Here is a 57,671-nt window from a genome sequence, read left to right on the forward strand (position 1 = left end):
GACCGTCCGCGATCTCCTTCTGCCGCCGTCTGCGTTCCGCACGCTCCGGACTCTCCTTGGTCATGGTCACAGCATGTTCTCCTTCGAACGCTGACCCCACCCCTTACACAAACCATCTGACACGCCCCTCCTGGACGTGAGGAGCGGTGTTCCAGTCGAAGAAAACCTGCGCCGGGTGGGTACCGAAGTACTCCTCGCAGACCCGGTCCCAGCCGTAGTCCGGGTTGCACACGTAGCTCGTGAACGCGCGCAACGCGCAGTGGTAGCTGCGCAGCGTGGAGTGCGAGACGTGCCGGACGGTGCGTAGGTCGGCCGAGAACTCCTCGACCGTCGCCTGCGTCCAGCGCCACGGTTCCTCGTTCATGTGCGCGACGAACCTTCGCACGCACCGCACACGCTGATCGATCGTGGCGAACTGCAGGTTGCGCGAGAGCTGCTGATTCCGCCAGCCGTCCAGCATCAGCTCGAACACGCGCTCCTCGGGCCGCAGCACCGGCAGCGCCGGCACCAGCTGGACCCGACCCGCGCCATCCACCTGCATCACAACACCCCCGATCGGTGGTTACACCTAGTGATTCAATGATGCATCTGTTGAGACTACTCGGATGCTCCTGCAGGTCAAGGGCCAGCCATCGGAGCTCCACCAGACAACTGCCGGAGTTCCGCGACGAGTCGCATCCACCAGCCGAAGCGCGTCGCAAGCAGCGTTCATGCAGGTCAGACGTGTACAGCCGGCGAGGTGCACCGGCTGCCGAGCGGGGGACCCCGGTGATTCATCTGATGCAATACGCAGAGGCCAGAATGACATAATGTACATTATCGGATCGTGGGGTGCTGCGCCGAGAGCGGTGCTGAGGGTCGTCCGTGAGCCGGGAGCCGACCACGACATGGCACTGAGAACGACGTGGGGCCCGCCGAGCTGATGCTCGACGGGCCCCACGGCCGTGCTGATGGATCAGCGGCGCACACCCAGGGTGTCGACGCCGTCGCCGTTCCAGTCACCGACGAAGACCTCGTCGGAGGCCCGACCGTAGTCGAGCTCGATGTCGGCGTTCGTCGACGTCAGCGAGTTGTTGACGAAGAACGAGTTCGCGCGACGCACGGCGAACGTGTCCGTGCCGTTGCCGTCCCAGTCACCGACGTACACCTCGTCCGAGGCGTGGCCGTAGTCGAGCTCGGCGTCCGCCCAGCCCGAGGTGAGGCTGTTGGACAGGAAGTAGCTGTTGCCGCGACGCACCGCGAAGGTGTCGACGCCGTCAGCGTTCCAGTCGCCGACCAGGACCGTGTCGCCCGAGCGGCCGTAGTTCAGCTCGGTCTCGGCCCAGCCCGAGGTGAGGCTGTTGGACAGGAAGTAGGCGTTGCCGCGACGCACCGCGAAGGTGTCGACGCCGTCGCCGTCCCAGTCGCCGACCAGGACCTCGTCGGAGGCCCGTCCGTAGGTCAGCTCGACGTCCGCGTTCCCGCCGTAGAGGTTGTTCGACAGGTAGTAGGCGTTCCCGCGGCGGACCGCAAGCGTGTCGGACCCGTCACCGTCCCAGTCACCGACGAGGACGTCGTCACCGGGACGACCGAAGGAGAACTCGTGGTCCGCCCAGATGTCCCAGCCGTCGTTGAGGTAGAACCCGCGACCCGGCGTCGGCGGCACCGGCTCCGGCTCCACCGGGGGTTCGGGCTGGCCGGCTTCCTGGCCGGTGAGGTACTCGAACCCGGTGGTCACGAAGTCCTCGCCGTCGGCCGCCACGTCGTACTCGAGCACGTAGTACGCCACGGGCGCGTGCTCCTGCGCGGCAGCGATGATGCCCGGCAGGTCGACCTCTCCCTCACCGAGGTTGGTGAACGTCGGACGGCCCTCGCCGCCGACGTTGGTGGCGTCCTTGATGTGCAGGAGCTCGATGCGGTCCCCGTGCTCCTCGATCAGCGCCGGAACATCGACGCCGGCATGCGCGGCCCAGGCCACGTCGAGCTCGAACGTCACGAGCTCCGGGTCGGTCTCGGCGACCAGGATCTCCCAGGCCGACATCTCCACACCGTCGTGCTCGTAGGTGGTGGTGAACTCGCCGTCGTGGTTGTGCCCGAAGAACTTGCCGACCCCGGCGTCCACCGAGCGCTGACCGAGTCGGTTCATCGCCTCAGCCGTGGCCAGGGTGTCCTCGTAGGAGTCGATGCCCGGGGAGGCGAACCCGCCCGAGCCGACGTACTCCTGACCCACGGTCTCGACGAACTCGAGCGTCTCGTCGAAGGACGCCTCGTCGGTGTTGTAGTGCGACGACGGCACGCTCAGACCCAGGCCGTCCGTGAGCTCACGGAACTCCTCTGCCGTGTAGTCACCGAAGGTGCCACCGAAAGGCTCGATGTTCTCGAAACCGATCTCGGCCAGGCGTCCCAGCACCGGCTCCAGGCCCACATCGCCCACCCACGGGGTCAGCGAGAACATCTGGATCGACACATCCTCCACCGGAATCAGCTCAGGCTCGGGCGGTGCGGGCTCGCCGGCTTCCTGGCCGGTGAGGTACTCGAACCCGGTGGTCACGAAGTCCTCGCCCTCGGGTGCCATGTCGTACTCGAGCACGTAGTACGCCACGGGCGCGTGCTCCTGCGCGGCAGCGATGATGCCCGGCAGGTCGACCTCTCCCTCACCGAGGTTGGTGAACGTCGGGCGACCCTCACCTGCGACGTTGGTGGCGTCCTTGATGTGCAGGAGCTCGATGCGTTCCCCGTGCTCCTCGATCAGGTCGGCAACGTCGATGCCCGCGTGGGCGGCCCATGCGATGTCGAGCTCGAACGTCACATACTCGGGGTTGGTCTCGGCGACGAGGATCTCCCAGGCCGACATCTCCACGCCGTTGTGCGTGTAGGTGGTGGTGAACTCGCCGTCGTGGTTGTGCCCGAAGAACTTCCCGACCCCGGCCTCGACCGACCGCTGCCCGAGACGGTTCATCGCCTCAGCCGTCGCCAGAGTGTCCTCGTAGGAGTCGATGCCGGGAGAGGCGAACCCACCGGACCCGACGTACTCCTGCCCCACGGTCTCGACGAACTCCAGCGTCTCGTCGAAGGTGTCCTCGTCTGTGTTGTAGTGCGACGAGGGAACGTTCAGACCCAGACCGTCCGTCAGCTCACGGAACTCCTCTGCCGTGTAGTCACCGAAGGTGCCACCGAACGGCTCGATGTTCTCGAAACCGATCTCCGACAGGCGCCCCAGCACCGGCTCCAGACCCGCATCCCCCACCCACGGGATCAGCGAGAACATCTGGATCGACACATCCTCCACCGGGATCAACTCGTGCTCGGCCTGCGCGGGGGCGTCCGCCGGCTCGGGCTCGGCGGGCGAGGCACTCGCCGCGCTGAGCGCCATCGGCAGCACGAGTGCGCTGGCGAACGCTGCTCCCACCGCTCGGGGTAGCCAACGGCTACCTGGTCCTCGTCTGGTCACGATTCCTCCTTGAGCTCGCATACCTGTCTGGCCGTACCGTCACGGCACCTGTGCCCGAGGGCGGCGGCCACTCCGCCTCACGCCCCTCGGCCGGTCCGCGGCGCAGCGCACGCACCTTCCCGTCCTCGGGTCGAGGCGCCGCTCCGCCGCGGGTCTGTCCATCCAATCACCATGAAGACCAAAGCAACAGGGGTTTCGCTCAGGCAAAAAAGAAGTGGTGTGCCAGGTCTCGGTCGACGCCTCTCCCCCGCCAGTGCCGTGGCGTCGTTGCCGAGTCAATCAGGTAGCCATCGAGGCAGTCCCCTGGGTCGACTGCCTCGGTCGTTATCCGACTGCCTCACCGCACTAACCGAGCCGACGCCGACTATGACGACGGCGAAGGGCGGGCCCCGCACCCATCAGGGTGCGAGGCCCGCCCGTTGGTGAGCAGAAGTCCGCTCAGTGGTGGAGCGGAAGTCCGCTCACTCGCCGATGATCGGCATCAGGTTGCTGGTCAGCGGCGGACTCCGAGGGTGTCGGAGCCGTCGCCGTTCCAGTCACCGACGAAGACCTCATCGCCGGCCCGGCCGTAGCGGACCTCGATGTCGGCCCACCCACCAGTCAGCGAGTTCGACACCAGGTACAGGTTCCCGCGACGCGAGGCGAACGTGTCCGCCCCGTCACCGTCCCAGTCCCCCACCAGCACGTCGTCGGACGCCTGTCCGTAGTCGAACTCCGCATCCGCCCAGCCCGAGTTCAGGCTGTTGGAGACGTAGTAGGTGTTCCCACGACGCACCGCGAACGAGTCCGCACCGTCCGCGTCGTAGTCACCGACCAGGACCTGGTCGTCCGCGCGGCCGTAGTCCAGCTCGGCCTCCGCATTCCCACCAGAGAGCGAGTTCGTGAGGAAGTAGCTGTTCCCGCGACGCACCGCGAACGAATCGCTGCCGTCGCCGTCCCAGTCACCCACCAGCACCGTGTCCGACGCGCGACCAAAGGTCAGCTCCACGTCCGCGTTACCCCCGTAGAGGTTGTTGGACAGGAAGTACGCGTTCCCGCGGCGCACCGCGAGCGTGTCCGACCCGTCGCCGTCCCAGTCACCGACCAGGACCTCGTCACCCGGGCGACCGAAGCTGAACTCGTGGTCCGCCCAGATCCCCCACCCGTCGTTGAGGTAGAACCCACGACCCGGCGTCGGCGGAACAGGCTCCGGCTCCACCGGCGGCTCCTCGTCGTCCAGCTCGGCGATACGGACGTTGCGGAACGAGACGTCGTCGCCGTCACCGTGGTTCTGCAGCCCGATGTAGCCGGAGCTGAGGTCACGTGCCGGGTCGGTCGACTCGAACTCGTTGATGAGGACGTCGTTGAGGTAGACCTCGATCATCGGGTCGTCGACGACGATCTCGTACGCGTTCCACTCCCCCGGCGGGTTGAGCGCCTCGTCCCTGGCCGCCTCGTCGGCGCCCTGGAACGTGTAGATCGCGCCGGTGGTGCGGTCGGGCTCGTCGGTGGCGTCGATCTGGATCTCGTAGCCCTCGTTCACGGCGACCCACGGGTCGTCACCGGGCTCCGGGAACCCGACGAACACGCCCGAGTTGTCGTCGCCCGCCATCATCCAGTCCAGCCGGAGGCTGTAGGCGTCGAACTCCTCGGGGAACCACAGGAGGCCCATCCCGCCCGTGGTGAGGGCGGTGCAGTCCTCCTGCAGCTCGAAGCTGCCGGGGCCGGCCATGTTCCAGGCGTCCAGGCTCGCCTGGGTCCCGTCGAAGAGCGGGGTGTAGCCCTCCTCGACCTCGACAGGCTCGCAGACCGGGGGCTCCGGGTCGTCGCCGACCACCCGGAAGTGGTCGAAGCTCACGGTCGTGGGCTCCGCCTGCTGCGCACCGAGGGCATAGATGCCCGGGCCGGCGTCGCCGACCTGGTCGTTGGTCACCGCGCTGGGCAAGTCCTGCCAGGTCTCACCGTCGGTCGAGAAGGCACCCGTGAAGGTGTCTCCGTCCCGGGTGAGCCGGACGTGGTACTCGTCGGACAGTGGCAGGTCGGTGAGGTCGTCCTGCGGGTTCTGGATCTCGCCGCCCACCTCGCTGCGGAGCTCGACCCGCAGCGGGGTGTCGCTGCCGTTGGTGGCGTAGACGGGGTCGAGCTTGACGTAGTTGTCCTCGTCCCCGTAGACGATGATCCCGCCCTGCTGGTAGGCGCTGCCCAGGTCGGCGCTGAACGTCGTCTCGACCGTCCACTGGTCCCCCGTGAGCACCCGGTTCTGCAGGATGTTCGGCACGGGCGAGTTGTCGCCGGCGTAGAAGTCGGCGTCGGTGGTGGTGACGTTGTAGGCACCGTCCGCGACCGTGGCGAGCTCGGGGTCGTAGTTGATGATGTCCCACCGGCACGTGTCGACGACCGTTCCGTCGAACTCGTCGTCAGCCGAGATCTCCGCGTCCGGGTCCTCGCAGACCGGCGGCTCCGGTGCGGGCTCCTCGCCCCCGCCGGACGCCGTGAAGTGGAGGAAGTCGAGGTCGACGCCACCGGTTGAGGTGACGTAGACGGTGCCGGAGCCCTCAGGGATCGTCTCGAGCGTCGTGGCCACCTCCTGCCAGCCGTCGCCGCCGGAGATCTCGATCTCGGCGAACGGGTCGGCCGCGACGTCGTTCCAGCGCAGTGCCAGGGTGCCCTCGCCGGACGCCTGTGCTGCGACGGTGTCGATCGGCTCGCCCGTCGCTGCGTGGGTGAACGCGATCGGCTGGAACGCGATGTGGTCGCCCTCGTCGAACGAGGTGACGTAGGAGCCCGCGCTGGCGCCGGGGTCGTTCGCGACCTCGATGCCCTCCTGGGAGTTGTACCACTCGCCCTGCTGGACCTCGGGCTTGGTGATGAGCGTGGCCTCGCCGGTGGTGGCCGGGACCTCGCCCTGGGGCTCGTCGGTGTACGTCACCACGAGGGTGCCGTAGATCTTCTCGCCCTCACCGTGCTCGACGGCGGACTCGTTCGTCTCGATGGTGAAGTCGCAGCCGTTGCCGCTGACCTCCGGGTGGGCGTGCTCGTTGTGGCCCAGACCGAACGTCCATGCGACGCGGCCGCACTCCGGCGTGTCGCCGTCCTCGGCGTCGGTCACCGAGACGCTCATCGGGATGTCGTCGCCCCAGTCGAAGATCGCGCCGTCCGGCACGGACAGCGAGACCTCCGGCGCGGTGTTGCCGACGGTGATCGGGGTGTTGGCCAGACCGACCTTGCCCTCGGGGTCCGTCACCCTCAGGGTGACGTGGACCTGTCCGAGCTCGGCGAACGTGTGCGTGACCTGGACGCCCTCGGCGTCGAACTCGCCGTCGCCGTCGAAGTCCCACTCGTAGGTCAGGTCACCGCCCTCGGGGTCACGCGACTCCGAGGCGTCGAAGGCCACGTCGAGCGGAGCCTCGCTGCTGGCGACCGGGTCGGCGGTGAAGCGTGCCTGCGGCGTCTTGTTGTCCGGCGCGTAGTCCACGCGGTACAGGCCGGCGCCCGGGTTCTGCCGGAAGAAGCCGTCGCCGTAGTCCAGGACGTACAGCGCGCCGTCCGGTCCGAACTCCATGTCCATCACACCGTTCCAGACCGGCATGTTGGCGGTCTCCAGGTGGGCGTTCGGCAGGAAGTCGGAGATGCTCGTGACCGAGCCGTTCGAGCCGAGCTCGTCGACCCCGAAGGACACGACGTAGTCCTGCGAGAACTCCGCCAGGAACGGCGTGCCGTCCCACTCCTCGGGGAACGCGATCGTCGACTCGCTGGTCTCGTCGTAGCGGTAGACCGGGCCACCCATCGGGGCCTGGCCGCCACCGCCGAGGGTGACGAGGGCGTCCCACTCCGCGGGCTGGTCGCCCGGGTTGTCGCCGTACCAGATCTGCGGCTCGGTCACCGGCGGGAGCTGCTCCAGACCCGTGTTCCAGGTCGAGTTGTTCACCGGGCCCGCGTCGCAGTCGAAGAACTCGCCGGGCGTGCTGGTCTCGAAGTCCCACTCGTTGTACGCGCCACCGTCGTTGGGGCCGTGGCAGTACGGCCAGCCGCCGTTGAGCGGTTCGCTGGTCATCTGCCACTCGACGAAGCCCATCGGGCCGCGCTCGTCGCTGGCGGAACCGGCGTCAGGACCGTAGTCCGCCCAGATCAGGGTGTCGGTCTCCAGGTCGTAGTCGATCCGGAACGGGTTGCGCAGACCCATCGCGTAGATCTCCTCGCGCACGAGGTCCGGGTCGTACTCGCCAGTGTCGAACAGGTTTCCCTCGGGGATCTCGTACGTCGTGCCCGGGCCGACCTCGGCGTCCGCGGCGATCTCCTCGAGGGGATCGATCCGCAGGATCGCGCCGCGCAGGTCGTTCGTGCTGCCGGCGCCGCGACGCGCGTCGAGCCCGGGGTTCATCCCGGAGGCGTTGTTGATCGGGGTGTACCCGTTGGCCCCCGGCGTTCCTGCCGGCGTGTTGTCACCGGTGGACAGGTAGAGGTTGCCGTCGCTGTCCCAGGCCATGTCGGCGCCGACGTGGCAGCACTGACCGCGCTGGGCCTCGATCCGGATGATCTCCTCCTCGGAGTCCAGGTCGAGCGTGCCCGCCTCGGGGTCGAACACGAAGCGGGAGAGCACGTTGTAGCCGAGCCACTGCTCCCACTCCTCGAGCGAGTCCGAGCCCTCGATCTGCTCGGGAGCACTGCCCTGCGGCGTGGTCTCCGGGTACGGGAGGCCCGACGGCGAGACGCCGTCCATCACGCGCGGCGCGTAGACCATGTAGACGAGGTTGTTCTCCTCGAAGTTCGGGTCGAGCGAGATGCCCTGGAGCCCGTCCTCGGAGTTGGCGTAGACGTCGAGCTGTGCGATCTCGTTCGTCGTCCCGGTGTCCGGGTCGGTGAGCCGCACGACGCCGTCGCGCGCGGTGTGCAGCACGCGCGAGTCCGGGAGCACAGCCAGGTCGATCGGCTCGCCGGTGTCCTTCGAGAGCAGGATCCGCTCGTAGTCGTTCCAGTCGGTGTCACCCTCCTGCACCGGCGCCGCCGGGGGCGGGTCGGCCGGATCGCTCGGTGGGTGATCCGGATTCGCGCTCGCGGCGCTGAGCGTCATCGGCGCCACGAGGACGCCGGCGAGCAGCGCGCCCGCAGCTCGAGGTAGCCAACGGCTACCGGTTGATCGTCTGGTCACGATTCCCCCTCTTGAGATCGCACACCTGACGCGCCGCATCGGTGCGACGCGCGGCCCCCGGGGACGGCGGCAGCTCCGCCTCACGACCCCCGGGGCACCACGGCCGACCAGGGGTGCTCTCCCCCGTCCGGGCAGGGCGCCCGTCGACCGTGGATGAAGGGAGTAGACCAGGCCGTGAGCGTGAGCACAAGGGGTTTCGCTCAACTAAAAAATAAGTCGGCAGGCCCGGGACCAGGCGAACAGCGTCATCCTCCGCGGCCGTCCTCGTGCCGGGCGGCGGGGCGGCGCCACCGCGCGAAGCACGGCACGATCGTGCGTCAGTGGCGTTTGATCCGGGTCTCAGCCTAGATTCCAGAGGACGGCGCGTCGTGACATGTCATGCACTGATCTAGTTCTGAGCCCTGATCTCCTGCATGCGCGGGACCGCCGACAGTTCGAGCCCGGCTCGCCACACACGCCGGGGACCCGTAGCGTCGAGGACATGTTCTCCTTCCCGGACGGAACCGCCGTCCCCGCCGTCGGCCTCGGCACCGCGTCCGTCGACGGCGAGGCCGGGATCGCCGCGATCGCGGGCGCCCTCGACCTCGGGTACCGCTACGTCGACACGGCGGTCAACTACCGCAACGAGACCGAGGTCGGCGAGGCTCTCTCGCGCAGCTCCGTGCCGCGCGCGGAGGTCATGGTCGCCAGCAAGATCCCCGGTCGCGCGCACGAGCGTGACAAGGCGATCGCCGCCGTCGAGGGATCGCTCGAGCGGCTCGGCCTGGACCGGCTCGACGTCATGCTCGTCCACTGGCCCAACCCGTCCGTCGGCCGCTACGTCGAGGCCTACGAGGCGCTGCTCGAGTGCCGCGAGCGCGGTCTCGTCGACCACGTGGGCACGAGCAACTACACCGAGGCGCACCTGCGGGAGATCGTCGCGGCGACCGGGGAGGCGCCGGTGCTCAACCAGATCGAGTGCCACCCGCTGCTCCCCCAGCGACGGATGCTCGACGTGCACCGCGAGCTCGGCATCCTCACGCAGGCCTGGAGCCCGCTCGGCAAGGCGTCGGCGCCCTACGACGCGGAGCCCGTCGAGCGGGCCGCGCACACGCACGGGGTCACCGCCGCCCAGGTCATCCTGCGCTGGCACCTCGAGCGCGGCGTCATGCCGATCCCGAAGTCGATGCACGCCGAGCGTCAGCGGGCGAACCTCGACGTAGGGTCCTTCTCGCTCACGCCGGACGAGGTCGAGGCCGTCAGCGCGCTCGAGGTCGCGGACGGACGCCTGTTCGACGGGGACCCCGACACGCACGAGGAGATGTAGCCGGCCCGCATCCGCGCCGGCCCGCGGCCGGGCTCAGCCCCGCGGCGGGGCCGAGGTCCGCTCCGGCATCGGCCCGCGGCCTCGCTCAGTCGTCGCTGCCCGAGCCCAGGTGGGCGACCGCCTCGATCTCGATGACGGCCTCCTTCTGCCACAGGCGCGTGACGCCGAGCCCGGCCATCGCCGGGTAGTCGCGGCCTGCCATCTCGCGCCAGATCCGTCCGATCTCGCGGCCGTTGGCCATGTAGTCGTCGACGTCGGTGAGGTAGAGCCGGACCGAGGTGAGGTCCGCGGGCGACCCGCCGGCCTCGGCGAGCGTGGTGAGCACGTTCGAGAAGGCCTGGCGGAACTGCTCGACGACCCCTCCCGGGACGATCCGACCGTCCTTGTCGAGTGCGGTCTGACCACCGAGGTAGACGACGCCGTCCGCCTCGATGCCGTGCGCGTAGCCGGAGGGGTCGGCCATGGACGAGGGGTTCACGGTGCGGCGGCGGGCCATGTGCTGCTCCTTCACGTAGCGGGTGGGACCGGGTTCTTCCGCGTGCTGGGACCCGGTGCTATATTGAGCATACGTGACGGTCGGCAGATTGACGATATGCCGATCGAGCCCATCGCTGTCGCTGGTCTCACCCGGAAGGACACCCATGACATCTCCGGAACCCACGGATGCCGCCCCGACGGTCGGTCCCGACGTCGTCCCCGTCGTCACCCGCGCCGGTGAGGAGGACACCGCGACGATGCAGTCCGGCGACGCCGTCCGGGTCTCCGGCGTCGGGCCGCAGCACACCCCGGCCACGAGGATCTGGTTCGGTCAGGTGTCGAACGCGCCCGGCTACCGCTCTCCCCCGCACCACCACGGTGAGGCCGAGACCGGCGGCTACGTGCTGCGCGGGCACGGCCGCATCTACTTCGGCGAGGGCTACCGGGAGTTCCTCGACATGACCGCCGGCGACTGGGTGTTCGTCCCGCCCTACATGCCGCACGTCGAGGCGAACATGTCGATCACCGAGGACCTGGTCTGGCTCACCGCACGGACGCCCGACAACATCGTCATCAACCTCGACGAGGTGCCGGACGAGTCGCTTCAGGGGTACCGCCGACCATGACGGGCGCGACGAGCTCGGTGCTGCTCGGCGCCCTGGAGCTGACGGCCGCCGAGCGCGAGGGCGCCGACGAGGCCTGGACCGCGGTGACGGGTCCGTGCCCGTGGCCCAAGGCGTACGGCGGGGACATGGTCGCGCAGGCGTCGCTCGCCGCCATGCGGTCCGTCGACCCGGGCCGCGTGCTGCACTCGATGCACGGCTACTTCATGCGTCCCGTCGAGATCGGCCGACCCGTCCGGTACGAGGTCGACCGCACCCGCGACGGCCGGGGCTTCTCCACCCGGCAGGTGCGCGGCATCCAGGCGGGCAAGGTCGCCTTCCTCATGATGGCGTCCTTCCAGGTCCTGGCGGCGGGCCCGGAGGTCGCCGCGCCGGCACCCCCGGACGTCTCGGGGCCCGAGACCCTGCCGTCGTCCGCCGACGTGCTGGCACCGGTCGAGCCGGGCACGCCCGCCGCGGGCTCGATGACCGCCGAGGCGAAGGAGTACTGGAGCCGAGGGCGCAGCTTCGACATGCGCCACGTCCCCGGCCCCGTCTACCTCGAGGTGGAGGGCGGACGCACGCGGCACCAGGCCGTGTGGGTCCGCGCGTTCGAGACCCTGCCGGACGACGACCTCCTCCACCGCGCCGCCCTCGCCTACGTCTGCGACTACACGATCATCGAGCCGATCCTCAGGGCGGCCGGGCTCCCGTGGGCGGAGCCCGGGCTCGTCACGGCGAGCCTCGACCACGCGATGTGGTTCCACCGGGCCGCGCGCGTCGACGACTGGCTCCTGTACGCCCAGGAGGCCGTCTCCGCACAGGACGGGCGCGGCCTCGCCACCGGACGCTTCTTCGACCGCGACGGCCGGCTCGTCGCGACCGTCGTGCAGGAGGCCCTCGTCCGCCCACCTGCCGACTGACCCACCCGGGTCGAGGGTCGGCGACGGCGCCACCCCTTGCCCCTCCCCTCTGAGAGGACCCTGCACGGATGGACCTGACCCCGTCGTCGCACGTCGACACCTTTGCGCGCGACCACCTCCCGCCCCGCGAGCTGTGGCCGACCTTCGAGTTCACCCTGCCCGAGCTGCAGTTCCCCGACCGACTCAACGCGGCCGTCGAGCTCCTCGACCGGCAGGTCGAGCGATGGGGCCCGGACCGGGTCGCCCTGCGCACACCCGCCGGCGAGACGTGGACCTACGGCGAGCTGCGGCTCCGGTCCGACCAGGTCGCCCAGGTGCTGACCGAGGACCTCGGCGTCGTCCCGGGCAACCGGGTCGTCCTGCGCTCACCGAACAACCCGTGGACCGTGGCTGCATGGCTCGGGGTCCTCAAGGCGGGAGGCGTCGTCGTCACCACCATGCACGCGCTGCGCGCCGCGGAGATCGGCCAGCTCATCGAGGCGACGCGGCCCTCGGTCGCGCTCGTCGACGAGCGCTTCGCGGAGGATCTCGACACGGCCGTCGCCCGCTCGGGCGCGGACGTCGCGGTGCTCCGGTACGGGGGCGACGGGCCGGAGGACCTCACCGTCAGGTGCGCGGCGAAGGACGGCGTGTTCGACGCCGTCCAGACGGCGGCGGACGACGTCGCCCTGCTCGGTCCCACCTCGGGCACGACGGGCGTCCCGAAGATCACGATGCACTTCCACCGCGACATCCTGGCCAACGCGGAGACGTTCGGCCGCCACGTCCTGCGGCCGGAGCCCGAGGACCTGTTCACCGCCACGGCCCCGTTCGCCTTCACCTTCGGGCTCGGTGCGCTCGTCGTGTTCCCCCTGCGCTTCGGCGCCTCGTCCCTGCTCCTGGAGAAGGCGGCCCCGCTGGAGTTCGCGGAGCACGTCCGGGCGTCCGGCGCGACCGTCATCTTCAGCGCCCCCACGGCCTACCGCGCGATCCTGCGCGAGGGGCGGGAGGACCTCCTGGCCGGGGTGCGCACCGCCGTCTCGGCCGGCGAGCACCTGCCGGCCCCGGACTGGGAGGAGATGCGGCGGCGCACCGGGCTCGAGGTGATCGACGGCATCGGCTCGACCGAGCTCCTGCACATCTTCGTCTCCTCCCCGGTCGGGGAGATCCGGCCGGGAGCCACCGGCCGCCCCGTCCCCGGGTACCGGGCCACGATCCTCGACGACGACGGTCACGAGGTCGGTCCCGACGTCGCTGGCCGGCTGGCCGTCATCGGCCCGACCGGCTGCCGCTACCTCGACGACCCGCGCCAGGCCGCGTACGTGGTCAACGGGTGGAACGTCACCGGTGACACCTTCTCCCGCGACGCCGACGGCTACTTCCACTACCAGGCGCGTCGGGACGACATGATCGTCAGCTCCGGCTACAACATCGCCGGGCCGGAGGTCGAGACGGCGCTCTCCCGGCACGACGACGTCCTGGAGTCCGCGGTGGTCGGGCGCCCCGACGAGGCGCGCGGCACGGTGGTGTGCGCGTTCGTCGTCCTGCGCGAGGGTGTGGTCGGCGACGACGGCAAGCGCCGTGAGCTCCAGGACTTCGTCAAGCAGACGATCGCGCCGTACAAGTACCCGCGCGACGTGCGGTTCGTCGACGTCCTGCCGCGCAACCCGAGCGGCAAGCTCCAGCACTTCCGTCTGCGCCAGGAGCTGGCGGAGCAGGCGGCGCGCCCTGCGTCGCCCGCGTCCGCCCCCGTCTCCGGTTCCTGATCCTCGCCCCGAAAGGACGTCAGCCATGAAGATCGCCGTGATCGGCGGTGGGCCCGGAGGACTGTACTTCGCGGCCCTGATGAAGCAGCTCGACGCCGCTCACGAGGTCGTCGTCTACGAGCGGAACCGGGCGGACGACACGTTCGGGTTCGGCGTCGTCTTCTCCGACGAGACCCTGGGCGGGATCGAGAATGCCGACCCCACGGTGGCGGCGGCGATGACCAGCCAGTTCGCCCACTGGAGCGACATCGACGTGCACTACCGCGGCGAGGTCGTCACCGTCGGCGGACAGGGCTTCGCGGCGATGGGGCGCAAGGAGCTGCTCCGGCTCCTGCAGCAGCGGTGCGCGGACCTCGACGTCGACGTCCGCTTCAGCACGACGGCGCCGGACGTGGCGGAGCTCGCCGCGGCCAACGACCTCGTGCTCGCGGCCGACGGCGTGAACTCGGCGGTCCGTGGGCGCTACACCTCCTCGTTCGGTCCGGACGTGCACACGGGCCGCTCGAAGTTCATCTGGTTGGGCACCGACAAGGTCTTCGAGGCGTTCACGTTCATCATCAGGGAGACGCCGTGGGGCGTCATGCAGATCCACGGCTACCCCTACTCCGCGGACCGCTCGACCTTCATCGTCGAGATGGACGAGACCACGTGGCGCCGAGCAGGCTTCGACGTGACCGAGGACGCCGTCCTGAAGCCGGGCGAGAGCGACGAGCACGCGATCGCCCGGATCCGGGAGATCTTCGGCGAGGACCTCGGCGGCCACCAGGTGCTCGCCAACAACTCCAGGTGGATCAGCTTCCCCACCGTGCGCAACGAGTCCTGGCGGCACGAGAACGTCATCCTCCTGGGGGACGCCGCGCACACCGCACACTTCTCCATCGGCTCCGGCACCAAGCTGGCGATGGAGGACTCCCTCGCGCTGGCCGCGTGCCTGCACGAGAACGCCGACCTCCCCACCGCGCTCGCCGCGTACGAGGAGGAGCGGCGCCCGGTCGTGGAGTCCACGCAGCGGGCCGCCGAGGCCTCGCGCGGCTGGTTCGAGTCGATCCACCGGTACGTCGGGCAGGACCCGGACCAGTTCGCCTTCAACCTGCTCACCCGCTCCCGGCGCATCACCCAGGCCAACCTCGAGCTCCGCGACCCGGACTTCGCGCACCGGATCGACGCGGCGTTCGCCGAGCGGGTCGGGGCGACGGAGGTCGTGCCGGCCATGTTCCAGCCCCACCGCATCGGGTCCCTCGAGCTGCGCAACCGGATCGTCGTCTCGGCGATGGACATGTACTCCGCCGTCGACGGCGTGCCCCAGGACCTCCACCTCGTCCACCTCGGGTCGAAGGCCATGGGCGGGGCCGGCCTCGTGATGACGGAGATGGTCTGCACCTCGGCGGACGGACGGATCACGCCCGGGTGCACCGGGCTCTACACGGACGCCCAGCGTGACGCGTGGGGGCGGGTCGTCGACTACGTGCACGCGCACAGCCGGGCCGCGATCGGCGTGCAGCTGGGCCACTCCGGCCGCAAGGGCTCGACCCGGCTGATGTGGGAGGGCATCGACGAGCCGCTCGAGTCGCACAACTGGGAGACCGTGGCCCCCTCCCCGATCCCGTACGGCCCGGGCAACGCCGCCCCCCGGGAGATCACCCGCGCCGAGATGGACGAGATCCGCGAGGACTTCGTCGCGGCGACGCGCCGAGCCGCCGAGGCCGGGTTCGACCTCGTCGAGGTCCACCTCGCCCACGGCTACCTCCTGTCCTCGTTCCTCTCCCCGGTGTCGAACCGACGCACCGACTCCTACGGCGGCAGCCTCGAGAACCGGCTGCGCTACCCGCTCGAGGTCGTCGACGCGGTCCGCAGCGCCTGGCCCGCCGACCGTCCGCTGCTCGCGCGCATCTCCGCCGTCGACTGGCTGCCGGACGGCAACACCGACGACGACGCCGTCACGATCGCCCGGGCGCTGATCGCGCACGGCGTGGACGGGATCGACGTCTCCAGCGGCCAGGTGGCCAAGGAGGAGCGGCCGCGGTTCGGGCGCAGCTACCAGACGCCGTTCGCGGACCGCATCCGCAACGAGGTGGCGGCGCCGGCGGGCGCCACCGTCATCGCGGTGGGCGCGATCTCCTCCTACGACGACGTGAACTCCATCCTGCTCGCCGGCCGTGCCGACCTGTGCGCGCTGGGTCGGACGCATCTCTACGACCCGCAGTGGACGCTCCACGCCGCGGCCGAGCAGGAGTACACCGGGCCGGCGGTCACCTGGCCGCCGCAGTTCCGGGCCGGGCGCCGCAGGCCGCCGACCGCGCGGACCGACGCCGTCCGTCCGCGGCTGTCGCTGCTGCGCGACCAGGACAGCGACGCCGGGACCCACCGACGATGGGCGCCGAGGTCGCCGAGCCGCGCGTGAGCGCCCGCGCGGGTCGCCGAGGAGAAGGAGGAACGGTGGGAGCGTCGATCAGCTACGAACGGACCGTGGCCTGGGCGGAGACCGACGCCTCCGGGCACTACCACAACAGCACCGTCATGCGGCTGTTCGAGGCCGCCGAGGCCGCGCTCGTCCGCGACCACGGGCTGACCGACTACTTCGGGGTCACCCCCCGGGTGCGGCAGGAGATCGACTTCGAGGCCAAGCTCTACTTCGACCAGCCCACCACCACGGTGGTGACGGTCGAGCGGATGGGACGCACGTCGATGACGTACCGGTTCGAGGTGTGGGGCGAGCCGTTCCGTGACCAGCCGCGGGCCCGCGCGGCCAGCGGCATCGTCGTCGTGGCCCACGTGCCGGTCGGCTCGCCGTCCGCCAGGCCGTGGCCCGAGGACGTCGTCGCCGCGCTGGGCTCTCGCGCGGCGGACGGCTGAGGAGGAGCCCGGGACGGGACAGTGGTCCCGGAGCCCGGAGCCCTGGTCTCGGACGACGTGCCTCGCCCGCCCCGCCTCCGGTGTGCCCTCAGCCGGGCTCGCCCCGGCGGGGATCGTGGATGACGCTCAGCGCGTGCTCCTCGGCGCGCGGGCGCATGACGGCGTCCAGCCTCTCGAACAGGGCCCTGGCCGACTCCCCCGGCCAGTTCTCCGGCAGCAGGGTGAGCGGCAGGCCGGGATCGCGGTACGGCAGCCGCCGCCATCGCGTGAGCATCGGGACGTAGGCGCGGAAGTGGTCGCGGGCGGACGACCGTCCGGACTCGGCGAGCACGCGGTCCTGGTCGTGGCGCGCGAGGAACTCCGAGTACAGGGCACCCAGCTCGCCCAGCTCCCACCACCGGGCCACCCGCTCCCGCAGGTCGCCGTAGGCGAGGTGCTCCCCGCGGAACAGGTTGACGTAGGTGTGCAGGCCGTGCCGCTCGAGGGTGTGCCGTACCTCGTCCTCGAGGTTGGCCGGCGCCACCCAGAAGCCGGGGGCGATCGTGCCCAGGCCGAGCCGGGTGAGGTGCGACCTCAGCTCGTGGCGACGCGCCCGGTGCGACTCCGGTACCGAGAACACCACGAGCAGCCACCCGTCCTCCTCGGTGGCCCGACGCCGGTCGAAGATGCGCCGGTCACCCTCGGCGACGAGCCCGAGCGCGTCCTCGCTCAGGGCGTACCCGGCGGCGCCCCCGCGCCGCTCGCTCCGCAGCACGCCGCGTCGCTTGAGCCGCGAGATCGAGGACCGTACCGCGAGCCCGTCGACGTCGAGATCGGCCATCAGCGACACGACCGAGGCCACCGAGATCCAGTTGTCCTCGCGCCGCGCGTACAGGCCGAAGATCGTGAGGATGAGCGGGGCGAGCCTGCCGTCGTGGCCGCCGCCGCCGGCGCCGGCCCCGCTCCCGGAACCGGCGCCCGCGCGGGTCCCGCCCGCATGTCCGGCCCCTGAGCCGGTACCGCGCGTCGTCGCCATCAGCCCACCCCGAGGAGGCTCCGCGCGGCCGCCTCGTCGCGCCGGAACTCCGCCACGGTGCTCTCGTGCACGACGACTCCCTTGCGCATGACCGCGACCCGGTCCGCGACGGCGAACGCCAGGCGAAGGTCCTGCTCGACGACGACCGTCGCTAGACCGCCGGAGGTCAGGCCCTCGAGGATCTCCCGCACCTGGTCGACGACGGCAGGCGCGAGCCCGTCCGAGGGCTCGTCGAGCAGCAGGACGCGGGGGGAGCCCAGCAGGGCCCGTCCGATGGCGAGCATCTGCTGCTCGCCGCCCGAGAGCTGCGAGCCGAGGTTCGTCCGACGTTCGGCGAGTCGCGGCATGAGCTCGTAGACCCGCTCGGGGGTCCAGTCGCCCGACCGCCGGTGGGAGATCTGCAGCGTCTCGTGCACGGTCAGCGGCGCGAACACCCGCCGGCCCTGCGGCACGATCGCCAGTCCCGCCCGCGACCGGGCGCTGGTCGGGCGGTGGGTGACGTCCCTCCCGTCGATCCGGACCGTGCCCGCGCTCGCTCGCACGAGCCCCATCATCGTCTCGATGAGGGTCGTCTTGCCGGCGCCGTTGCGGCCCAGCACGGCGACCGACTCCCCCGCCGTCACGGCGAGGTCGATGCCCTGCAGGACCCGGCTGCCGTCGTACCCGGAGACCAGAGCGCTCACCTCGAGCAGCGGCGGCGCGGTCACGAGGACACCTCGAACAGCTCGGTGCCCGCGGACCGGCCGAGGTAGGCCTCCTGCACCGCGTCGTCCGCCCGCACGGCCTCCGGCGATCCGTCCGCGATGAGGCGCCCGGCGGCGAGCACGCTCACCCGCTCGGCGAGCCGGAAGACGACGTCGAGGTCGTGCTCGACGACGACGACGGTCACGGTGCGCGGCAGGGACTCCACGAGGGAGGCGAAGAGCTCGGTCTCCGCGACCGACATGCCTGCCGTCGGCTCGTCGAGGAGGATGAGCCGCGGGTCGCAGGCGAGCACCATCGCGACCTCCACCTGACGGCGTTCGCCGTGGGAGAGCGCCCCGCACAGGGCGGCGTGCCGGTCGGCGAGGCCGACGTTCTCCAGGTGCGTCATCGCGGCGTCGCGGATCGCGCGGTCGCGGCGCGGGCTCGGCCACGCCCGCACGGGAGAACCAGAGGAGCGTTCGACGGCGGCCCACACGTTGTCGAGCACGCTCATCCCGAGGAACAGGCTCGAGTGCTGGAACGTCCGGACCAGTCCGGCGCGGGCGCGGCGCGCCTCGCCGAGCTGGGTGATGTCCTGCCCCTCGAGGTGCACGGTGCCCGACGTCGCGCGGGTGCGGCCCGCGAGCACGGCGAAGAGGCTGGACTTGCCGGCCCCGTTCGGGCCGATGAGGGCGTGGCGGGCGCCGCGCGCGATCTCGAGCGTCACGGAGTCGACGGCCGTCAGCGAGCCGTAGCGCAGCGTGAGGTCGTGCGTGCGCAGGATCGCGGCGTCGGTGGGTGGGCTCACTGCTCGGTCCCCCGTCCCCTCGTCGTGGATCGTTGTCGGTCGGGCAGCAGTCCCAGGGGCCACCGGGCCCGGATCCCGGCGATGCCCCGGGGCAGCAGGTACACGGCGGCGACGAAGGCGATGCCGAGCAGGAGCGTGCCCCGGCCGTCGAAGTAGCCGCCCAGCCAGTCCCGCACGAAGATGACGAGGCCCGCACCGAGGACCGGTCCCCACAGGACGCCCGCCCCTCCGACGACGACCGCGAGGAGGGCGAACGCCGAGACGTCGAACCCCATGTCGCCGGGCGACATGAACCGCGTCTGGGCCACCCAGGCCGTGCCGGCCGCGCCGGCGATGCCGCCCGCGATCGTGTACGCGATCAGCTTGGTGGGGTAGGTCGACTGACCGAGGGCGCGCAGACGCGTCTCGCCGTCGCGCACGCCGCGCATCGACCGGCCCAGCGGTGAGGAGGAGACGAGCACCGCTGCGCCGAGGCCGAGCAGGAAGACGCCGAGCACCCACCAGTACACGTATCCCTGCAGCACGAGGGGCTCCCCGCCCGGGACGAGCGTGACGGCGGGGATCCCGGTGAGCCCGTTGGAGCCCCCGAGAGCCGCCACGGTGTCCGCCGCCCGGTGCGCGAGCTCACCGACGGCGAGGGTCACCATGAGGAAGAAGACTCCCGACGTGCGGACGACGACGGCGCCCGTCGCCGCGGCCAGCACGGCCCCGACGGCGACACCCACCCCGAGCTGGATGAACCCGTTCGTCGTCAGATGCTTGCCGACCAGGCCGGCGGCGTAGGCACCCGCGCCGAAGTAGGCGACCTGCCCCAGTGAGGGCATGCCCATGAGTCCGGTGAGCATGTCCACGCTGACCACGAGCAGGGCGAACGACAGCGCCCTGGCGACGAGGCCGAGCGGATAGGGGGCGAGGAAGAACGGCAGGAGGGCCAGGGCCAGCAGGGCGAGGGCGATGAGCAGCCGGCCGAGCCAGGCGCGGGAGGGCGCCCTGGTCGGTGCGCTCGGGCGCACGGCCTCGGCGGTCTCGACGGTCGTCGTCATGCGTGGGACCCCGTCCGTGCGGGCAGCAGGCCCTGGGGCCTGAGCAGGAGGACCGCCGCCATGGCGGCGAAGAGCAGGAAGGAGGCGAACTCCCCGGCGAGAACCACGCCGATCGACTGCACCTGGCCGACGATGAGCGCACCCAGCACGGCGCCGCCGAGCGAGCCCAGGCCGCCGATGACCACGATGACGAGGGCGAGGAGGAGGATCTGGTCGTCGAGCCCCGGCTGGGCGCCGAGGATCGGCGCGGCCAGCAGCCCGCCCACCGTGGCCAGCGCCGCGCCGACCCCGAAGACCAGCAGGAGCACGACCCGGGTGCGGATGCCGATGGACTCGACCATGCCGCGGTCCGCGACCGTCGCGCGGACGATCGCGCCCGCCCGGGTGCGGTCCAGGGCCAGGTACAGGGCGACGGCGATCACCGCGCCGACGCCGATCATCAGCAGCCGGTAGACCGGGTACGGGCTGCCGCCCAGCGAGATGGATCCCGCGAGGGCCTCGGGCGAGGCGACGGAGCGCACGTTCGACCCGAAGACCTCGCGCAGCAGCTCTGCTGCGATGAGGGCCATGCCCAGGGTGAGCAGCGCCTGCCGCAGGTGGTTGCGCACCGGCCCGGTCATCGCCGCCAGGAGTCCCCCGGCGGCGAACCCGACGAGCGCGGCGACGACGACCGCGAGCAGGAACGTGCCGGTCGAGGGGCGTCCGTCGAACATGGCGACGCCGACGTAGGCACCCACGAGCGAGATCGCACCGTGCGCGAGGTTGAGCACGTCCATCGTGCCGAAGACCAGGGAGAGCCCGATCGCGATGAGGAAGAGGACGGAGCCCAACGCGAGGCCGTTGAGCAGGGTCGTGAAGTTGGCTGCGAACCAGTCGAGCACGCCGCGGTTCCTCAGCCCTCGAGCTCGGCGATGATCACGTTGCGCAGCTCGCCGTCGACCTCCTGGACCTCACGGATGTAGTACGGGGTCAGCGGGTCGTGGTTCTCGTCGAAGCTCCACGGGCCGCGCGGGCTGTCGATCTCGCCGATCTCACCGAGCGCGGCGGCGATGCCGGGCCCGTCGATGCTCTCGGCTGCCTCCGCGGCGGCGTCGACCGCCGCTGCGGCGTCGTAGGCGGAGACGGCGTAGATGGTGGGGTACTCGCCGTACGCCTCCTCGTAGGCCTCGACGAACTCGGTGTTCCGCTCGGTGTCGATCATGGCGCTGTACGGCAGCGAGGTCTGGATCCCCAGTGCGGACTCGCCCTGCGCCTCGAGCAGGTCGCCCTCGACGATGAAGCCGTTGCCGTAGAGCTGGATGTCCTCCGAGAGACCGAACTGGTCGTACTGCTGGACGAAGCTCGCGGCCTCGGCCCCCGCGTAGAAGGCGAACACCGCCGATGCGTCCGACGCCTGGATCTCGCTGAGGTAGGGCTGGAAGTCGCTCGTGGTCCCGAACGGCGTGTAGGTCTCGCCCGCGACGGTGCCCCCGGCGGCCTCGAAGGCCTCCCGGAAGCCCGCGACGTGCTCCTGGCCGGCTGCGTAGTCCGCCGCGATGAGGTAGACGGAGCCGTCCCCGACGGCCTCGACGACGTGCTCGCCGATGGCGCCGCTGACGTCGCCGTTGCGGTAGGAGCTGCGCCAGATGTAGTCGGAGCCCTCGGCGGTGATGTCGTTCGCCCCGGCGTTCGCGAGGATGAGCGGCACCTCGGCCTGGATGAACGCGTCCTGGAGGCCGAGCGCGACCGCGGAGCTGACGATGCCCACGACCACGTCGGCCCCGTCCTGCGTGACGAGCCGCTCGGTGGCGGGCACACCGGTCTGCGGCCCCTCCCCCTCGTCCGCGGTGACGAGCTCGACGTCGAGCCCACCGAGCTGACCGTCGTTCTGGTCGAGGTAGAGCTGGAAACCCTGGTTGATGTCCTCGCCGAGCGGCGCGTAGACGCCGGACTGCGGGTAGGACAGTCCGACGGTGATCGAGGTGGCCCCGTCCTCCCCTGCCTCGTCGTCGTCGCCGCCGCCGAGGCTGCCGCCTCCGCAGGCGGCGAGCAGAGCCATGGACGTCAGTCCTGCTCCGAGGACGACGGTGCGGCGGGCGGGTCGGGGGGACCGATCCATGATGGACCTCCGGAGGTTCGTGTGCGGCACTGCAACGACCCCGGCAGCGTACGGCGTCCTCGTGACGGTCGTCAATATTCCGCGGTATGCGCGTGTCCTGGGCTCCCGCGCGCCTGCCTGGGTCCGCCTCCGTGCCTCGTCACGTCCCCTTGCCTCGGCCCCGCCGCGCTCAGGCGCCCACGTACTCCGCAAGGTGCTCGCCCGTGAGGGTGGACCGCGCGGCCACGAGCTCGGCCGGCGTGCCCTCGAAGACCACTCGGCCACCGTCGTGCCCGGCCCCGGGGCCGAGGTCGATGATCCAGTCGGCGTGCGCCATCACGGCCTGGTGGTGCTCGATGACGACGACCGACCGTCCGGACTCCACGAGCGAGTCGAGCAGCGCGAGCATCTGCTCGACGTCCGCCAGGTGCAGCCCGGTGGTGGGCTCGTCGAGGATGTAGACGTCGGCCGGCTCCCCCATCCGGACCGCCAGCTTGAGGCGCTGCCGCTCCCCGCCCGAGAGCGTGGTCAGTGGCTGTCCGAGGGTGAGGTAGCCGAGCCCGACGCCGACGAGCCGGTCGAGGATCTTCGCCGCGGCCGGGACCTTCGCCTCGCCGGCGGAGAGCAGCTCGAGGGCGGCCACCACCGGCATCTCCAGGACGTCGGCGATCGAGTGGCCGCCGAGGGTGAGCTCGAGGACCTCCGGGCGGTAGCGGCGGCCGCCGCACTCCTCGCAGGTGGTCGAGACGGTGTCCATGAAGCCCAGCTCCGTGAAGATGAGGCCCGCGCCGTTGCAGGCCGGGCAGGCGCCCTCGGAGTTCGCGCTGAACAGCGCGGGCTTGACGCCGTTGGCCTTGGCGAAGGCCTTGCGCAGGGGCTCGAGCGCGCCGGTGAAGGTGGCGGGGTTGGAGCGTCGCGAACCCTTGATCGGGCTCTGGTCCACCACGACCACACCCTCGCGACCGGCGAGCGAGCCGTGGACGAGCGAGCTCTTGCCCGAGCCGGCCACGCCGGTGACGGCGACGAGCACGCCGAGCGGCACGTCGACGTCGACCGACCGCAGGTTGTGGCTGTCCGCCCCGCGGATCTCCATGCTGCCCTTCGACTTGCGGACCGGGTCCTTCAGGCGTGCGCGGTCGTCGAGGTGCCGACCGGTCAGGGTGCCCGACGCCCGGAGCTCCGCGACCGTGCCCTCGAAGACGACCTCTCCCCCGGCGGAGCCGGCCCGCGGGCCGATGTCGACGACGTGGTCGGCCACCGCGACGGTCTCCGGCTTGTGCTCGACGACGAGGACGGTGTTGCCCTTGTCCCGCAGGCGCCCGAGCAGGTCGTTCATCTGCCGGATGTCGTGGGGGTGCAGCCCGATCGTCGGCTCGTCGAAGACGTAGGTGACGTCGGTGAGGGCCGAGCCCAGGTGCCGGATCATCTTCGTGCGCTGCGCCTCGCCGCCGGACAGCGTCCCGGAGGGCCGGTCGAGCGAGAGGTAGCCGAGCCCGATCTCGACGAACGCGGCGAGCGTGTCCGCCAGGTTCTCGAGCAGGGGTCCGGCGCCGGTCAGCTCGAGGCCGCGGGTCCACACCAGGAGGTCGGAGATCTGCATCGCGCAGGCGTCGGCGATCGAGACGCCGTCGATCGTCGAGGTGCGGGCGCCCTCGGCCAGGCGGGTGCCGGCGCACTCGGGGCAGGTGCCGAACGTGACGGCCCGGTCGACGAAGCGGCGCAGGTGCGGCTGCAGCGAGTCGCGGTCCTTGCTGAGCATCGACTTCTCGATCCGGGGGATCAGCCCCTCGTACGTGATGTTCATGCCCTCGGCCCTGATCTTGCGCGGCTCGGCGTAGAGCAGGTCGTGACGCTGGTTCTTCGACAGGTCCTTGATCGGCACGTCCAGCGGGATGACCGCGCCGAACAGCTTCGCGTACCAGCCGTCGGCCTTGTAGCCGGGGACGAGGACGGCACCGTCGGTGAACGACAGGTCCTCGTCGATCACCGCGGTGAGGTCGATGTCCGAGACGGACCCGGTCCCCTCGCAGCGGGGGCACATGCCGCCGACGATGGTGAAGGTCGCCTTCTCGGCCCGCGTACGATCTCCCTTGTCCACGGTGAGGGCGCCGGTGCCGGTGGCGGAGGGCACGTTGAAGGAGTAGGCCTGGGGCGAGCCGATGTGCGGAGTGCCGAACCGGCTGAACAGGATGCGCAGCACGGCGTTGACGTCGCTGACCGTGCCGAGCGTGGAGCGGATGCTGGCGGCGAGGCGCTCCTGGCCGACGATGATCGCGGTGGTCAGGCCGTCGAGCGTGTCGACCTCGGGCCGGTCGAGCCGGGGCATGAAGCCCTGGACGAACGCGGAGTAGGTCTCGTTGATCATCCGCTGCGACTCGGCGGCGATCGTGTCGAACACGAGCGAGCTCTTGCCGGAGCCCGAGACCCCGGTGAACACGGTGAGCCGCCGTTTGGGGATGTCGAGCGAGACGTCCTTGAGGTTGTTGACGCGTGCGCCGCGCACCCGGACGAGGTCGTGGCTGTCGGCGGGGTGTCCGCCCGGACGAGGTGCCGGCGTGCTGGCCATGGGGTCCTTCTTCGTCGGTGCCGAGGTGGAGCGGGCGTGGTCGTTCGGAGCGCGCCCGGGTGCGCCGGCACACGTTACACGCGGGGTCGGACGTCCCGGCGGGGCCCGGGGCGCCCCGGTCTCAGTCCGACGGCGGCACTGCGTCGGCGGGGCCGTCACCGGGGACGGGGCCGGCCGGCGCACCCGCGCCACCGACCGGTGCCGCGCCCTCGACCACCGCCTCGTCGGCGTCGGGGTCGACCCCCTGGGAGAACTGCGAGCGGTAGAGGCGGTGGTAGGCACCGCCCGCCTCGAGCAGCTCCTCGTGGTCGCCCTGCTCGACGATGTCGCCGTGCTCCATGACGAGGATCGTGTCGGCGTCGCGGATCGTCGACAGCCGGTGCGCGATGACGAACGAGGTCCGGTCCGTGCGCAGCGCGCCCATGGCCTGCTGCACGAGCACCTCGGTCCTCGTGTCGACCGACGAGGTCGCCTCGTCGAGGATGAGGATCGGCGGGTCGGCGAGGAACGCCCGGGCGATGGTGATGAGCTGCCGCTCCCCGGCGGAGATGTTGGCGCCCTCGTCCTCGATCGCGGTGTCGTAGCCGTCCGGCAGGGTGTGGACGAAGCGGTCGACGTAGGTCGCCGTCGCGGCCGCCCGCACCTCGTCGTCGGTCGCGTCGAGACGGCCGTACCGGATGTTCTCCATGATCGTCCCGCCGAAGAGCACGGCGTCCTGGAGCACCATGCCGACCTGGCTGCGCAGCACGCTCCGCTCGAGGGTCGCCGTGTCGACGCCGTCGAGCCGGATCTGGCCGGCGTCGATGTCGTAGAAGCGCATGACGAGGTTGACCAGCGTGGTCTTGCCGGCCCCGGTCGGCCCGACGATCGCCACCGTCCGCCCGGGCAGCGCCGTGAGCGAGAGGTCAGTGATGAGCGGCTGGTCGGGGGTGTAGGAGAAGGCGACGCGGTCGAACTCGACCATGCCCCGTACCGGCTGCGCGAGGCGCCCGGGCTGCGGGCCGGCCGGGTCGAGCGTGCCGCGCCCGGCGGACTCGGCGAGGTCGGGCTCCTGCTCGTCGGCGTCGAGCAGCTCGAAGATCCGTTCGGCCGACGCGACGCCGGAGATGAGCATGTTCGCCATGCCGGCCATCTCGCCCAGCGGCGCGTTGAACTCGCGCGAGTACTGGATGAAGGCGGTGACCTGGCCGAGCGACATCTGGCCGTTCGCCACCCGCAGGCCACCGACGACGGCGATGCCGACGTACCCCAGGTACGTCACCCACTGCATGACGGGCATGATGACGCCGGAGTAGAACTGCGCCTTGAACGACGCCTCGAAGAGCTCCTCGTTCCGCTCGTCGAACCGTTCGCGCATGCTGTCCTGGCGCCCGAACACCGTCACCAGGTCGTGCCCCGTGAACGACTCCTCGATGTGGCCGTTGACGCGCCCCGTGTGGCGCCACTGCGCGGTGAAGAGCTGCTGCGACCGCGACCCCACCACGCCGACGACGATCCCGGCGATCGGCAGGGCGGTGAGCGCGATGAGCGCGAGCTGCCACGACAGCACGAACATCATGATGGTGATGCCGATGATCGTCATGAGCGCGTAGAAGAGCGACGCGAAGGCCTGCTGCATGGCGGCCTGGACGTTGTCGACGTCGTTCGTCGTGCGGGAGAGCAGGTCCCCGCGCTGCCGGGTGTCGAAGTAGCTCAGCGGCAGGCGGTTGACCTTGGTCTCGATCGCCTCGCGGAGCCGGTAGACGACCCGCATGACGATCTCGTTGAGGACGAATCCCTGGAGCCAGTCGAACAGGGCCGCGGCCGCGTACATGCCGAGCACGACCAGCAGGAGGCGGCCGAGCTCGGTGAAGTCGACACCGGTGCCGGACAGGACCCCGTCGAAGATGACGTCCATGGCGTCGCCGAGGATCGTCGGCGCCCAGACGGTGAGCACGGTCGAGATCGCGCCGGCCAGGAAGACGGCGGCCACGCCGAGCTTGTGGTCGGCGAGCGTGGCGAACAGCCGGCCCAGCGAGGGCCAGAAGCGCTTGGCCTTCCGGGGCGCGGAGCCCTCGCCCCACTCACCCGCACCGACGCTGTCCTGCAGCTCGGCGATCTCCTGCTCGGAGAGCTCGTGCTCCGTGCTCATACCAGCTCCTCCGCACTGATCTGCGAGGCCACGATCTCCCGGTAGGTCTCGGAGCTCTCGAGGAGCTCGTCGTGGGTACCGCGGGCGACGATGCGGCCCTCCTCCATGACGAGGATGAGGTCGGCACCCGTGATGGTCGACACGCGCTGCGCGACGACGATCGTCGTCGCCCCGTCCGTGTACCGGCGCAGGGCCGACCGCAGCCGGGCATCCGTCGTCACGTCGAGGGCGGAGAACGAGTCGTCGAACAGGTAGACCCGGGGGCGTGCCACGAGGGCACGGGCGATGCACAGGCGCTGCCGCTGACCGCCGGAGACGTTCGTCCCGCCCTGCGAGACGTTGGACTCCAGGCCGGTGCGGGCATCGTCGCCCTCGCCCGTGGTCCGGTCACGGACGAACTCGGTGGCCTGGGCGGTGTCGAGCGCCGCCCACAGCTGTTCGTCGGTGGCGTCCGGGTTCCCGAACCGGAGGTTGTCGGCGACCGTGCCGGAGAACAGGTACGGCTTCTGCGGCACGAGCCCCACGGCCCGCGTGAGCGAGGAGCGGGAGAGCCGGTCCACGGGTAGGCCGTCGACGAGGATCTCCCCCGCCGTCGCGTCGTAGAGGCGGGGCACGAGATTGATGAGCGTGGACTTCCCCGACCCGGTCGAGCCGATGATCGCCGTCGTGGTGCCGGCGCGCGCGGTGAAGGTGACGTCGTCGACGACCGGGGCGTCGGCGCCGGGGTAGGCGAAGGTCACGCCGCGCAGCTCGACGGTGCCGTCCGGGTCGCTCGGCTCGAGGGGTGCCTCTGGCTCGGTGACGGAGCCTCGGGCCTCGAGCACCTCGCCGATGCGCCGCGCGCAGATGATGGCGCGCGGGAACATCATGAACATGAAGGTGCCCATCATCACGGCCATGAGGATCTGCAGGAGGTACTGCATGAACGCCGTCAGGGCGCCGACCTGGACGAGGCCCTCGTCGACCCGGATGCCGCCGAACCACAGCACGGCCGCCGTGGCCAGGTGCAGGACGAGGGTGATGACCGGCCCCATGAGGACGAACAGCCGGCCGATGTGCACCGAGGTGCGGGTGAGGGTCGCGTTGGCGCCGGTGAACCGCTCGGTCTCGTGCCGCTCGCGGACGAAGGCGCGCACGACCCGGATCCCCATGATCTGCTCACGCATGACGCCGTTGACGTCGTCGATGTTGGACTGCATGCGCTCGAACAGCGGCATCAGCCTCACCACGAGGACCCCGACGACCACGAGCAGGACGGGGACCGAGACCCACACGAGCCAGGACAGGCCGGGGTCCTCCTGGATGGCCATGACGATGCCGCCGATCGACATGATGGGCACCATCACCATGAAGTTGAGCGCCATGAGCACGACCATCTGGACCTGCTGGACGTCGTTCGTGCCCCGGGTGATGAGGGTCGGTGCACCGAACCGGCCCATCTCCTCGGCGGAGAAGGCGTCGACGCGCGTGTAGACCGCGCGTCGCAGGTCGCGGCCGAGCGCCATCGACATGCGGGCGCCGAACCAGACGGCCGCCACGGCGGTGACGAGCTGGACGAGAGCGACGCCGAGCATGAGGGCGCCCACGCGCCAGATGTAGGCGGTGTCCCCGGTGGCGATCCCGTGGTCGATGATGTCGGCGTTGAGGCTGGGCAGGTAGAGAGTGGCGATCGTGGCGGCCAGCTGCAGCACGAGGACGGCGACCACGAGGCCGAGGTACGGGCGACCGTAGGTCCGGACGAGCTTCCAGAGCATGAGGACTGCTTTCGGTCGGTCGGCGGTGGTGGATCGGGGTTCGAGAGACAGGAACGAGTGCCGGGCTCGCGGTCGGGACCTCATGCGCGGGGCCGGGGTCCCGCGCCGGGCCGCCGTCACGAGCCGGCCTACCTTAGACGCCCGTGCCCCGGTGGGCGCCAGTGGATTCTCGACGTGCTCCGCAACGGTCGTGCTCGGGCGGGGTGGTGCTCACACGCGGTGGTCATGCGCGGTGGATCAGACGTGGTGGTGCTCGGGCGTGCGGGAGGCACGGTATCGACCCCCACCGACAGCGCGCGGCCCCGGGCACCGCGTGGGTGCCCGGGGCCGCGATCCGGGTCGTCTCCCGCTCGGTCAGGCGCTGCGGCGGCGCAGCTGACCGCTGCGCAGGAGCGCGAGCCGCTCCTCGAGCAGGACCTCGAGCTCCTCGACCGAGCGGCGCTCGAGGAGCATGTCCCAGTGGGTGCGGACCTTGCGGGCGGGCTTGACGGGCTCCGGCCGCTCGGTGTCCCGGCGCAGGGACTCCTTGCCGCAGGTCGGGCAGTCCCACAGGGCCGGGATCTCGGCCTCCATGGAGAACGGGACGGTGTAGGTATGGCCGTCCACGCAGTCGTAGGTCACGCGCTGGCGCTCGGCGAAGTCCACACCGTCCTCGGACTCCATCGAGTACGCACCGATCTTCATGCCACGCAGTGCTCGGTCCGCCATGGTCTCTCTCCTCACCTGTCGGGGGCCGCGGCTGTTGTCCGCCGCGGCGGTGGGTCTCGGCCGCGCCACGACGCGGGTCGTGGGGCTGCGGAGCCACCTCCTGCTGATCTCGTGAACACCGGACGGTCGTCCGATGTTCCCTCGTCGGTCGCTTTCGTGTGTGACCTGGGCGACGCCCGCCGGATCCTCAGCGGCGGCGCAACCTGCCCAGGAGTCCGCGGACCTGCCCGGCCCGGTGGCGGGCGCCCCAGGCGGTGGTGCGCCACAGCGCCTCCCGCACGATGCCCCCCGTCATCTTGGACACGCCCTCCTCGCGCTCGACGAACACGATCGGCACCTCGACGATGCGCATGCCCGCGCGGTGGACGCGCCAGGTCATGTCGACCTGGAAGCAGTAGCCGGCCGACTCCACCTCGTCCAGGTCCAGCGCGCGAAGCGTCGCGGCGCGGAAGACCCGGAACCCCGCGGTGGCGTCGCCGACCGACATCCCCAGCGCGAGCCGGACGTACGTGTTGCCGGTCCGCGAGATGACCTCCCGGCTGCGCGGCCAGTTCGCGACCTCGCCGCCCGGGACCCAGCGCGAGCCGATGACGAGGTCCGGGGCGTCGCCCGCCTCCGCGCGCTCGAGGAGGACCGGCAGGTCGACAGCCCGGTGGGAGCCGTCGGCGTCCATCTCCACGACGAGCTCGTAGCCGCGCTGAAGGGCGCGCGAGAACCCGTCGACGTACGCCCGACCGAGGCCCTCCTTGCCGGCCCGGTGCAGGACGTCGACCTGCGCGTCGGCCGCCGCCAGCTCGTCGGCGAGGTCGCCCGTGCCGTCCGGGCTCGCGTCGTCGACCACGAGGACGTCGACCCACGGTGCGGCCTCGCGCGCGCGGCGCACGGCCACGGGCAGGGACTCCAGCTCGTTGTAGGTCGGGATGATGACGAGCGTGCGCGGGTGCGCGTCCTCGGGCGAGGACGGGTGCGCGTCGTCGGGTGCGGACACGGGTGCTCCTGGGTCGGGGCCGGGGCGTGCGCCTCGGCTCACCGCGAGCGGGCGGGAGCCGTGAGGCGGCCCCTGACGATACCGGCCACGCCCAGGCCCGCGGTGACCAGGACGGCCACGAGTCCTGCGGGACGCGCCACACGCACGGCGGGCGTGATCTCCGTGCGCAGCGGGAGGTCCTCGCCCGTGTACGTCGTCACCTCGAACAGGTCGGTGCGCTCGAGCAGCTCCCCGTCGGGGGCGACGACGCCGGACACGCCGGTGCGTCCGACCTGCACGGCGGACCGCCCGAACTCCACAGCGCGGAACCGCGTCATGGCCAGCTGGTGCGCGCTGACCGCGGTGTCGCCGTGGGTGGCGTTGTTGGTCGGGATGACGATCATCTCCCCGCCGAGCGCCACGCCCTCGGCGATGATCGCCTCGTAGCCGACCTCGAAGCAGATCCCCACCGCGAGGGGGACCTGCCGACCGAGCCGCTCGACACCGACCTCGACGAGGCCCGGTCGGTCGCCGGGCAGCATGTCGGTGGTCACGCGGTCCACGGCCGGGGAGAAGAACCGGAAGAAGTTCCGGTAGGGCATGTACTCGCCGAACGGCACCGGGTGCTGCTTCGCGTAGGCCTGACCGACCGGCCCCTGACCGGCCTCCCAGACGACGAGCTCGTTGTAACGGTTCCGGCCGCCGTCGCCGTCGTCGACGTACCGCTGGGTACCGAGGAGGACCGGCACGCCGGCCGCCTGCGCGGCCCGCTCGACGGACGCCGCGACGTCCTCGTCCGTGCGCGGGTCGACGTCGGCCGCGGACTCGGCCCACAGGACGAGGTCCAGATCGGGCTCGCCGGACACGAGCTCCTCGGTGAGGTCCGCATGGTCGGCGGTGACCTGGCGAGCCTCCGCGCTGGTTGTCAGCCCGCCGCCGGGGACGTGGACCTGGACGGCACCGACCGAGAGCGTGCCCGACTGGGCGCCCGTCGGCAGCGGCAGGATCAGGCCCACGAGCAGGACGACGCCCCCGGTGGCGACCAGCCGCACACCACGGAACGGACGCAGCCTGCTCGTGGCGGACACGCCCTCGGCGAGCAGCACGCCGGTGAGCACGACGAGCGCGGAGACGAGCGGCTCCCCGCCGAGCCGGGCGAGGGAGACGAGCGGCCCGTCGACCTGGCTGTGCGCGAGCACGCCCCACGGCAGTCCGCCGAACGGGACGTTCGAGCGCACCACCTCCACGCCGACCCAGGCGAGAGCCGCGAGGAGTGCGCCGATCAGCGGTCGACGGGATGCGCCGAGCGCGGTCACGGCCCAGGCGCGCAGCGGCCCGTACAGGGCGAGGATGAGGGCCTCGAGGATCGACAGCGCCACCCACGGCAGCCACTCCCCGCCGCCGACAGCCTGGACCGCCCACGAGAGGTGCCGCAGCATGAAGGCCAGTCCGAAGCCGGCGGCCACGAGGTAGGCGAACCTCGCGGAGTGACCCCGCAGCGCCAGGTGGAGCGCCCCGACGGCGAGGATCGCGAGCCACCACCACGTCCGGGGGGCGAACGCCAGGTCGGCCGCGAGCCCGGCGGCGACGGCGAGGACCAGGGCGATCGGGCGCGGGAGCGTGGCGGGCACCGGGGAAGTCTACGAAGGAGCGGGGGCGCCCGCCGATCCGCCCCGGCGACCGCACCGGGGGAGGCCCGCGCACCCTTCGGACCGTGCCGTCGCCCGGGGGCGTCGACAACGTTTTCTACTGGGCGCGCGGGCCGTGCGACCTACGGCGTCACGGCCAGGTCGGGGCCCGGCCACCTGCCGCGAGGCGTTGGGAGAACATAGCCCGGACGCGGAGTACCCCGCATCCTCCCCTCCGCCACCGGCGGCGGTGTATTGGCAGGTCAAGGGCTTGGTTGCAGGTCAGTGGGCCGCGGACTCCCCGGCGTGTCGTCCCTCGGCGTGTCCTCCACGGGCTGTGGACAACCCCGGTGGCGTGGCCGCCGGCAGACGCTCAGACGCTCAGACGCTCAGACGCTCAGACGCTCAGACGCTCGACCATGCCACCACGCCTCGACGCACGAGACCGACCGCCTCCCAGGCGGCGTGCGCGAGCTCGGGGCTCGGGGCGGCAGTCGCGATCTGGTCGAGGACGTCGAGCAGCTGCTTGCACTGGCGCACGAGGTCGCCCGCCCCGATGCCGGCCAGGTCGAGGACGTCGATCAGGTAGCCGCCCTGCGCCCACTCGAGGATGGCGCGGACGAGTGCGTCGTCCACGGGCTCGGTCGGGGGCAGGCCGTGCGCGCGCTCGAGGTCGGCGAGGCGGGCCGCGTGCCGGTGGGTGCGTCGGACGGCCTCGCCGAGGGGGCCCGGCGGCCGGGCGGCCCCGGCGGCCGCGAGGTCCGCGGTGCGGTTCGACGAGACGATCATCGAGGCCGCGGCCGCGAGCTCCGCGGGTGCGAGGCCGTCCCAGTCGCCCGAGCGCAGGCACTCCGCGAGCAGCAGGTCGCGCTCGGCGTAGATGCGGGCGAGCCACCGGCCGTCCTCGGTGACCGTCCGGCCCTGCTCGGTCCCCGTCTCGTCGTCGAGGTAGCCGAGCTCGCCGAGGACGTCGCACACGCGCACGAGGTCCTGAGCCACCGACCCGGTGCGCTGCTCGATGCGTCCGGTCAGGTCGGCAAGCTCGACCTTCGCCCGGGACCAGCGCCGGGCGACGCGCGCGTGGTTCTCGCGGTCGGAGCAGCCGTGGCAGGGGTGGGCGCGCAGGGCCTCCCGCACAGCCTCGGCCCGGGCGTGGGGGCCCGGGCCCGCCGGCGTCGCGCCGCCGTGCGCGCCCGGACCGGCCGGCGCGTCGCCGGCCGGCGCGCCCGCGCCGTGGCTCGGGGCGTCCGCCCGCGGGCGGGTCCCCTGCGCCAGGGCGTTGCGGAGCGAGGAGGCCAGGTCGCGGCGCTCGGTGGGGTTACGCGGGTTGAACCGCTTCGGGAGGGGGACCTTGGAGACCACGCGGAGCCCGTGCGGGACCTCGGTCGCGGTGAGCCGCCGGGCGCGCCGGTCGTCGCCCAGGACCTGGATCCCGACCCGGTCCATGCCCGCCTCGGCCGGCTCGAGGACGACGGCGTGCTCGGTGCGGCGGCCACGACCGAAGGCGACGACGTCGCCCCGGCGCACCGTCCGGAACGACGCCTCGGTCTCCCGGCGGCGGGCGGCGGCGCGAGACCTCGACTCCTCGCCCTCGGCCGCGGAGAGCTGCTCGCGCAGCTCCTGGTACTCGGCGAAGTCCCCGAGGTGGCAGCGCATCTGCTCGGCGAGCTCCGCGACGGAGCGCTCGTGCTTACGCACCTGCCGGGCCAGGCCGACGGCGGACCGGTCGGCCTGGAACTGGGCGAACGACTGCTCGAGGACGTGCCGGGCGCGGGTGAGGTCGAGGCGCTGCAGCAGGTTGACGGCCATGTTGTAGGTGGGGCGGAACGCGGAGCGCAGGGGGTAGGTGCGGCGCGAGGCGAGGCCGGCCACGTGGGACGGGTCGACGCCGTCGGCGTAGAGCACGACGGCGTGGCCCTCGACGTCGATGCCCCGCCTGCCGGCCCGGCCCGTCAGCTGGGTGTATTCCCCCGGCGTGAGGGCCGTGTGCGCGGACCCGTCCCACTTGTCGAGCCGTTCGACGACGACGGACCGCGCGGGCATGTTGATGCCCAGGGCGAGGGTCTCGGTCGCGTAGACGACCTTGACGAGGCCGGCGGCGAACAGGTCCTCGACGACCTCCTTGAACACCGGCAGCATGCCCGCGTGGTGCGCGGCGACGCCCTGCTCGAGGGCGTGGGCCCACCGGTCGTAGCCGAGGACACCGAGGTCGGCGGGCGGCAGGGAGGCGGTGGCGGCCTCGTGGTGCCGGCGGATCTCGGCGGCCTCCCGCGCGGTGGTGAGCCGCACGCCGGACCCGACCGTCTGCCGCACGGCGTCCTCGCAGCCGGCGCGCGAGAAGATGAAGACGATCGCCGGGAGCAGCGCCTGGTCGTCGAGGGCCCGTACCACGTCGGCCCGCGCCGGGCGCCGGACCGGCCGGGCGTCGTCGCGGCGGCTCTCGAGGTCCCGGCCCCGGCCCCGGGGGCGGTGACGCCGCTGCGGCCGTCCGTGCTGGCCGCGCGTGTGGCGGGACGCCCGTCGGACGGCCTCGAGGAGCTCGGGGCTCAGGGGCGGGTCCGCACCCACGTCGGTGGGGTCGACGTCGTGGGAGTACAGGTCGTGGATGCGGCGCCCCACCATGAGGTGCTGCCACAGCGGGACCGGGCGCCGCTCGGAGACGACGACGGCCGTGTCGCCGCGGACCTCGGTGAGCCAGTCGCCGAACTCCTCGGCGTTGGACACGGTCGCGGACAGCGAGACGATGCGCACGCGCTCGTCGAGGTGGAGGATGACCTCCTCCCACACGGGCCCGCGGAACCGGTCGGCGAGGTAGTGGACCTCGTCCATGACGACGAAGCCGAGCCCCTTGAGCGCCGGCGAGCCCGAGTAGAGCATGTTGCGCAGGACCTCGGTGGTCATGACGACGACGTCGGCGTCGCCGTCGATCGAGGTGTCCCCCGTGAGAAGACCGACCCGGCCCTCGCCGTACCGGGCGCGGAGCTCGGTGAACTTCTGGTTGCTCAGCGCCTTGATCGGCGTCGTGTAGAAGGCCTTCCTGCCGCGGCGCAGAGCGAGGTGGACGGCGAACTCCCCCACGACGGTCTTGCCGGCACCGGTCGGCGCGGCCACGAGCGCGCCCCGGTCCTCGGCGACGGCGCGGCACGCCTCGACCTGGAACGGGTCCAGGGAGAACGCGAGCCCGGCCCGGAACTCGTCGAGCTCGAGCTCGGGGTCGACGCCGGCCGGTCGCCGGCGGGACGCGGCGTACCGCTCGGCGGGAGAGGTCATGCTGATCAGGCTATGTCGCTCGCGTCGAGGTGCACACTCGCCACGCCCCCGGCGCGGCCTCGGCGACCAGCGGGCCCGCCCCCACCTCCTCGCCGTCGGCCATTGCGACCGGCAGTGACCGGCCGTGCTCGGGGGCGTCGTGGATCTCGACCCGCCGTCCGCGCGAGACGTGCACGGGGTCCAGCCCCACGTGCGAGCCGCCCGCGAAGCGAGGGAAGAGCGTCGCGATCGTGGGGCGTCCCACGGCGTCGATGTGGACGACGTCGAGCATGCCGTCGCCCGGGTCCGCGCCGGGGGCGACCTCGAGGCCGCCACCGATGAGCGGGGTGTTGGACACCGAGACCAGCGTCGTCGGCCCGGTGCGGACCTCGCCGTCGACGTCCACGCGCGCGCCGTAGGGGCGGAAGCGCATCGTCTCGACAGCGGTCGCCCGCACGTACTTCGCTCCCCCGCGCGGCCAGCGGTAGCGGTTGGCCGTGAGGTTGACCTGGGCGGCGAACCCGACGACGAGGGACGACGCGCACCAGCGCACGTCCTCGCCGCCCGGGACGAGGCCGAGGCGGTCACCGGCGGCGTGGCGCCCGAGCGGCGCACCGGGGCGGGCGACGCGGACGGCGTCCATCGCGCGTGGCGCCGCGGACCGGTCGCGCGGGTCGAGGGCCGCGTGGATGATGCGCAGCGAGTCGACGTGGCGGCCGACGGGCAGGCCGAGCGCCCGGGCGACGTCGTTCCCGGAGCCGACCGACACGAGCCCGAGGGGGACGTCGGTGCCGGCCACGGCGTTGAGGCCGAGGTGGGCCATGCCGTCCCCGCCGACGACGACGAGGGCGTCGATCCGGCCCTCGCGCGCGGCGGCGTGCGCGCGGGCCAGCGCGTGCAGGGCGTTCGCGGAGGTGAGGTCGTCGGTGATCGCGAGGTCGGCCAGGACGGCCCGGACCTCGCTCGCCACGCGCGAGCCGTTGCCGGCGCCGGCGGAGGGGTTGATGACGAGCCCGACGCGCGCGGTCATGCGGGGTCCTCCGTGGCGGTCGTCGGTGCGGCTGTGGCCCCGGTGGGGCCGTCGGCGCCGGTTGCGGCGGTGGCCGCTGACCGGTCGCGGCGGGCACGGATGCGCTCCAGCACCGCGCACACGCCGATCGCCCCGAAGTACAGCACGAGGATCGGCATGGCCATGGCGATCATCGACCACGCGTCGGGCAGCGGGTTCGCGAAGGCGGCGAAGACGAACGCGCCGATGATCGCCCAGCGCCAGCCCCGCAGGAAGGTCCGGGCCCGCACGAGGCGGGCCGCGCCGAGCCCGACCATGACGACGGGCACGAGGAACGCCACGCCGAAGACGACGAGCACCCGGAGGACGAACACGAGGTAGGACCGGGCGTCGACGAGGCTCGTGCCCTGCTCGGGCACGAAGGACGTGAGGATCTCGACGACGTGCGGCACGAGCATCCACGCGAACGCACCGCCGGCGAGGAACAGCGCCGCGCCGGTGAGGGCGAAGGCGGCGGCCGTGAGGCGCTCCCCGCGGTGCATGGCGGGCGAGAGGAACAACCACAGCTGACCGACCCACCACGGCGAGGTGAGGAACAGCCCGATGACGACGGCGACCTGGACGCGCAGGTCGAACGCGGAACCCAGCGTGGTGAAGTTCAGGCCCGCGAGCGCGCCGTCCGCCCGGGCGACGTTGAGCGGCGCGGACACGGACTCGAGGACCGGGTCGTAGAGGAACCAGCCGGCCACGGCGCCGAGCAGGACGCCCGCGAGCGCGTAGAGGAGACGACGGCGCAGCTCACCGAGGTGCGCACGCAGCGGCATCCGTCCCTCGGGGTTGCGCCTGCGGCGCGCCACCGGCTACCCGGCGGAGCCGGAGGGCGGCTGCTGCCGACCGGGGGCGTGCGTGCTCGGTGGCCGGGAGGACGCGTGGTCGTCCGGGGCACGGTCGTCATCGGAGCCCGCCGGGCGCGGATCCGGTGCTCCCCCGCGTGGCGACCGGCCGCCGTCTCCCTCACCCCCGGGTGCCCGACCACGGTCGTCGATGCCACCGTCTCCCGTGCCACCGTGGGCGCCGGGGTCCTGGTCCGCGCGGCCGGACGGCGCGTCGTCGTCCTCGCGCAGCTCGCGGACCTCCTTCTTGAACACCTTGAGCGACTTCCCGATCGACGAGGCGATGTCGGGCAGCCGCGAGGCGCCGAAGACGAGCAGGATCACCACGACGAGCACGAGGATGTGCATCGGCTGGAGGCCGTTGCGGAACATGGCGGTCACCTTCGTCGGGGAGGATGGAACATGCCCAGGATAGACGCCCGCGCCGGATCAGGACCGGAGGGCGGGGCGGCGGACGACCACCTCGAGGTCCTCGGGCACCGCGGGGCGTCCGCCGAGCGCCGCGAGAACACGCTCCCGGCGTTCGTCCGCGCGGTCGAGGTCGGTGCCGACGGCGTGGAGCTCGACACGCACCTGTCGGCGGACGGGGTGCCGGTGGTCCGGCACGACCTGCTGATCGGCCGCCGGGCCACGCGCGAGCTGACGGCGGACGAGCTGGGGCGCCTCGGCGTCCCCACGCTCGTCGCCGCGCTCGACGCGATCGAGGTGGCGGCCGGGGATGCCGGGAGCGACCCGTGGGTGCTCGTCGAGATCAAGTCGGCCCCCGACGGCTCCCTCCCGTGCGCCACGCCGCGCGAGGTCGTGGCCGCCGTCGGTCAGGTGCTGGCGGGCCGCTCCGGCGGGCCGGGGTGCGTGCTCGAGTCGTTCGACCGGGCGGTGCTGGCCGCGGCGGCCGAGCTGCTGCCCGCGCTCCCCCGCGCCGTGCTCGCCGACGGTCCGTCCACCGCGGCAGGCTCGCCGTTCCTCGGGCCCGCGACCGAGGCGTGGGGAGATCCCGACCCGGTCGCGGCCGCCCGTGCTCTCGGCGCTCTCGCCATCGCTCCCCGGCACACCTGGTTGGGTCCGGAGCTCGCCTCCCGCGCGCGGGAGGCCGGCCTGGAGACATGGGCGTGGACGGTCAACTCGGTGACCCGCGCCGCGCGGGTGCGGGCGCTCGGGGCGAGCGTGGTCATCACGGACGACCCCGCCCGGATGGTCCCGGCCCTGCACCCGGGGCGGGAGTAGCCCGCGGCTGCTCGGCCCTCGTCGCTCAGCCGCCGTAGCGCCGCAGTGCCGCGCGGGCGGCCGCGCGCACCCGCTCGGCCTGCTCCTCGGGTCCGATCGCGGTGACCTCCTCGCCCAGGTCGAGCATCGCCCCGACGAACCAGGCCCGGTCGGCCACGCGCAGCCGGACCCGCACACCGCCGTCCGCGAGGTCCTCGGTCGCGATCGACGGCACGGTCTCGGCGAACGGCCGGGCCGCCGACGTCAGCTCGACGACGACCTCCTCGCCGATGTCACCGACCTGCCCGGTGCGCTCCGGCCACGGGTGCTCCTCGACCGGTGTGTCGGTGATGTCCGCGGTGACGATCCGGTCGACCCGGAAGGTCCGCGGCGCCCCGGCGCGCAGGCACCATGCGGAGAGCAACCAGTCGTCCGCGTCGAGGACGAGTGAGCGCGGATCGACGTCGCGCTCGGTGCGCACGTCGCCGCCGGAGACGTAGACCAGGTGCAGGCGCCGTTCCAGCCGCAGCGCCTCTCGCGCGCGCGACAGCGCGACCGGGTCGGCACCGGGCACCGCCACGTCGATCGCCCGCGCGACCGTCGACGCCGTGCCCGCGGCGACCTCGAGCTTGTCCGCGAGACCGTCGATGAGGGCGGTGGGCATCCCGACCGAGCCCGCGACGGCGCGCAGCGGCCCGAGGGCGACGAGCAGGAGGACGGCCTCGTCCGTGGTGAGCCGCAGCGGGCGGGCGAGCCCCTGGTCGTTCGCCAGCGAGATCACGCCGGACTCGAAGGCGTCGACGGAGAAGTCGATGAGGTCGTCGTGCTGGTAGCCGGGCAGGCCGGTCACCCACAGCAGCTCGACGTCGGCGATGACCTGCTTCTCACTGACCCCGAAGTGCTCGGCGAGCTCGGTGACGCTCTGGTCGCCCTTCTCGTGGAGCCGCAGGACCAGCGAGAGCAGCCGGGCCAGCCGGTCCTCGGCCCCCTCGCGACGCGGGGCGGGCTTGGTCGGGGCCGTGGTGCCCGTCTCCTCGGCGACGGGCGCCGAGGAGACCGGCACCGCGGCCGCGCGCGCGAGCCGGCGCCGCACGGCGTCGACGAGTGCCGGCGGCGCGAGGGCGAGGGCCACGTCCCCGAGCGCCGCGACGTCGCCGGCCAGCCCCTCGAGGTCGTCGGTCGTGAGGTCGAGGACGTCCCAGCCGTCCGGGACGAGGTCGGTGGCGGGCGCGGGATCCCTGTCCGCCGCGTGCCCGTCGGCAGCGCCACTGTCCGCCGCGTCCCCGTCGGCGGCGTCGCGGCCCTCGCCCGCCCGTGCGCGCACCACGGCCCCCCGTCCCGGCGCGAGCGCGAGGCTCGCCTCGGCCCGCTGACGACGCGACGCGCTCAGCACGGCCGACAGGTCGAGGTCCGCGGGTGCGGGCACACGCTCCGGGGCCTCGGCGTCGCTCACCCTCCCGCGCACGCGCGAGAGGTGGAAGACCCGGACGGCGCCCCGGTCGTGGTCGTGTCCCACGAGGTACCAGGAGCGTCCGCGTGCGGCCAGTCGCCACGGGTCCACGAGGCGGGTGCTCAGCTCGCCCGTCGAGGCGGCCCGGTAGTCGAACCGGACGGCACGTCCCGTCTCCAGCGCGTCGAGGAGCGCCGTGAAGGCCGGGCCCGGCTCGGCCAGCCCCACGCCGGTCCGGCCCCCGGGGCCGCCGGAGCGGACCTCGGGGGCCAGCCCGCGCAGCTTCGTCAGTCCGCGCTGGGCGGGAGCGCTCGTGGCGGCGTCCCGCCAGACCCCGGCGGCCGCGGCGAGGACCGCGGCCTCCTCGGCGGTCGGCTCGAGCTCCGCGACGCTCTCGTCGTCCCCGCCGAGCCGGTAGGCGATGTCGGTGAGGTGGACGGGTGAGACGGTGGTGAGCAGCGGGACGCCCAGCGAGCGCAGCGAGTCCTTGTCGCGCTCGAACATCCGCTCGAACGCGTCGTCCTTCTGGCCGCCGTAGCCGTGGACGAGTCGCCGCACGTCGGACTTGGACAGGCCGCGCTCGGTGGACCTCAGCGCGGCGAGGAGGTTGAGGAGTCGCTCCTCCTTGGTCACCCGGACCTTCGGCTCGCTCACCCCCTCACGCTACCGGCGGAGGTAGCGTGACGACGTGATCCTGTGGCGCGCCGGGACGGTGCTCTCCCTTCGACGCGAGTGGTCGGGCGCCGTCGAGCTCGAGGTCGACGTGGACGGGCGGTCCGTGCGCGCACTCGCCTACCCGGCGCTCGTCGGCTCGCCCGTGCCCGGCGACCGGGTTCTGCTCAACGTCACCGCCCTTAAGAAGGGCCTCGGCACCGGGGGCTACGCCCTCGTCGTCGCCCTGCCCGACCGGCTCCCGGCCGACCCCCCGCCCGGGCCCGGCCATCTCGTCAAGGCGCGCTACACGCCGGGGCAGGTGATGGTGCTCGGCGTCGACGAGCAGGAGTCCGCCCACCACGGCACCCTCGAGGACGCCGACGACCTCGGCGGGACGCCCGTCGTCGTGGCCGACCTGCACTCCGCACTGCCGGCCGTGGTGGCCGGCGTGCACGCGGTCCGGCCGGGCGCACGCGTCGCCTCGCTCATGACGGACGGCGGCGCCCTGCCCGCCTGGTTCTCGCGAACGGGGGCGGCTCTCAAGGACACGGGCCTGATCATCGGCACCGTCACGGTCGGTCAGGCGTTCGGCGGCGACGTCGAGGCCGTCACCGTGCACACCGGCCTGCTCGGCGCTCGCCTCGTGCTGGAGGCGGACGTCGTCGTCGTCGCCCAGGGGCCCGGCAACCTCGGCACCGGCACACGCTGGGGCTTCTCCGGGGTCGCCGCGGGCGAGGCGCTCAACGCGGCCACCGCCCTGCGGGGGCGCGGCATCGCCGTCCTGCGCATGTCCGGCACGGACGCGCGCGAACGTCACCTGGGGCTGTCCCACCACTCCGTGACCGCGCTGGGGCGGGTCGCGCTGGCGCCGAGCGACGTCGTCGTGCCCGGCGGGCTGTCCTGGCCCGGCGAGGACCTGTCCCCGCTGGTGGAGGCGCGGCTCGTCGACACCCTGGACGGCCGCCACCGGCGCGTCGACCTCGACGTCCGTGGGGATAGGGCCTCCGGCGCGCCGGACCTGCTCGCCGCGCTGCGGGGCGTCGAGGAGGCCGCGGGGCTACGCCTGTCGACGATGGGGCGCGACCTCGATGCCGATCCCGTCCCGTTCCTCGCGGCGGCGGCCGCCGGCGCGCACGCGGGGAGCCTGCTGGACCGCTGACGGCCGACACCCGGGGCGGCGGCCCGGTCAGCCGCGGGAGGAGCCGTTCCCGAGCTCGCGCGCGTGGAGCTCGACCAGCGTCGACAGTCGCGCCGCCGCCACGGTGGCACGCCGCCCGTCGCTGCGCTGCACGGCCATGACGGCGAGCGTGCTGGAGTCGGCGAGGTCGAGGTTGGCCCAGGGCCGGTGCTCGCCGTACTCGACGCCGAGGATCTCGGCCCACTCGACGCGCCGTCCGGACAGGAAGTTGCGGACCGTGAGCCCGGCCTCGTCCGGCAGCGCGGCGACGCGCGCCTGGCGCTCGAGCACCCCGACGATGATCAGCGCGAGGAGGGCGGTGAGCAGCTGGTCGGTGAGGTCCCAGTGCTCGACGCCCGGGATCCGGCCGGTGAGCAGGATGATCGCGGCGGCGCCGATCACGACGGCGACCTGCAGCGACCGTGCGACCAGCGGTACGAGTCTTGGGCGGATCGGTCGGTGGAGCCGGGCCCGGACCTGCTCGGGCCGCTCGTGACCCTTCGGCGCGCCCTGGCCGTCGGACGCACCTGGGCCGTCAGCGGCTCCCGGGCCGTCGGGTGCCGCTGGGCCGTCGGCCCCGTCGTGCGTCACAGGCGGCTCGCGAGGATCGAGGTGACGAGGATCGCGCGGGCCCCCGCCGTGTAGAGGTCGTCCATCACCTTGTTGACGCCGGCCCGCTCGACCATGACCCGCACGGCGACCCAGCCGTCGTCGCGCAGCGGGGAGATCGTCGGCGACTCCTGTCCGGGCGCGAGCGCGACGGTCCGCTCGACGTCCTCCTTGCGGACGTCGTAGTCGATGAGCACGAACTGGCGGGCGACGAGCACGCCCTGGATGCGACGGTCGAGCACGGACAGGCCGTCCGGCTCCTCGCCCGAGGCCCGCCGGACGAGGACCGCCTCGGACCGGAGGATCGGCTCGCCGAAGGTCGTCAGGCCGGCGGCCGCCAGGGTCGAGCCGGTCTCGACGACGTCCGCGACGGCGTCGGCGATCCCGAGGCGGACGGCAGACTCCACGGCGCCGTCGAGGTGCACGGTGCCGGCGTCGATGCCCCGATCGGCGAGGAACGCGCGCACGACCGTGTCGTAGGAGGTGGCCACCCGCAGCCCGGCGAGGTCCTCGACGCGCCTCGGTCCGTCCTCGGGCGCGGCGAACCGGAAGGTCGAGCGCGCGAAGCCGAGCGCCCGGTGCTCGACGGCGTCGGCACCCGAGTCGAGCAGGAGGTCCCGTCCGGTGATGCCGCAGTCCACGGTGCCGGCACCGACGTAGACGGCGACGTCGCGCGGGCGCAGGAAGAACAGCTCGACCTCGTTGTCGGGGTCGGCGACGACGAGCTGGCGGGCGTCCCGACGTCGGCGGTACCCGGCCTCGGACAGGAGGTCGGCGGCCGGCTCGGACAGGGAGCCCTTGTTGGGCACGGCGATACGCAGCATGTGGGGGTCTCTTCCGTGGTGCGGGCGGGGCGCGCTCAGAGGTGGCGGTAGACGTCGTCGAGCTGGAGGCCGCGGGCGATCATCATCACCTGGACGTGGTACAGGAGCTGGCTGATCTCCTCGGCCGCCGCCTCGTCGCTCTCGTGCTCGACGGCCATCCACACCTCGGCGGCCTCCTCGACGATCTTCTTGCCGATGGCATGGACGCCCGCGTCGAGCTGGGCGACGGTGCCCGAGCCCTCGGGGCGCTCCTCGGCCTTGGCGCTCAGCTCCGCGAACAGCTGGTCGAACGTCTTCACGCGCGTCAGTTTACGGCGCTCTCGGCGAGCACGACCGGGGTGTCCGGCAGCGCGGTGATCGCGGCCTCCGGGTCGACCTCGCCCTCGAGGAGGCCCGCCGAGGACATGAACTCCGCCATGGCGGCCCAGCGCTCCGCGTCGATCGTGCCGCGGGAGTCCGCGTCCCCGTACAGGGCGGCGGTGGCCTCGGAAACGGCGATCGCGGCCGCGCGCGCGTCCTCGCCCGTGAGGTCGGGGACGTGCGTCGCTGCGACGTCGACCGCGCCCTCGGGATCCTCGGCCATGTCGGCCATGCCGCGCAGCACGGCGCGCACCACGGCGGCGACGTCGCCCTCGCGCTCCCCCAGTGCCGCGTCGGTGGCGACGAGCCCGACGCCGACCAGCGGGACGTCGTCGCCGAGGGCGATCTCGCGCACGGGGGTGCCGGCGCGGGCCAGGCTGACGGCGTCGTTGTTGACGAAGCCCACGACGGCGTCGACGTGACCGGCGGTGAGCGCCGAGACCTGGGTGAAGCCGATGGTCTGGACGTCGACGTCCTCGCCGCCGCCGGGCAGCGTGGCCAGAGCCGCCTGCAGGCCGAACCAGGTCTGACCGAACTCGCCCGGCACGCCGACGCTGGCGCCGGCGAGGTCCTCGAGCGTGGTGATCCCGGAGTCCTCCGGCGCGAGGACCGCGACGGGGTAGTCCTGGTACATGGTGGCGACGGTGGTCAGACCCGCGCCCTGGGCGACGGCCTGGAGCATCTCGTCCCCGCCCGCGACGACGACGTCCTCCTCGCCGGCCTCGGCGGCCGTGAACAGTCCCTCGGAGGCACCGTGGTGCCGCAGCTCGACGTCGACGCCCTCGTCCTCGAAGTAGCCGCGCTCCTGCGCGATGTAGAAAGGCGCGAACTGGACGTCCGGCACGTAGGTGAGGCCGATGGTCAGCGGCTCGCCGCCGGAGCCGGCGTCGCTCCCGGACTCGGTCGGGCTCTCGGTGCCGCCGCCGCAGGCGACGAGCGTCGTGGCGGCGAGGCCCGCGACGAGGAGAGCGGCGGCGCGGCGCACGGTGCGTGGTGACGTGGTCATGGTCAGGCTCCTTGACGGTGGCGGAGGTGGCGCTGCAGGGCCCCGACCGCGGCGAACAGCGACGCGGCGAGGACGCAGAGGACGGCGAGGATCGAGAACAGGCCGACCGTGTCGGCGGACGCTCCGCGCGCGGAGAGCAGCATCCCCAGCCCGCGACCCCCGGTGACGATCTCCCCGACGATGGCGCCGGTGAGGCTGAGCGTGACGCCGTTGCGCACGCCGGTGAGGATCGCGGGCACCGCGAGCGGGAGGAGGATGCGGGCCAGCAGGACGGGTCCGCCGGCGCCGTCGAGGCGGGCTGCCTCGACCACGTCGGGGTCGATGTGGGTGAGCCCGTACACGGTCCCCAGCAGCATGGGGAAGAACACCATGAGGGCGCACAGGACGACGACGGGCAGGACGCCGTAACCGAGCCACAGCGCGAGCAGCGGGGCGACGGCCACGGCGGGCAGTGCCTGGGACGCGGCGACGTAGGGCTCGAGCACGCGGCGGGCGAGCGTCGAGGAGGCGATGACGATGCCGAGCGGCAGGGCGACGGCTGCGCCCAGGAGCGAGCCCCAGCCGGCGGCGACCAGCGTGGGCCAGAGGTAGGCGCGGGCGGGGCCCGCGAGGTCCTCGGCGACGCGGGCGAGGATCGCGCTGGGCGCGGGCAGGAAGTACGGGTCGACGGCGCCCGCGCGGGAGGCGGCCTCCCAGGCGACCAGGACGATCAGGCCGAAGGCGAGCGGCGCGAGCGCGCTGCCGGGGCGGGTGCGCTCCCGCGTGCGGGAGTCGGCCGAGGCGCGGGCGTCGTCGTCGTGCTCGATGGCCTGTGCCACCCGTTCCTCCTCCCGGTCGACGTGGCGACCGGGGCGAGGGGACGCGGGCGTCCCGAGAGGGTGGGCCGGATGGCCCACCGCGTGCTTCCTCTCATCCGGACTTTGACCGTCGGTCCCGGAGTTCCACCGGATCGGCCCTGACCACGCGTTGCTCTGCGTGGCCTCGGGTTCGCGGACTGTTACCGCCGGTTCGGATTTTCACCGACCCCGGAGCACGTGCTCGAGGGTCAGTGTACGACGACCGGGCCCGTTCCCACGACAGGGGCCGGGCCCGGTGGCGGAACGAACGAGGATCAGTCCTCGTCGTCCTCGGCATCCGCCGCGAGGTTGTCGTTGTCGGCCCGGGTGCGGGCGTCGTTCATCCGTCCCTCGGCGTCGTTGGTCATCGAGCCGTACGTCGAGCCAGCGCCGTCCTCGTGGTCGTTGAGGTAGTCGACGAACTGGGCCCGCTGATCGTCCGTCATCCGGTCGTAGGGGATCACCGAGCCGTCGCTGTCCCAGAACTGCGACCCGGCGTCGAGCTCGCGACCCGTCGCCTGCTCCCACCCCGTGAACGACGGCGACCCGTCGAAGTTCCCGGCCGCAGCGACGGTGGCGTAGAACCGGTCGTTGACCATCGCGTTCTGCGCCTGCTGCCACTCGGCGCCGGTGGCGCGCTGCGCGTCCTCGTTCCCGGTCTCGAACATGGCCTCCAGCACGGGGTCCGCGGCCCAGTCGATCCCCTTGTCGACGGCACCGCCGACGACCGGGATGTCGTCGAAGGGCACGAGGCCGATGCCCGCGTTGGCCATCGTCTGCATGTACTCGTTGTAGCTGTCGAGAGCGCCCGCGCTGTCGCCGTTCTCGTTCGAGAGTGACTCCAGGACGAATGCGTCGAAGTAGCTGCCCCGGCCGAACGCTTCCTGTGCGGCGTCCATGTTGCCGCCGGTCAGCGCCTCGTACATCCCGTTGTTGGTGTGCGCGCAGCTGGCGTTGAGGATCCGCTGCAGCGCGGGCGGGTTGTTCGGGTCGCCCTGCGTCGTGCCGTCCTCGCCGGGCATGACGATCGACTCGGGCCGGTCGTACCCGAGGTCACCGAACACGTGATGGAGGTTGTTCAGAGTGGAGTTGCTGAAGGTGATGTCGTACGTCCCTCCGTCACCCGCCCCGACCCCGTCCGCGGTCGCCTGGCCATCGAACCCGGTGTGGAGGTCGTCGACGTAGGTTGCCATGACGGTACCCATGGCAGGCCGCAGGGACATCATGTTGAACCCGGCCCTGGTCTCCGCGGTGTCGCCGGCGATCGGCTCGGACCCGGCGATCGCGTCGTTGTACCCGACGATGGACTGCTGCGCGAGCTCGACGGACTCACGGTCGCCGTCGTCGAGGGCATAGCTCTCGAGGACGTCCCCCATCTCGACGCCGAGGTCCGGCATACCCATGACCGCGCCGTCCGTGGCGTCGCTTCGACCGTGCATGTAGTACTCGATGATCGACTGGGTCTCACCGTCTCCGGCAGGGATGTCGGCGAGCAGAAGCCCGTAGGCGGCCTCCTCGCTCGTCCCGGCGGCGGCCAGCAGGTTGTGCAGCGGGTCGCGGCGGGGATCCGTGGGGTGCAGGTCGCCGAGCGGCGACGCACCCAGGTCGTACATGCTCCCACCCATGTGCGACGTGTTGGACCGGTGGGGGAAGTTCTCGGTGAGCCATTGGTCCCACTCGACCATGTCGGTACCGACGTGCTCCATGTAGTCACGGCCCACCTCGACGTCCGGGTTGACCTCCATGCCTGCGGCAAGGAGCTGGCTCTGGATGTCGTACCCGTACACCGCCGTGCCGTCCATGCCCTCCTCGTAGGGCTGCCCGGTATAGGGGTTGAAGCCCTCGCGGCCACTCGTCTTCAGCTGCTCGTACCACTCGGTGCGCCAGGTCTCCGTATCCTCGCGAGTGACCGGATCCATTCCCTCGAGCGAGCCCGTCGAGGTCGTGTACGCCCCGCCGAGGACGCTGAACATGTCGCGGTACTGCTCCTGCCTGTCGGGGTAGCCCTCGGAGGCGTCGATCCTCTCCATCAGGTGCATCGACACGGAGTTGACCCCGTCCGGACCGAGCCGTTCCATGAGCGCGGTCGCGAAGTACGGGTCGTCGGTGAGGTCGCCGTACGTGTCGACGATCTCCTGGATCGCGTCCTCGTCGCCGTTCTCGGCACGCTCCAGGAGGTCCTCGGCATGCTCTGCCTGCTCGTCCGCGACGTGGTCGCGCCGGCTGCCGTCAGAGATGGTGGTGCCCTCGGTCATCGCGGCGGCGATGTCCGCCGCACTTCCCTGCTGGGCCGCGGGGACGAACCCGTCGGTGAGCTCGGTGAGCTTCCTCGCCGCGGTGGCGGCCTCCTCGCCCAGGGTGTCGAGCGCCGTGTCGTACCGCTCCTTCATGTCCTCGCGGCGACTCTCCCGCTGGAGGTCGATCGACTCGATGGCCTCGGCCTTGTCCCGCTGGTTCGCGGGATCGGTGTAGTACGGGTCGGAGTTGATCTGGTCGAGGGCATCGTCGAACCAGGTGTCGACCTCGTCCCACTCGGTCTGCAGCCCCTCGATCGTGGATTCGCAGGTCTCGAACGAGGCTCCGACGTCCCAGATGCGCTGACCGGCGCCGCCCATGTTCTCGGCCGCGGTCTGCACGTGGCCGGACAGGATCGACAGCTCGGTATCGATCGCCGCGGCCGTCACTCCCTCCGGGAAGGCGCCACGCATCCGCTGCGAGGCCGAGCCGTCGGAGAGCAGGGTCTGCTGCAGGCGGCCCTGGATGCGCGAGACGTTGGTGCCCTGCACCATGAACGTCGTCGCCACACCGTCGGGCAGCGGGAGCTGATCGGCGCCGGCCATGTGGAGTCCTCTCGGATCTGGATCGGACGGGACCGACCCGGGGCGTGCGGAACGTGGTGTCGTGCGGCCGTGCGGCGGGCCGTGGTGCGGCTCGGCGCGTCAGACTTCGAGGACCACGGCTCAGACCTCGAGGAAGTCGAACCCGGTGCCGGAGTCGTGGTCGATCTCGTCGAAGCCCTCGGAGACGCTCACGGTGGACGAGCCGCACGCCTCGGTCGCCGCGGCGAGCGCGAGCAGGCCGGTGTCGTGCGTGGAGAGGAAGTCGGCGATGGCCGAGCGCAGGGAGGACAGGTCACCGGCGATCCGGTCGGGGCCCGTGCCGACCGCACGGTCCATGACGCCTTGGTCCGGGAGCTCGCCGGCGCCGTCCCGCAGGAGCATGCCGTCCACCCAGACGTCGTCCCCGACGGCGGCGGTCGAGTAGGGGTCGATCTCCAGCGTCATCTCGTGCTCCTCGTCGGCGGGCCACGACGGGGCGAGCAGCCCGGTCATGGGGTCTGCGTGGAGCGTGACCCGCGGACGGGTCCGAGAGGTGAACGACGAGTGACGTTCAGGTGCCGGCCGCCGGGAACGGGCGGGGAGAACTCCCCGTGGCGCCGACGGTCCTCCGGCGCCCGGCCGGGAGGCCTGCTCAGTGCGCGTGAGCGGCCGAGGCCAGCTCCCGCAGCGCGGCGATCTCGTCGTTCGCGTTCTCGGCGTTGTAGACGGCCGACCCGGCGACGAACGTGTCGGCGCCCGCGTCTGCGGCGCGCTCGATGGTCGCCCGCGAGATGCCGCCGTCGACCTGGAGGCGGATGTCCAGCCCGGCGGCCGAGACCGCCTCGCGGGCACGGCGGATCTTCGGCAGGACCGACTCGATGAACGACTGCCCGCCGAAGCCGGGCTCCACGGTCATCAGCAGGATCATGTCGAACTCGGCGAGGTGGTCGACCAGCGGCTCGAACGGCGTGCCGGGACGGATGGCGATCGAGGCCTTCGCGCCGGCCGCACGCAGCTCCCGGGCGAGCTTGACCGGCGCCGCGGCGGCCTCGGCGTGGAAGGTCACCGACGCGCAGCCGGCCTCCGCGTAGCCGACGGCCCACCTCTCGGGCGCCTCGATCATCAGGTGGGCGTCGATCGGCACCGGGCTCACGCGCACGCACGCCTCGACGACGGGCAGACCCCAGCTGAGGTTGGGCACGAAGTGGTTGTCCATCACGTCGACGTGCGCGTAGTCCGCGCCCGAGATCCGCGTGAGCTCGCCGCGCAGGTCGGCGAGGTCGCTGGTGAGGATGGACGGCGAGATCACGACGGGGGCCATGGACCGAGGCTAGCCTCCCGGCGACGCACGGGAGTACCGCTCGCGCCCCCGAGGGCCGCATCGATGTCCGCCTTCGGTCGGGCGGCCGTGCGCGCGCCCCGGATCAGGCCTCGCGGCGCAGGAGCGCGAGGAACATCGCGTCCGTGCCGTGGACGTGCGGCCACAGCTGGACGACGGTGCCTTCCGCGCCGTCCAGCGAGCTTCCGACGACGTCGTCGGCGAGTCCCCCGGCGACCGACCGCGTGATCCGGGCCGTGTCCAGCAGTGTGAGCCCCGTTCCTGCCCGCAGCAGGCGGGAGACCTGCGCGCGGGTCTCGGTGACATGCGGGGAGCAGGTGACGTAGGCGAGCACCCCGCCCGGGGCGAGGGCGTCCGCGGCGGCGTCGAGCAGTTCGCGCTGGAGCGCGGCGAGCGCGGCGAGGTCCTCCGGGCTCCGGCGCCAGCGGGCCTCCGGGCGGCGCCTCAGAGCGCCGAGCCCCGTGCAGGGCGCGTCGAGCAGGATGCGGTCCGCCCCCTCGCGACCGGCCTCGACGAGCGTCCCGGCCGCGCGGCGACCGTCCCCCACCGTCACCCGGACGTCGCCCTCGGCCCTGGCCACCGCGCGACGCACGAGGTCCGCCCGGTGCGGCTGGACCTCGTTCGCGACGAGCCGAGCCCCGCGGCGCCCCGCCTCCGCCGCGAGGAGGGCGGCCTTCCCTCCCGGCCCGGCACAGAGGTCGAGCCAGGTCCCGCCGTCGTCGGCCGCCGGACCGGTGAGTTCGGCGGCGAGGAGCGCGTGCGTCACGAGCTGTGAGCCCGCGTCCTGGACCCCTGCCCGGCCGGTGGCGACATCGGCGAGCTCGCCGGGCGCGATGCCGACGAGGTCGACCGCGCCCGGGAGCGGGTGCTGCTCCACGTCGCCGCCCAGGTCGCGCGCCTGACGGCCGAGCTCGCCCACGGACGACCAGCCGGGGCGGGCGACGAGCGTGACCCGCGCCGGGGTGTTGTCCGCGTCGAGCAGGTCGCCGAGCTCGCGTCCGTCGCGACCGTCGGCGAGCAGGGCCTGCTGCAGCGCGCGGACGATCCACGCGGGATGGGACTCGACGGCCGCCGCGACGTCGAACCACTCGCCGCCGCCGGACCGCGCGGCGTCCGCCACGTCGTCGAGCCAGTCCTCGACGTCGCGGGCCGCGACCTTCCGCAGGACCGCGTTGACGAGCCCGGTCGGTGACTGCCCGGCGACCTCGCGCACGAGCGTGACCGACTCGGCCACCGCCGCATGCGAGGGGACGCGCATCCCGAGCAGCTGGTGGGTGCCGAGCCGCAGGACGTCGCGGACCGGCGCGTCGAGCGCGGCGACGTCCCGTCCGGAGGCGAGGGCAAGGATCGCGTCGTAGCGGCCCCGCATGCGCAGGGTGCCGTACGCGAGCTCCGTCGCGAACGCGGCGTCGCGCCCCGCGATCCGGCGCTCGCGCAGCAGGCCGGGGAGCACGAGGTTGGCGTAGGCGTCGTCGTCGTGGACCTGCCGCAGGACCTGGTAGGCCGCCCGGCGGGCCGGGTCGGGTCCGCCGCGTCGACCGGGGCTGCGTCGAACCGGGCCGCCGCGAAGACCAGGACTGCGCCGTGCGTCGGTCATGCGCCCGGCCGGTGGGCGCCGAGCCGGTCGCCCGCCTCGAGCCGTGCGCCGCGGGCCCACGCGTCGGCCGCCATCCAGCTCTTGCCGGCGGGCGCGAGCTCGGTGAGCTGCAGGGCGTGCGTCGCCGTGCCGACGAGCACGTCTCGCCGGGTCTCCCGCAGCTCGCCCGGTGCGAGGTCCGTGACGTCCGGGCGCAGGGTGAAGGGCCGGAGCTTGAGCCGGGAGCCGTCGGGCAGCGTGGTCCAGGGGCCGGGTGACGGCGTCGTCGCCCGAGCCACGCGGTCGATGCGCTCGGCGGGCGCGTCGAGGTCGAGGAGCCCGTCGGACGGGTCCAGCTTGGGCGCCGTGGACACCCCGAGCGCGCTCTGCGGGGCCGGGTCGATCAGACCCGAGACGAGCGTCTCCAGCGAGCGCGTGAGCAGCCGGGCACCGGCGACCGAGAGGCGGTCGAGCAGCGCGCCGGAAGTGTCGGTGGGCTGGATCGTCTCGGTCATGGTCGCGAGCACGGGACCGGTGTCGAGCCCCTCGTCGAGGAGGAAGGTCGTGGCTCCGGTGACGTCCTCGCCGGCCAGGAGCGCGTGCTGGACGGGCGCCGCGCCCCGGTAGGCGGGCAGGAGCGAGAAGTGCAGGTTGACCCACCCGTGGGCGGTGGCCGCGAGGGCCGGCGGCGGGACGAGCAAGCCGTAGGCGACCACCGCCGCGACGTCGGCCCCGAGCTCCCGGATCTCCTCCACGACGTCGTCGTCGCGCAGGGTACGTGGCGTGAGCACCGGAAGTCCGGCCTCCGCGGCCGCCTCCCCCACGGGAGACGGATGGAGCGTCCGGCCGCGGCCCCGCGGCGCGGGAGCGCGCGTGAGGACCCCCACCACCTCGTGCTGCGACTGCAGCAGGTGGTGCAGGGCCGGAAGCGCCACGACCGGAGTACCGGCGAACAGGACTCGCACGCCTTCGATGGTAAGCGCCGTGCCGACCTGCTGCCTCCGCGAGGGCCGGCGGCCGGCATCGGGGCGCGCGGCGTCGACGCGCTCAGAGCATGTCGGTCGGCGCCACCTGCACGCGCACGGTGCCGGGCTCCTTGCGCGCGGACCGCGCGGCCGCGGCGGCGGCGAGCAGCGGTCCCAGCTCCACGTCGTCGGCCGCCCGCAGCACGGCACGCGCCTGGGGTGTCTCGGCGGGTCCGTCGCGAGCCGCGTCGCGGGCGGAGCGCCCAGGCCCTCGTGCGTCGGTGGCCGGCGGGTCGACGGGCACCGGACCGAGCACCTCCACCCGGTCGGCCCGCGCGTCCGCGGCCAGGTGGGCGAGGAACGAACGGAGCGCGGCGGCTGCGCCCTCGGCCACGGCCACGGGCACGGCGGGAGGCAGCGAGAGCTCGGCACGCTCGCCGAGCTCCCGCTCGGCGAGCCCCACCGGGTCCCAGCGCACCAGTGCCTGGGCGACGTGCGGGGCCGGCCGTCCGAGCAGCAGGACCTTGCCGCCGTCGGTCGCGGGCCGCACCAGGGCCGCGGCGCTCACCCACCGCCGCAGCGCCTCCTCGGCGGCAGCGAGCCCGGGCCGGGCGGTCGCGACCCCGCCGTCCAGCAGCAGTGCCGCGACGTACCCGCCCTCCGCGGTCGGCTCCGCGCCGGGCGTGGCCACGACGAGCCGCGGACGGTCGTCGACCGTCCTGGCCACGCCCGTGTCCTGGCCCGCGTCCGAGGCCAGGACCGGCACGCCCGGGAAGGCACGGCCCAGCTCGTGGGAGGTGCGTCCGGCCCCGACGCGGATCGCCCGCAGCGACGGCGAGCCGCAGTGGGGGCAGCGGAAGTCGGCGGCGGCGCGGGCGCACCAGCGGCAGCTCGGCGGTCCGCCCGCGCGCGTGGCCTGCAGGGGGCCGGAGCAGTGCCGGCAGCGGGCGGGCTCACGGCACCGTTCGCAGGCGAGAGCGGGTACGTAGCCGGCGCGCGCCACCTGGACGAGGACGGGCCCCGTGGCGAGCGAGTCGCGCACGAGCCGCCACGCCGCATGCGGGATGCGGGCCGCCGCCGCGGGGCCCTCGGCGGCGAGGTCGAGGTCCGTCGGTGCCGTGACGCGCGGCGTACGGGAGCGCACGAGGGAGCGGTCGGCCGCGAGGGAGGCGGCGACGCCGGTGGCCACCAGGTGCTGGGCGGCGACCGATCGCCCGACGCCGATGATCGCCAGCGCCGCCCGCTCCCCCGACGTCCGTGGCCGGTCCTCGCTCGCGGTCGCGTCCTGCTCCTCGTCCAGGTGGCGCGCCAGCAGGACGTCACGGACGTGGGGGTAAGGTGCGCGCGGTTCCGCGAGCCGGTCGTCGCCGTCGTCGACCACGACGACGAGACCCAGCCGAGCCACCGGTGCGAAGGCCGCCGACCGGGTGCCGACGACGACCCGAGCCTGCCCGGTGAGCGCGCGCAGGAATGTGCGGTACCGGCGCGCGGTGCCGTCGTCCGCCGACAGGCGCACGACGTCGGCGATCCCCGCCTCGTCCAACGCGCCGGCGACGTCGTCGACGTGCCGGGCGGTCGGGGCGACGACGAGCGCACCCCGTCCGCCGTCGAGCGCGGCCCGGACTGCGCGCACGACGAGCGCGGGCGTGGTCCCGGGCAGCGCGGTGACGACCGCGGCGGGCGACTCACCGGCCGCGACGTGGGCGAGGAACGCGGGTCCGGCGGTGAGCTCGGCCCACGCGCCGGGATCCACGGGCGGCGCCGGGACCGGTGCCGGTGCTGTCTCGCTGCTGCCCGGACCGTCCTCGCGTACCGGCGCGTCCGGGCGGCGCGCCCCGTCGGCGTCGAGGGGCTCGTGCTGGTGCGCGGGTCCGTCCTGACCGGGAGCGGCCTGGTCGGCCCCCCTCATCGACTCCTCTGTGCCGGCATGGCGGGGCGGAACGGCGAGGCGGACGACGTCGGCGGTCGTGCCGCCGTGTGCCCGGGCGACGGCGCGGCAGAGCCGGGCGACCGGCTCGGCCAGCACCGGCACGGCGCTCACCGCGCGCCGGAGCGGGGCGAGGTCGGAGCGCGTCGTCCCGCGCGTGCGGGCGGTGACGTACCCCCCGAGCTCGCGACCGGCGAAGCGCACGCGCACCCGGGAGCCGACGGCGACCCGGTCGGCCATCGCCGGTGGGACCAGGTAGTCGAAGGGCCGGTCGAGGTGGGCGAGCGGGGTCTCCACGAGCACGGAGACGACGTCGGCGTCCGGGTCCCCCGCGCCGCCGGGCGGAACCGCGGCAAGGTCGACGAGCTCGCCCAGGGAGGGCTGCTCGGCTCGGGGGGTCATCGCCACATCACATCACGGAGCGCCGACGGCGGGGCCGACCGCCGGGGCGGTCTGTGCAGGACGCGCGCGGGGAGGCACCTGTGGGCCGGCGCCGTCGGCCGCGTCGCGCTCACACCCCGCCGGGCTCGGGCCCCGCCGGACTCAGGCCGCGGCGGCGCGCAGGGCCTCGACGCGGTCGAGGCGCTCCCACGGGAGGTCGAGGCCGGGCCGGCCGAAGTGGCCGTACGCCGCCAGCGGCCGGTAGATCGGGCGGAGCAGGTCCAGGTCCCTGATCACGGCGAGCGGTCGCAGGTCGAAGACCTCCCGGACCGCCCGTTCGATGGCCTCCTCGGGGACCGTGGCGGTGCCGAAGGTCTCGACATACAGGGAGACCGGGGCAGCCTGACCGATGGCGTAGGCGACCTGGACCTCGCAGCGCCGGGCCAGTCCCGCGGCGACGACGTTCTTTGCGACCCACCGCATGGCGTAGGCCGCGGACCGGTCGACCTTGCTCGGGTCCTTCCCGGAGAAGGCGCCGCCGCCGTGGCGGGACATGCCGCCGTAGGTGTCGACGATGATCTTGCGTCCGGTGAGCCCCGCGTCCCCCATCGGGCCGCCGAGCACGAACCGGCCGGTCGGGTTGACGAGCAGCGCGAGCTCGGCGGTGTCGACGTCGGCCGCGACGCCCGCGAGCTCGGCCGCGAGGACCGGCTGCACCACCAGCGTGCGGACGGCCTCGTCGAGCATCGACCCGGTGACGTCCTCGTCGTGCTGGGTCGAGACGACGATGCCCGTGATCGCGGCCGGGCCGCCGCGGGAGTAGCCCACGGTGACCTGGGTCTTGCCGTCGGGCCGCAGCCACGGGACCTGGTGCTCACGCCGGACCGCGGCGAGCTGCTCGGCCAGCCGGTGCGAGAGGTGGATCGGCAGCGGCATCAACGTGTCGGTCTCGTCGGTGGCGTACCCGAACATCAGGCCCTGGTCGCCGGCGCCCTGCACGTCGAGCGGGTCGATCTCGCCGAGGTCGTCGCGGGTCTCGAGGGACTTGTCCACGCCGGCGGCGATGTCCGCGGACTGCTCGCCGACGCTGACCGACACGCCGCACGACCGGCCGTCGAAGCCGACCTCGGAGGACGTGTAGCCGATCGCGCTGATCTCGCGCCGGACGATGGTGGGGATGTCGACGTACCCGTTGGTGCGGATCTCCCCCGCCACGTGGACCTGACCCGTGGTGACGAGGCACTCGACGGCGACCCGCGCGTCCGGGTCGACCTCGAGGAGCTCGTCGAGGATCGCGTCGGAGATCCGGTCGCAGATCTTGTCCGGGTGTCCTTCCGTGACGGACTCGGACGTGAAGGTGCGCAGCTGGGTCACCGCTGAATCGTAGGCTCCGCCAGTCGATCGACGATCGCGTCGAGCAGGATGTCCGCCATCTGGGCCTTGCTGCCGGCGCCGGTGGTCACGACCTCGCCCGCGGCGTCGAGGATCGTCAGCTCGGTGTCGACATCGCCGAAGCCGACCCCGACCCCGACGGCGTTGACGGCGAGCAGGTCGGCGCCCTTGCGGATCGCCTTCGCCCGGCCGTGGTCGAGCACGCTGCCCGTCTCGTCCCCGGTCTCGGCGGCGAACCCGACGACGAGCCGGCCGGGGCGGGACCGGTCCGCCGCGAGCCCGGCGAGGATGTCCGGGTTCTCCACGAGCTCGATCGTGCGTCGGCCGCTGCCGTCCTTCTTGCCCTTGGTCCCGGCCACCTCGGCCGGCCGGAAGTCGGCGACGGCTGCCGCCATGACGATGATGTCGGCCTCCGCGGCAGTGTCCTGGACGGCCTCGGCCAGCTCGAGGGCGGAGCCGACGGGGACGACCTCGATCGCGAGCTCGTCGGGCAGCAGCGCGCGCTCGACGTTGGCCGCGAGGAGGGTCACCCGGGCGCCGCGGTCGGCCGCGGCGCGGGCGATCGCCACGCCCTGCCGGCCGCTGGACCGGTTGCCGATGAAGCGGACCGGGTCGACCGGCTCGTACGTGCCACCGGCCGAGACGATGGCCGTGCGACCGGCCAGGTCCTGGCGACGCGGCGGGCACGCGCCGGACGAGAGCGGAGCGGGGACCTGCGCCGAGTCGGCACCCGACGGGGCGGCACCCGACGACGCCGCGACCGGGCGGCCGCCAGGGGTCAGTCCGACCAGCGCGAGGCCGGCGGTCACGATGCGCTCGGGCTCGGGCAGGCGCCCCGGCCCGGTGTCGGCACCGGTGAGTCGGCCGGAGTCGGGGTCGAGGACGGTGACGCCCCGGGAGCGCAGGGTCGCGACGTTGGCGACTGTGGCCGGATGCTGCCACATCTCGGTGTGCATCGCGGGCGCCAGCAGCACCGGGCAGGTCGCGGTGAGCAGCGTCGCGGTGAGCAGGTCGTCCGCGAGGCCGGCGGCGGCCCGGGCGAGGGTGTGCGCCGTCGTGGGAGCGACGATCACGAGGTCCGCGTGCCGGCCGAGATCGACGTGGTCGACGGCGGTGGCGCCGTCCAGCACGCCGGCGCGGACGGGCTGCCCGGACAGCGCCTCGAACGTCGGTGCGCCGACCATCTCCAGGGCCGTGGCGGTCGGCACGACGCGGACGCGGTGGCCGGCCTCGGTCAGCAGGCGCAGGACCAGGGGGGCCTTGTAGGCGGCGATGCCGCCGGTGACACCCAGGACGACGTCGAGCCGGCGGGGGGCGCGCACGCCCTCTCCCCCGGTGCTCGACGTCACGACCGGATCAGTCCTCGGTACGGGTGAGGGTGAGCTGCCCGGCGTTGATCTCGCGCAGCGCGATCGACAGCGACTTCTCCTCCGGGGCCGACGGCACGAGCGGGCCGACGAACTCCAGGAGACCGTCCTGCAGCTGCTGGTTGTAGGTGTTGATCTGACGCGCGCGCTTGGCGGCGTAGATGACGAGCGCGTACTTCGAGTCGACGGTGGTCAGGAGCTCGTCGATCGGCGGGTCCGTGATGCCGATCGGCTCGGCGACTGTTCCGGCCATGGGTCCTCCTCGCATGATGGGTGCGCTCGCGCGTGAGGGCGACGGGCACACGGACCGCCATCCTAGCGTGCGGGCTGCCGGACCAGGCCCAGGAGCCCGGCAAGGGCCAGTGCGGCCTCGGTCACGTCGGAGTTGACGATGATCTCGTCGAACTCCGCGACGGAGGCCAGCTCGACGTCGGCGGTGGCGAGCCTGCGCTCGCGCTCCTCCTCGGTCTCCGTGCCCCGACCGACCAGGCGCCGGACGAGCTCGACCCGGTCGGGCGGGGCGAGGAACACGTGGCGGGCCCCGGGCAGTGCGGCGCGCACCTGGCGGTGGCCCTGCAGGTCGAGCTCGAGCAGGACCGCCCGACCGGCGGCGAGCTGGTCGACGACGGCGCGGCGCGGCGTGCCGTAGCGGTGGACGCCGTGGACCACCGCCCACTCGAGCATCTCGCCGGAGTCGACGGCCTCGTCGAACTCGTCCGAGGTGAGGAAGTGGTAGTGCACGCCGTCGACCTCGCCGGGCCGGATCGGCCGCGTGGTGGCCGACACGGAG

At 72.8% G+C, this 57,671-nt stretch carries 44 protein-coding genes and 1 riboswitch (1 of these 45 running past the window's edge); of the genes, 8 read left to right on the forward strand and 36 right to left on the reverse strand.

Features of this window, described 5'->3' with window-relative positions; all coding sequences use genetic code 11:
• Positions 1 to 103: 103 nt before the first annotated feature.
• The 3 genes from ACPYO4_RS11750 to ACPYO4_RS11760 form a co-directional block, all read right to left on the reverse strand.
• Positions 104 to 541 (reverse strand): phage integrase N-terminal SAM-like domain-containing protein, encoded by a 438-nt coding sequence (locus tag ACPYO4_RS11750; protein WP_425709429.1) that lies wholly within the window; start codon positions 539 to 541, stop codon positions 104 to 106.
• A gap of 414 nt (positions 542 to 955) precedes the next feature.
• On the reverse strand, positions 956 to 3,388 hold the full coding sequence (locus ACPYO4_RS11755) for a sugar phosphate isomerase/epimerase family protein (RefSeq protein WP_425709430.1): 2,433 nt from the start codon (positions 3,386 to 3,388) through the stop codon (positions 956 to 958).
• A 535-nt stretch (positions 3,389 to 3,923) separates the two neighbouring features.
• Positions 3,924 to 8,558 (reverse strand): family 16 glycoside hydrolase, encoded by a 4,635-nt coding sequence (locus ACPYO4_RS11760; protein WP_425709431.1) that lies wholly within the window; start codon positions 8,556 to 8,558, stop codon positions 3,924 to 3,926.
• Between the two features lie 481 nt (positions 8,559 to 9,039).
• Between ACPYO4_RS11760 and ACPYO4_RS11765 the strand changes: the two genes are divergently transcribed.
• Positions 9,040 to 9,864: an aldo/keto reductase gene (locus tag ACPYO4_RS11765; protein WP_425709432.1), complete on the forward strand. Its 825-nt coding sequence runs from the start codon at positions 9,040 to 9,042 to the stop codon at positions 9,862 to 9,864.
• Positions 9,865 to 9,949: 85 nt separating this feature from the next.
• Here ACPYO4_RS11765 and ACPYO4_RS11770 read toward each other — a convergent pair whose 3' ends face one another.
• Positions 9,950 to 10,360 carry a RidA family protein gene (locus ACPYO4_RS11770; protein ID WP_425709433.1) on the reverse strand — a complete coding sequence of 137 codons (411 nt, stop codon included), beginning with the start codon at positions 10,358 to 10,360 and terminating at the stop codon, positions 9,950 to 9,952.
• A gap of 145 nt (positions 10,361 to 10,505) precedes the next feature.
• On the opposite strand from ACPYO4_RS11770, the gene ACPYO4_RS11775 reads away from it, so the two are divergent.
• The 5 genes from ACPYO4_RS11775 to ACPYO4_RS11795 all read left to right on the forward strand — a co-directional run bounded on the left by ACPYO4_RS11775 (position 10,506) and on the right by ACPYO4_RS11795 (position 16,464).
• Positions 10,506 to 10,967, forward strand: a complete 462-nt coding sequence (locus tag ACPYO4_RS11775) for a cupin domain-containing protein (protein WP_425709434.1) — start codon at positions 10,506 to 10,508, stop codon at positions 10,965 to 10,967.
• Entirely contained in the window at positions 10,964 to 11,866 is a 903-nt protein-coding gene (locus tag ACPYO4_RS11780) for an acyl-CoA thioesterase (RefSeq protein WP_425709435.1), read from the forward strand. Before ACPYO4_RS11775 ends, ACPYO4_RS11780 begins: the two co-directional genes overlap by 4 nt.
• A 68-nt stretch (positions 11,867 to 11,934) precedes the next feature.
• Positions 11,935 to 13,611, forward strand: a complete 1,677-nt coding sequence (locus tag ACPYO4_RS11785) for an AMP-binding protein (RefSeq protein ID WP_425709436.1) — start codon at positions 11,935 to 11,937, stop codon at positions 13,609 to 13,611.
• 25 nt (positions 13,612 to 13,636) lie between these two features.
• Positions 13,637 to 16,012 (forward strand): bifunctional salicylyl-CoA 5-hydroxylase/oxidoreductase, encoded by a 2,376-nt coding sequence (locus tag ACPYO4_RS11790; RefSeq protein WP_425709437.1) that lies wholly within the window; start codon positions 13,637 to 13,639, stop codon positions 16,010 to 16,012.
• Positions 16,013 to 16,047: 35 nt separating this feature from the next.
• A complete protein-coding gene (locus ACPYO4_RS11795) occupies positions 16,048 to 16,464 on the forward strand; it encodes an acyl-CoA thioesterase (RefSeq protein ID WP_425709438.1) in 417 nt (138 codons plus the stop codon).
• Positions 16,465 to 16,552: 88 nt separating this feature from the next.
• Here the strand turns inward: ACPYO4_RS11795 and ACPYO4_RS11800 are convergent, their stop codons facing one another.
• The 16 genes from ACPYO4_RS11800 to tatA all read right to left on the reverse strand — a co-directional run bounded on the left by ACPYO4_RS11800 (position 16,553) and on the right by tatA (position 37,368).
• Positions 16,553 to 17,479, reverse strand: a complete 927-nt coding sequence (locus ACPYO4_RS11800) for a PaaX family transcriptional regulator C-terminal domain-containing protein (protein ID WP_425709439.1) — start codon at positions 17,477 to 17,479, stop codon at positions 16,553 to 16,555.
• Positions 17,479 to 18,186, reverse strand: a complete 708-nt coding sequence (locus ACPYO4_RS11805) for an ABC transporter ATP-binding protein (RefSeq protein WP_425709440.1) — start codon at positions 18,184 to 18,186, stop codon at positions 17,479 to 17,481. The genes ACPYO4_RS11800 and ACPYO4_RS11805 overlap by 1 nt, the downstream gene beginning before the upstream one ends.
• Positions 18,183 to 18,971: an ABC transporter ATP-binding protein gene (locus tag ACPYO4_RS11810; protein WP_425709441.1), complete on the reverse strand. Its 789-nt coding sequence runs from the start codon at positions 18,969 to 18,971 to the stop codon at positions 18,183 to 18,185. Before ACPYO4_RS11810 ends, ACPYO4_RS11805 begins: the two co-directional genes overlap by 4 nt.
• The gene (locus ACPYO4_RS11815) at positions 18,968 to 20,014 is read right to left on the reverse strand and encodes a branched-chain amino acid ABC transporter permease (RefSeq protein ID WP_425709442.1); all 1,047 of its coding nucleotides are present in this window, start codon (positions 20,012 to 20,014) and stop codon (positions 18,968 to 18,970) included. Before ACPYO4_RS11815 ends, ACPYO4_RS11810 begins: the two co-directional genes overlap by 4 nt.
• On the reverse strand, positions 20,011 to 20,895 hold the full coding sequence (locus ACPYO4_RS11820; RefSeq protein ID WP_425709443.1) for a branched-chain amino acid ABC transporter permease: 885 nt from the start codon (positions 20,893 to 20,895) through the stop codon (positions 20,011 to 20,013). The genes ACPYO4_RS11815 and ACPYO4_RS11820 overlap by 4 nt, the downstream gene beginning before the upstream one ends.
• Before the next feature lie 11 nt (positions 20,896 to 20,906).
• A complete protein-coding gene (locus ACPYO4_RS11825; RefSeq protein ID WP_425709444.1) occupies positions 20,907 to 22,112 on the reverse strand; it encodes an ABC transporter substrate-binding protein in 1,206 nt (401 codons plus the stop codon).
• A gap of 169 nt (positions 22,113 to 22,281) precedes the next feature.
• Positions 22,282 to 24,657: an ATP-binding cassette domain-containing protein gene (locus ACPYO4_RS11830; RefSeq protein ID WP_425709445.1), complete on the reverse strand. Its 2,376-nt coding sequence runs from the start codon at positions 24,655 to 24,657 to the stop codon at positions 22,282 to 22,284.
• Between the two features lie 121 nt (positions 24,658 to 24,778).
• Positions 24,779 to 26,788: an ABC transporter ATP-binding protein gene (locus ACPYO4_RS11835; protein WP_425709446.1), complete on the reverse strand. Its 2,010-nt coding sequence runs from the start codon at positions 26,786 to 26,788 to the stop codon at positions 24,779 to 24,781.
• The gene (locus ACPYO4_RS11840; RefSeq protein WP_425709447.1) at positions 26,785 to 28,542 is read right to left on the reverse strand and encodes an ABC transporter ATP-binding protein; all 1,758 of its coding nucleotides are present in this window, start codon (positions 28,540 to 28,542) and stop codon (positions 26,785 to 26,787) included. The genes ACPYO4_RS11835 and ACPYO4_RS11840 overlap by 4 nt, the downstream gene beginning before the upstream one ends.
• 354 nt (positions 28,543 to 28,896) lie before the next feature.
• Positions 28,897 to 29,250 carry an RNA polymerase-binding protein RbpA gene (locus tag ACPYO4_RS11845; protein ID WP_425709448.1) on the reverse strand — a complete coding sequence of 118 codons (354 nt, stop codon included), beginning with the start codon at positions 29,248 to 29,250 and terminating at the stop codon, positions 28,897 to 28,899.
• A 187-nt stretch (positions 29,251 to 29,437) separates the two neighbouring features.
• Complete coding sequence (locus ACPYO4_RS11850; RefSeq protein ID WP_425709449.1) at positions 29,438 to 30,238, reverse strand: polyprenol monophosphomannose synthase; 801 nt, start codon at positions 30,236 to 30,238, stop codon at positions 29,438 to 29,440.
• 38 nt (positions 30,239 to 30,276) lie between these two features.
• Complete coding sequence (lnt, locus tag ACPYO4_RS11855) at positions 30,277 to 31,848, reverse strand: apolipoprotein N-acyltransferase (RefSeq protein WP_425709450.1); 1,572 nt, start codon at positions 31,846 to 31,848, stop codon at positions 30,277 to 30,279.
• A gap of 402 nt (positions 31,849 to 32,250) precedes the next feature.
• On the reverse strand, positions 32,251 to 35,115 hold the full coding sequence (locus tag ACPYO4_RS11860) for a DEAD/DEAH box helicase (RefSeq protein ID WP_425709451.1): 2,865 nt from the start codon (positions 35,113 to 35,115) through the stop codon (positions 32,251 to 32,253).
• A gap of 10 nt (positions 35,116 to 35,125) precedes the next feature.
• The gene (locus ACPYO4_RS11865) at positions 35,126 to 36,124 is read right to left on the reverse strand and encodes a diacylglycerol/lipid kinase family protein (RefSeq protein ID WP_425709452.1); all 999 of its coding nucleotides are present in this window, start codon (positions 36,122 to 36,124) and stop codon (positions 35,126 to 35,128) included.
• Complete coding sequence (tatC, locus tag ACPYO4_RS11870) at positions 36,121 to 36,927, reverse strand: twin-arginine translocase subunit TatC (RefSeq protein WP_425709453.1); 807 nt, start codon at positions 36,925 to 36,927, stop codon at positions 36,121 to 36,123. The genes ACPYO4_RS11865 and tatC overlap by 4 nt, the downstream gene beginning before the upstream one ends.
• Positions 36,928 to 36,963: 36 nt before the next feature.
• On the reverse strand, positions 36,964 to 37,368 hold the full coding sequence (gene tatA, locus ACPYO4_RS11875; RefSeq protein ID WP_425709454.1) for a twin-arginine translocase TatA/TatE family subunit: 405 nt from the start codon (positions 37,366 to 37,368) through the stop codon (positions 36,964 to 36,966).
• A gap of 30 nt (positions 37,369 to 37,398) precedes the next feature.
• Here tatA and ACPYO4_RS11880 point away from each other — a divergent pair, with 30 nt between their 5' ends.
• Positions 37,399 to 38,220, forward strand: a complete 822-nt coding sequence (locus ACPYO4_RS11880; protein ID WP_425709455.1) for a glycerophosphodiester phosphodiesterase — start codon at positions 37,399 to 37,401, stop codon at positions 38,218 to 38,220.
• Between the two features lie 25 nt (positions 38,221 to 38,245).
• On the opposite strand, the gene ACPYO4_RS11885 is transcribed toward ACPYO4_RS11880, so the two are convergent.
• The gene (locus tag ACPYO4_RS11885; protein ID WP_425709456.1) at positions 38,246 to 40,303 is read right to left on the reverse strand and encodes a helix-turn-helix transcriptional regulator; all 2,058 of its coding nucleotides are present in this window, start codon (positions 40,301 to 40,303) and stop codon (positions 38,246 to 38,248) included.
• Between the two features lie 34 nt (positions 40,304 to 40,337).
• Here ACPYO4_RS11885 and ACPYO4_RS11890 point away from each other — a divergent pair, with 34 nt between their 5' ends.
• Entirely contained in the window at positions 40,338 to 41,462 is a 1,125-nt protein-coding gene (locus ACPYO4_RS11890; RefSeq protein WP_425709457.1) for a DUF3866 family protein, read from the forward strand.
• Between the two features lie 27 nt (positions 41,463 to 41,489).
• Here the strand turns inward: ACPYO4_RS11890 and ACPYO4_RS11895 are convergent, their stop codons facing one another.
• The 15 genes from ACPYO4_RS11895 to gmk all read right to left on the reverse strand — a co-directional run.
• Positions 41,490 to 41,882: a PH domain-containing protein gene (locus tag ACPYO4_RS11895; RefSeq protein ID WP_425709458.1), complete on the reverse strand. Its 393-nt coding sequence runs from the start codon at positions 41,880 to 41,882 to the stop codon at positions 41,490 to 41,492.
• 185 nt (positions 41,883 to 42,067) lie between these two features.
• The gene (hisG, locus tag ACPYO4_RS11900; RefSeq protein WP_425709459.1) at positions 42,068 to 42,913 is read right to left on the reverse strand and encodes an ATP phosphoribosyltransferase; all 846 of its coding nucleotides are present in this window, start codon (positions 42,911 to 42,913) and stop codon (positions 42,068 to 42,070) included.
• A gap of 35 nt (positions 42,914 to 42,948) precedes the next feature.
• A complete protein-coding gene (locus ACPYO4_RS11905) occupies positions 42,949 to 43,212 on the reverse strand; it encodes a phosphoribosyl-ATP diphosphatase (protein ID WP_425709460.1) in 264 nt (87 codons plus the stop codon).
• A gap of 5 nt (positions 43,213 to 43,217) precedes the next feature.
• The gene (locus ACPYO4_RS11910; RefSeq protein WP_425709461.1) at positions 43,218 to 44,279 is read right to left on the reverse strand and encodes an ABC transporter substrate-binding protein; all 1,062 of its coding nucleotides are present in this window, start codon (positions 44,277 to 44,279) and stop codon (positions 43,218 to 43,220) included.
• 2 nt (positions 44,280 to 44,281) lie between these two features.
• Complete coding sequence (locus ACPYO4_RS11915; RefSeq protein ID WP_425709462.1) at positions 44,282 to 45,097, reverse strand: ABC transporter permease; 816 nt, start codon at positions 45,095 to 45,097, stop codon at positions 44,282 to 44,284.
• Between the two features lie 79 nt (positions 45,098 to 45,176).
• Positions 45,177 to 45,315: riboswitch (FMN riboswitch) on the reverse strand.
• 75 nt (positions 45,316 to 45,390) lie between these two features.
• The gene (locus ACPYO4_RS11920; RefSeq protein WP_425709463.1) at positions 45,391 to 47,955 is read right to left on the reverse strand and encodes a hypothetical protein; all 2,565 of its coding nucleotides are present in this window, start codon (positions 47,953 to 47,955) and stop codon (positions 45,391 to 45,393) included.
• Positions 47,956 to 48,075: 120 nt separating this feature from the next.
• Positions 48,076 to 48,447, reverse strand: a complete 372-nt coding sequence (locus ACPYO4_RS11925; protein ID WP_425709464.1) for a hypothetical protein — start codon at positions 48,445 to 48,447, stop codon at positions 48,076 to 48,078.
• Positions 48,448 to 48,586: 139 nt separating this feature from the next.
• The gene (rpe, locus tag ACPYO4_RS11930; protein ID WP_425709465.1) at positions 48,587 to 49,255 is read right to left on the reverse strand and encodes a ribulose-phosphate 3-epimerase; all 669 of its coding nucleotides are present in this window, start codon (positions 49,253 to 49,255) and stop codon (positions 48,587 to 48,589) included.
• Between the two features lie 103 nt (positions 49,256 to 49,358).
• Positions 49,359 to 50,870, reverse strand: coding sequence for an RsmB/NOP family class I SAM-dependent RNA methyltransferase (locus ACPYO4_RS11935; protein WP_425709466.1), 1,512 nt, complete (start codon positions 50,868 to 50,870; stop codon positions 49,359 to 49,361).
• On the reverse strand, positions 50,867 to 51,814 hold the full coding sequence (locus tag ACPYO4_RS11940) for a methionyl-tRNA formyltransferase (protein ID WP_425709467.1): 948 nt from the start codon (positions 51,812 to 51,814) through the stop codon (positions 50,867 to 50,869). Before ACPYO4_RS11940 ends, ACPYO4_RS11935 begins: the two co-directional genes overlap by 4 nt.
• Before the next feature lie 82 nt (positions 51,815 to 51,896).
• Positions 51,897 to 54,143, reverse strand: a complete 2,247-nt coding sequence (locus ACPYO4_RS11945) for a primosomal protein N' (protein WP_425709468.1) — start codon at positions 54,141 to 54,143, stop codon at positions 51,897 to 51,899.
• Between the two features lie 141 nt (positions 54,144 to 54,284).
• Positions 54,285 to 55,496, reverse strand: coding sequence for a methionine adenosyltransferase (metK, locus tag ACPYO4_RS11950; protein WP_425709469.1), 1,212 nt, complete (start codon positions 55,494 to 55,496; stop codon positions 54,285 to 54,287).
• A complete protein-coding gene (locus tag ACPYO4_RS11955) occupies positions 55,493 to 56,836 on the reverse strand; it encodes a bifunctional phosphopantothenoylcysteine decarboxylase/phosphopantothenate synthase (RefSeq protein WP_425709470.1) in 1,344 nt (447 codons plus the stop codon). Before ACPYO4_RS11955 ends, metK begins: the two co-directional genes overlap by 4 nt.
• Positions 56,837 to 56,870: 34 nt before the next feature.
• Positions 56,871 to 57,134, reverse strand: coding sequence for a DNA-directed RNA polymerase subunit omega (gene rpoZ, locus ACPYO4_RS11960; RefSeq protein WP_425709471.1), 264 nt, complete (start codon positions 57,132 to 57,134; stop codon positions 56,871 to 56,873).
• Between the two features lie 62 nt (positions 57,135 to 57,196).
• A protein-coding gene (gene gmk / locus ACPYO4_RS11965; protein ID WP_425709550.1) for a guanylate kinase crosses the window boundary here: on the reverse strand, positions 57,197 to 57,671 show its 3' portion. Its footprint extends 134 nt past the window's final position; the window shows 475 of its 609 coding nt (coding positions 135-609); its start codon lies beyond the right edge, outside the window; its stop codon occupies positions 57,197 to 57,199.

Source organism: Georgenia sp. Z1491 (genome assembly GCF_049856175.1).
GTDB lineage: Bacteria > Actinomycetota > Actinomycetes > Actinomycetales > Actinomycetaceae > JB111.

Coding starts and splice junctions, on each gene's coding strand:
- ACPYO4_RS11750 (WP_425709429.1), bottom strand. CDS start 541: ATGCAGGTGGATGGCGCGGGTCGGGTCCAGCTGGTGCCGGCGCTGCCG.
- ACPYO4_RS11765 (WP_425709432.1), top strand. CDS start 9,040: ATGTTCTCCTTCCCGGACGGAACCGCCGTCCCCGCCGTCGGCCTCGGC.
- ACPYO4_RS11770 (WP_425709433.1), bottom strand. CDS start 10,360: ATGGCCCGCCGCCGCACCGTGAACCCCTCGTCCATGGCCGACCCCTCC.
- ACPYO4_RS11775 (WP_425709434.1), top strand. CDS start 10,506: ATGACATCTCCGGAACCCACGGATGCCGCCCCGACGGTCGGTCCCGAC.
- ACPYO4_RS11780 (WP_425709435.1), top strand. CDS start 10,964: ATGACGGGCGCGACGAGCTCGGTGCTGCTCGGCGCCCTGGAGCTGACG.
- ACPYO4_RS11785 (WP_425709436.1), top strand. CDS start 11,935: ATGGACCTGACCCCGTCGTCGCACGTCGACACCTTTGCGCGCGACCAC.
- ACPYO4_RS11790 (WP_425709437.1), top strand. CDS start 13,637: ATGAAGATCGCCGTGATCGGCGGTGGGCCCGGAGGACTGTACTTCGCG.
- ACPYO4_RS11800 (WP_425709439.1), bottom strand. CDS start 17,479: ATGGCGACGACGCGCGGTACCGGCTCAGGGGCCGGACATGCGGGCGGG.
- ACPYO4_RS11815 (WP_425709442.1), bottom strand. CDS start 20,014: ATGACGACGACCGTCGAGACCGCCGAGGCCGTGCGCCCGAGCGCACCG.
- ACPYO4_RS11825 (WP_425709444.1), bottom strand. CDS start 22,112: ATGGATCGGTCCCCCCGACCCGCCCGCCGCACCGTCGTCCTCGGAGCA.
- ACPYO4_RS11830 (WP_425709445.1), bottom strand. CDS start 24,657: ATGGCCAGCACGCCGGCACCTCGTCCGGGCGGACACCCCGCCGACAGC.
- ACPYO4_RS11835 (WP_425709446.1), bottom strand. CDS start 26,788: ATGAGCACGGAGCACGAGCTCTCCGAGCAGGAGATCGCCGAGCTGCAG.
- ACPYO4_RS11840 (WP_425709447.1), bottom strand. CDS start 28,542: ATGCTCTGGAAGCTCGTCCGGACCTACGGTCGCCCGTACCTCGGCCTC.
- ACPYO4_RS11845 (WP_425709448.1), bottom strand. CDS start 29,250: ATGGCGGACCGAGCACTGCGTGGCATGAAGATCGGTGCGTACTCGATG.
- ACPYO4_RS11860 (WP_425709451.1), bottom strand. CDS start 35,115: ATGACCTCTCCCGCCGAGCGGTACGCCGCGTCCCGCCGGCGACCGGCC.
- ACPYO4_RS11865 (WP_425709452.1), bottom strand. CDS start 36,124: ATGACCGCGCGCGTCGGGCTCGTCATCAACCCCTCCGCCGGCGCCGGC.
- tatC (WP_425709453.1), bottom strand. CDS start 36,927: ATGCCGCTGCGTGCGCACCTCGGTGAGCTGCGCCGTCGTCTCCTCTAC.
- tatA (WP_425709454.1), bottom strand. CDS start 37,368: ATGTTCCGCAACGGCCTCCAGCCGATGCACATCCTCGTGCTCGTCGTG.
- ACPYO4_RS11880 (WP_425709455.1), top strand. CDS start 37,399: ATGCCCAGGATAGACGCCCGCGCCGGATCAGGACCGGAGGGCGGGGCG.
- hisG (WP_425709459.1), bottom strand. CDS start 42,913: ATGCTGCGTATCGCCGTGCCCAACAAGGGCTCCCTGTCCGAGCCGGCC.
- ACPYO4_RS11910 (WP_425709461.1), bottom strand. CDS start 44,279: ATGACCACGTCACCACGCACCGTGCGCCGCGCCGCCGCTCTCCTCGTC.
- ACPYO4_RS11920 (WP_425709463.1), bottom strand. CDS start 47,955: ATGGCCGGCGCCGATCAGCTCCCGCTGCCCGACGGTGTGGCGACGACG.
- ACPYO4_RS11925 (WP_425709464.1), bottom strand. CDS start 48,447: ATGACCGGGCTGCTCGCCCCGTCGTGGCCCGCCGACGAGGAGCACGAG.
- rpe (WP_425709465.1), bottom strand. CDS start 49,255: ATGGCCCCCGTCGTGATCTCGCCGTCCATCCTCACCAGCGACCTCGCC.
- ACPYO4_RS11935 (WP_425709466.1), bottom strand. CDS start 50,870: ATGACCGACGCACGGCGCAGTCCTGGTCTTCGCGGCGGCCCGGTTCGA.
- ACPYO4_RS11945 (WP_425709468.1), bottom strand. CDS start 54,143: ATGACCCCCCGAGCCGAGCAGCCCTCCCTGGGCGAGCTCGTCGACCTT.
- rpoZ (WP_425709471.1), bottom strand. CDS start 57,134: ATGGCCGGAACAGTCGCCGAGCCGATCGGCATCACGGACCCGCCGATC.